Annotated in this window: 47 protein-coding genes, 1 pseudogene and 1 other annotated feature (2 of these 49 only partly in view); of the genes and pseudogenes, 28 read left to right on the forward strand and 20 right to left on the reverse strand. The window is 64.8% G+C overall.

Annotated elements, in window-relative coordinates; all coding sequences use genetic code 11:
- The 3 genes in view from ABXS05_RS11320 to ABXS05_RS11330 are tightly spaced (at most 34 nt apart) and all read right to left on the reverse strand, a layout consistent with a single transcriptional unit that may run on beyond the window.
- Nucleotides 1-1,154 carry the 5' portion of a Rieske 2Fe-2S domain-containing protein gene (locus ABXS05_RS11320; protein ID WP_367623979.1) on the reverse strand. The gene continues 613 nt to the left of window position 1, outside the view, so only the first 1,154 of its 1,767 coding nucleotides appear in the window; its start codon is at nt 1,152-1,154; its stop codon lies off the left edge, out of view.
- 24 nt (nt 1,155-1,178) lie between these two features.
- Nucleotides 1,179-2,084, reverse strand: a complete 906-nt coding sequence (locus ABXS05_RS11325) for an aromatic ring-hydroxylating dioxygenase subunit alpha (RefSeq protein ID WP_367623980.1) — start codon at nt 2,082-2,084, stop codon at nt 1,179-1,181.
- A 34-nt stretch (nt 2,085-2,118) separates the two neighbouring features.
- Nucleotides 2,119-2,985, reverse strand: a complete 867-nt coding sequence (locus ABXS05_RS11330) for an aromatic ring-hydroxylating dioxygenase subunit alpha (RefSeq protein ID WP_367623981.1) — start codon at nt 2,983-2,985, stop codon at nt 2,119-2,121.
- A 195-nt stretch (nt 2,986-3,180) separates the two neighbouring features.
- Here ABXS05_RS11330 and ABXS05_RS11335 point away from each other — a divergent pair, with 195 nt between their 5' ends.
- From ABXS05_RS11335 to ABXS05_RS11405, 15 genes are all read left to right on the forward strand, one after another.
- Complete coding sequence (locus ABXS05_RS11335; protein WP_367623982.1) at nt 3,181-3,951, forward strand: GntR family transcriptional regulator; 771 nt, start codon at nt 3,181-3,183, stop codon at nt 3,949-3,951.
- A gap of 62 nt (nt 3,952-4,013) precedes the next feature.
- The gene (locus ABXS05_RS11340; protein ID WP_367623983.1) at nt 4,014-5,108 is read left to right on the forward strand and encodes a BMP family ABC transporter substrate-binding protein; all 1,095 of its coding nucleotides are present in this window, start codon (nt 4,014-4,016) and stop codon (nt 5,106-5,108) included.
- Between the two features lie 343 nt (nt 5,109-5,451).
- Nucleotides 5,452-6,975 (forward strand): ABC transporter ATP-binding protein, encoded by a 1,524-nt coding sequence (locus ABXS05_RS11345; RefSeq protein ID WP_367623984.1) that lies wholly within the window; start codon nt 5,452-5,454, stop codon nt 6,973-6,975.
- A gap of 99 nt (nt 6,976-7,074) precedes the next feature.
- Nucleotides 7,075-8,142, forward strand: a complete 1,068-nt coding sequence (locus ABXS05_RS11350) for an ABC transporter permease (protein WP_311933279.1) — start codon at nt 7,075-7,077, stop codon at nt 8,140-8,142.
- Complete coding sequence (locus ABXS05_RS11355) at nt 8,142-9,062, forward strand: ABC transporter permease (protein ID WP_367623985.1); 921 nt, start codon at nt 8,142-8,144, stop codon at nt 9,060-9,062. Before ABXS05_RS11350 ends, ABXS05_RS11355 begins: the two co-directional genes overlap by 1 nt.
- Before the next feature lie 269 nt (nt 9,063-9,331).
- Nucleotides 9,332-10,627, forward strand: coding sequence for an amidohydrolase family protein (locus ABXS05_RS11360; protein ID WP_367623986.1), 1,296 nt, complete (start codon nt 9,332-9,334; stop codon nt 10,625-10,627).
- Nucleotides 10,628-10,848: 221 nt separating this feature from the next.
- Nucleotides 10,849-11,883: a BMP family protein gene (locus tag ABXS05_RS11365; RefSeq protein ID WP_367623987.1), complete on the forward strand. Its 1,035-nt coding sequence runs from the start codon at nt 10,849-10,851 to the stop codon at nt 11,881-11,883.
- 187 nt (nt 11,884-12,070) lie between these two features.
- A complete protein-coding gene (locus ABXS05_RS11370) occupies nt 12,071-13,579 on the forward strand; it encodes an ABC transporter ATP-binding protein (RefSeq protein ID WP_367623988.1) in 1,509 nt (502 codons plus the stop codon).
- The gene (locus tag ABXS05_RS11375) at nt 13,579-14,634 is read left to right on the forward strand and encodes an ABC transporter permease (protein WP_367623989.1); all 1,056 of its coding nucleotides are present in this window, start codon (nt 13,579-13,581) and stop codon (nt 14,632-14,634) included. Before ABXS05_RS11370 ends, ABXS05_RS11375 begins: the two co-directional genes overlap by 1 nt.
- Nucleotides 14,631-15,575 carry an ABC transporter permease gene (locus ABXS05_RS11380; RefSeq protein WP_367623990.1) on the forward strand — a complete coding sequence of 315 codons (945 nt, stop codon included), beginning with the start codon at nt 14,631-14,633 and terminating at the stop codon, nt 15,573-15,575. Before ABXS05_RS11375 ends, ABXS05_RS11380 begins: the two co-directional genes overlap by 4 nt.
- A gap of 108 nt (nt 15,576-15,683) precedes the next feature.
- Nucleotides 15,684-15,739, forward strand: a sequence feature (sul1 is cis-regulatory element that is thought to sense ions involved in sulfur or methionine metabolism; They are found in Alphaproteobacteria).
- Nucleotides 15,740-15,808: 69 nt separating this feature from the next.
- Complete coding sequence (locus ABXS05_RS11385) at nt 15,809-17,293, forward strand: SulP family inorganic anion transporter (protein ID WP_367623991.1); 1,485 nt, start codon at nt 15,809-15,811, stop codon at nt 17,291-17,293.
- A 162-nt stretch (nt 17,294-17,455) separates the two neighbouring features.
- Complete coding sequence (locus ABXS05_RS11390) at nt 17,456-18,241, forward strand: ImuA family protein (RefSeq protein WP_367623992.1); 786 nt, start codon at nt 17,456-17,458, stop codon at nt 18,239-18,241.
- Complete coding sequence (locus ABXS05_RS11395) at nt 18,156-19,874, forward strand: Y-family DNA polymerase (RefSeq protein ID WP_367623993.1); 1,719 nt, start codon at nt 18,156-18,158, stop codon at nt 19,872-19,874. Before ABXS05_RS11390 ends, ABXS05_RS11395 begins: the two co-directional genes overlap by 86 nt.
- Nucleotides 19,871-23,200, forward strand: coding sequence for an error-prone DNA polymerase (locus ABXS05_RS11400; RefSeq protein WP_367623994.1), 3,330 nt, complete (start codon nt 19,871-19,873; stop codon nt 23,198-23,200). Before ABXS05_RS11395 ends, ABXS05_RS11400 begins: the two co-directional genes overlap by 4 nt.
- A 10-nt stretch (nt 23,201-23,210) precedes the next feature.
- Nucleotides 23,211-23,945 carry an endonuclease III domain-containing protein gene (locus tag ABXS05_RS11405; RefSeq protein WP_367623995.1) on the forward strand — a complete coding sequence of 245 codons (735 nt, stop codon included), beginning with the start codon at nt 23,211-23,213 and terminating at the stop codon, nt 23,943-23,945.
- 201 nt (nt 23,946-24,146) lie between these two features.
- Here ABXS05_RS11405 and ABXS05_RS11410 read toward each other — a convergent pair whose 3' ends face one another.
- On the reverse strand, nt 24,147-25,232 hold the full coding sequence (locus tag ABXS05_RS11410) for a dipeptidase (protein ID WP_367623996.1): 1,086 nt from the start codon (nt 25,230-25,232) through the stop codon (nt 24,147-24,149).
- A 160-nt stretch (nt 25,233-25,392) separates the two neighbouring features.
- Nucleotides 25,393-27,030: a glucose-6-phosphate isomerase gene (pgi, locus tag ABXS05_RS11415; protein WP_311933293.1), complete on the reverse strand. Its 1,638-nt coding sequence runs from the start codon at nt 27,028-27,030 to the stop codon at nt 25,393-25,395.
- Between the two features lie 98 nt (nt 27,031-27,128).
- On the opposite strand from pgi, the gene ABXS05_RS11420 reads away from it, so the two are divergent.
- The 3 genes from ABXS05_RS11420 to ABXS05_RS11430 all read left to right on the forward strand — a co-directional run bounded on the left by ABXS05_RS11420 (nt 27,129) and on the right by ABXS05_RS11430 (nt 31,406).
- Nucleotides 27,129-28,289 carry a M20 aminoacylase family protein gene (locus ABXS05_RS11420; protein ID WP_367623997.1) on the forward strand — a complete coding sequence of 387 codons (1,161 nt, stop codon included), beginning with the start codon at nt 27,129-27,131 and terminating at the stop codon, nt 28,287-28,289.
- 70 nt (nt 28,290-28,359) lie between these two features.
- On the forward strand, nt 28,360-30,441 hold the full coding sequence (locus ABXS05_RS11425) for a prolyl oligopeptidase family serine peptidase (protein WP_367623998.1): 2,082 nt from the start codon (nt 28,360-28,362) through the stop codon (nt 30,439-30,441).
- A complete protein-coding gene (locus ABXS05_RS11430; protein ID WP_367623999.1) occupies nt 30,438-31,406 on the forward strand; it encodes a threo-3-hydroxy-L-aspartate ammonia-lyase in 969 nt (322 codons plus the stop codon). The genes ABXS05_RS11425 and ABXS05_RS11430 overlap by 4 nt, the downstream gene beginning before the upstream one ends.
- Nucleotides 31,407-31,447: 41 nt before the next feature.
- On the opposite strand, the gene ABXS05_RS11435 is transcribed toward ABXS05_RS11430, so the two are convergent.
- Nucleotides 31,448-32,365 carry a LysR family transcriptional regulator gene (locus ABXS05_RS11435; RefSeq protein ID WP_367624000.1) on the reverse strand — a complete coding sequence of 306 codons (918 nt, stop codon included), beginning with the start codon at nt 32,363-32,365 and terminating at the stop codon, nt 31,448-31,450.
- A gap of 144 nt (nt 32,366-32,509) precedes the next feature.
- Here ABXS05_RS11435 and ABXS05_RS11440 point away from each other — a divergent pair, with 144 nt between their 5' ends.
- From ABXS05_RS11440 to ABXS05_RS11450, 3 genes are all read left to right on the forward strand, one after another.
- Nucleotides 32,510-33,496 (forward strand): aldo/keto reductase, encoded by a 987-nt coding sequence (locus ABXS05_RS11440; RefSeq protein WP_367624001.1) that lies wholly within the window; start codon nt 32,510-32,512, stop codon nt 33,494-33,496.
- 152 nt (nt 33,497-33,648) lie between these two features.
- Entirely contained in the window at nt 33,649-34,839 is a 1,191-nt protein-coding gene (locus ABXS05_RS11445; RefSeq protein ID WP_367624002.1) for a M23 family metallopeptidase, read from the forward strand.
- 25 nt (nt 34,840-34,864) lie between these two features.
- Nucleotides 34,865-35,653 (forward strand): bestrophin-like domain, encoded by a 789-nt coding sequence (locus ABXS05_RS11450; RefSeq protein WP_367624003.1) that lies wholly within the window; start codon nt 34,865-34,867, stop codon nt 35,651-35,653.
- Nucleotides 35,654-35,677: 24 nt separating this feature from the next.
- On the opposite strand, the gene ABXS05_RS11455 is transcribed toward ABXS05_RS11450, so the two are convergent.
- The 11 genes and pseudogenes from ABXS05_RS11455 to ABXS05_RS11505 form a co-directional block, all read right to left on the reverse strand.
- On the reverse strand, nt 35,678-36,121 hold the full coding sequence (locus ABXS05_RS11455) for a YiiD C-terminal domain-containing protein (RefSeq protein WP_311933301.1): 444 nt from the start codon (nt 36,119-36,121) through the stop codon (nt 35,678-35,680).
- Between the two features lie 189 nt (nt 36,122-36,310).
- On the reverse strand, nt 36,311-36,910 hold the full coding sequence (locus ABXS05_RS11460) for an ASCH domain-containing protein (RefSeq protein WP_367624004.1): 600 nt from the start codon (nt 36,908-36,910) through the stop codon (nt 36,311-36,313).
- Between the two features lie 119 nt (nt 36,911-37,029).
- Entirely contained in the window at nt 37,030-38,271 is a 1,242-nt protein-coding gene (locus ABXS05_RS11465; RefSeq protein WP_367624005.1) for a Zn-dependent hydrolase, read from the reverse strand.
- Between the two features lie 40 nt (nt 38,272-38,311).
- Nucleotides 38,312-38,620 (reverse strand): hypothetical protein, encoded by a 309-nt coding sequence (locus ABXS05_RS11470; RefSeq protein WP_367624006.1) that lies wholly within the window; start codon nt 38,618-38,620, stop codon nt 38,312-38,314.
- An 18-nt stretch (nt 38,621-38,638) separates the two neighbouring features.
- The gene (locus ABXS05_RS11475) at nt 38,639-39,235 is read right to left on the reverse strand and encodes a DUF1349 domain-containing protein (RefSeq protein WP_367624007.1); all 597 of its coding nucleotides are present in this window, start codon (nt 39,233-39,235) and stop codon (nt 38,639-38,641) included.
- A 394-nt stretch (nt 39,236-39,629) separates the two neighbouring features.
- Nucleotides 39,630-41,084: a dihydropyrimidinase gene (hydA, locus tag ABXS05_RS11480; RefSeq protein ID WP_367624008.1), complete on the reverse strand. Its 1,455-nt coding sequence runs from the start codon at nt 41,082-41,084 to the stop codon at nt 39,630-39,632.
- Nucleotides 41,085-41,230: 146 nt separating this feature from the next.
- Nucleotides 41,231-41,517, reverse strand: a pseudogene (locus ABXS05_RS11485) (GIY-YIG nuclease family protein).
- 177 nt (nt 41,518-41,694) lie between these two features.
- Entirely contained in the window at nt 41,695-42,693 is a 999-nt protein-coding gene (locus ABXS05_RS11490; RefSeq protein WP_322431144.1) for an ABC transporter substrate-binding protein, read from the reverse strand.
- Nucleotides 42,694-42,725: 32 nt separating this feature from the next.
- Complete coding sequence (locus ABXS05_RS11495) at nt 42,726-43,844, reverse strand: ABC transporter permease (protein WP_367624009.1); 1,119 nt, start codon at nt 43,842-43,844, stop codon at nt 42,726-42,728.
- Entirely contained in the window at nt 43,841-44,770 is a 930-nt protein-coding gene (locus ABXS05_RS11500) for an ABC transporter permease (protein ID WP_367624010.1), read from the reverse strand. The genes ABXS05_RS11495 and ABXS05_RS11500 overlap by 4 nt, the downstream gene beginning before the upstream one ends.
- The gene (locus tag ABXS05_RS11505; protein ID WP_437178652.1) at nt 44,760-45,560 is read right to left on the reverse strand and encodes an ABC transporter ATP-binding protein; all 801 of its coding nucleotides are present in this window, start codon (nt 45,558-45,560) and stop codon (nt 44,760-44,762) included. Before ABXS05_RS11505 ends, ABXS05_RS11500 begins: the two co-directional genes overlap by 11 nt.
- Nucleotides 45,561-46,024: 464 nt before the next feature.
- On the opposite strand from ABXS05_RS11505, the gene ABXS05_RS11510 reads away from it, so the two are divergent.
- The 3 genes from ABXS05_RS11510 (at nt 46,025) to ABXS05_RS11520 (ending at nt 49,479) form a co-directional block, all read left to right on the forward strand.
- Nucleotides 46,025-46,729: a GAD-like domain-containing protein gene (locus ABXS05_RS11510; RefSeq protein ID WP_367624012.1), complete on the forward strand. Its 705-nt coding sequence runs from the start codon at nt 46,025-46,027 to the stop codon at nt 46,727-46,729.
- A gap of 142 nt (nt 46,730-46,871) precedes the next feature.
- On the forward strand, nt 46,872-47,531 hold the full coding sequence (locus ABXS05_RS11515; protein WP_367624013.1) for a dihydrofolate reductase family protein: 660 nt from the start codon (nt 46,872-46,874) through the stop codon (nt 47,529-47,531).
- A gap of 346 nt (nt 47,532-47,877) precedes the next feature.
- Nucleotides 47,878-49,479: a phosphoenolpyruvate carboxykinase gene (locus ABXS05_RS11520; protein WP_367624014.1), complete on the forward strand. Its 1,602-nt coding sequence runs from the start codon at nt 47,878-47,880 to the stop codon at nt 49,477-49,479.
- 109 nt (nt 49,480-49,588) lie between these two features.
- Here the strand turns inward: ABXS05_RS11520 and ABXS05_RS11525 are convergent, their stop codons facing one another.
- Nucleotides 49,589-51,004, reverse strand: a complete 1,416-nt coding sequence (locus ABXS05_RS11525) for an amidase (RefSeq protein WP_367624015.1) — start codon at nt 51,002-51,004, stop codon at nt 49,589-49,591.
- A 95-nt stretch (nt 51,005-51,099) separates the two neighbouring features.
- Here ABXS05_RS11525 and ABXS05_RS11530 point away from each other — a divergent pair, with 95 nt between their 5' ends.
- Nucleotides 51,100-51,870, forward strand: coding sequence for a helix-turn-helix transcriptional regulator (locus ABXS05_RS11530; RefSeq protein ID WP_367624016.1), 771 nt, complete (start codon nt 51,100-51,102; stop codon nt 51,868-51,870).
- 11 nt (nt 51,871-51,881) lie between these two features.
- Here ABXS05_RS11530 and ABXS05_RS11535 read toward each other — a convergent pair whose 3' ends face one another.
- Together ABXS05_RS11535 and ABXS05_RS11540 are read right to left on the reverse strand one after the other, a co-directional pair.
- Nucleotides 51,882-53,219, reverse strand: coding sequence for an APC family permease (locus tag ABXS05_RS11535; protein ID WP_367624017.1), 1,338 nt, complete (start codon nt 53,217-53,219; stop codon nt 51,882-51,884).
- Nucleotides 53,220-53,352: 133 nt separating this feature from the next.
- Nucleotides 53,353-54,342, reverse strand: coding sequence for an AraC family transcriptional regulator (locus ABXS05_RS11540; protein WP_367624018.1), 990 nt, complete (start codon nt 54,340-54,342; stop codon nt 53,353-53,355).
- Nucleotides 54,343-54,625: 283 nt separating this feature from the next.
- Between ABXS05_RS11540 and ABXS05_RS11545 the strand changes: the two genes are divergently transcribed.
- From ABXS05_RS11545 to ABXS05_RS11555, 3 genes are all read left to right on the forward strand, one after another.
- Complete coding sequence (locus tag ABXS05_RS11545; RefSeq protein ID WP_367624019.1) at nt 54,626-55,393, forward strand: 3-hydroxyacyl-CoA dehydrogenase; 768 nt, start codon at nt 54,626-54,628, stop codon at nt 55,391-55,393.
- A gap of 60 nt (nt 55,394-55,453) precedes the next feature.
- Nucleotides 55,454-56,638, forward strand: coding sequence for an acetyl-CoA C-acyltransferase (locus tag ABXS05_RS11550; protein WP_367624020.1), 1,185 nt, complete (start codon nt 55,454-55,456; stop codon nt 56,636-56,638).
- A gap of 142 nt (nt 56,639-56,780) precedes the next feature.
- Nucleotides 56,781-57,671, forward strand: partial view of an AMP-binding protein gene (locus ABXS05_RS11555; protein ID WP_367624021.1) — the 5' portion only. The gene runs 831 nt beyond the window's last position; the window shows 891 of its 1,722 coding nt (coding positions 1-891); its start codon is at nt 56,781-56,783; its stop codon lies beyond the right edge, outside the window.

The following is a 57,671-nucleotide window of genomic DNA, read 5'->3' on the forward strand; positions in this document are numbered from 1 at the left end:
GCGATGAAGAGGGTCTTCAAGGCATCCCGGCGCAGGGGGAAATTGTTGCGCGGATCGGAAATCGCCAGCACGTCCCCTTCCCGCACGCTGTCATGCAGGCAGGCCGAGCCGCCCTTGGACTCGCGCTCCAGCTTGACGCCGATGACATAGCGGTCGGCCTCGCCGGGGCCGTTGGTGATGGAATATTGGCGGATCAGGCCGTTGGGCAGGTGCACGTCGATATGGGCGCCAGGCTGGAAGGTCGGTAGCAGGCCCTTCACCGGACGCAACTCGAAACCGGCAATGCCATCGGCCGCCTGCCATTTCCGTGCCACCTCGACGCGAATGGTGGCCTTGCGCCCATGGGCGGCGAGTTCGGGCATCTCGGCAAGCTCGGGGGAGACACGCGCGATTACCGCTTCCAAAGGCGCCGGCGCCGGCCGGGCGGCCGCCTCGCGCTCCAGCCTGTCGCGCAGTTTGGAGAGAAGCTCGTTGTGATGGCGCAGCACCGCCAGCCGGGCGGGCCCTTCCGATACGGCATCGAGCACGCCCCGGATGACGGAGCGGTTGGAATCGACCGGCTGCACGAAGAAGACCGCCAGGGTCAAATGCTCGCCCTCCTTGGCGCGCAAGGCCACGCTCAACCCATCGGCGGCCTCAGCTACCGTCTCGGCCGATGTGCCGGCCAAGGCATCGCTCGGCTGGAAGCGATAGGCCTTCAGCCCTTCCGCCACGAATTCTGGCGGGGCATTCACCGGGATGCCGCGCAGGGCGAGGAGGTTGCCTTCCGAAAGACCTGCAATCTCCGGCACCTCACCGAGCGGTTCCTCGGCCGACCAGATCAGGCCGTAGCGTTCCACTGAGGAAAAGGTGCGGTTGGTGATGGTGCGTGCCGGGGCGTCGGCCGGATGGGCCGGGATATAGGTGCAGCCTGCGGTGCGGTTGGAATAGCGCCAGCCGTGATACTGGCATTTGAGCTCGCGCCCGTCATTGATGCCGATCGACAGGCGCACGCCGCGATGCAGGCAGCGGTTCTCCCAAATGTTGACGTAGCCGTCATCGGCGCGCCAGACGGCGAATTCGCGGCCGAGCAACTGGCCATGGAAGACGTGGCGGAACGGCAGGTCGTGAGACGCGGCAATGGGATGCCAGCGGGTCTTGGCGGTCTCGAGCATGGTTGTCTCCGGAATTCAGTATCGTCAGGTCGCAGCCGGGATGACGCCATAGGTCACGCCCTTCTGGCTGAGCCAGCGGCGATAGGCGATCGCCGACTTGTCGGCGCGGATCGGCGTTTCGGCCCTGGGATCGAGCGGCAGGCGCTTGGGGAACTGGTTTTCGAGGATCGGCTTGTCCTGCCCGAAGATGGTCTGCTGGAAGCGCTTGATCACCTTGTCCTCGTTCTCCTCGTCGAGGACGCACAGCATCATATGGGCGCGGACATGCTCCTGGTCGACCGGCTGCAGGAAGACGGCGATGACGTCACGCCGGTTCTCGTCGGCCGGGCTCGATTTGTAGAGCACCGAGCAGAAGGGATGGGGCACGCGGTAGACATAGTCGACATCGGCCCCGCCGGTCGAGACGGTCGAGGCCATAGGCTGGAAGAAGCGGCAGCGCGTCGCCAGGATCTCATCGCGCTCGACCGAGATCTCGACGTCATATTCCTTCACTTCGGTATGCGGCTCGGCGCCGAGAATGTCGGTGTGGACATAGGGGAAGTGGCCCATATCGAGGAAGTTTTCGATGGCGCGCGGTGCCGAGACATTGACGCCGATGCTGGCGGCATTGAGGCGGCGGCGATCGGGCTCGGCGAATTCCGGGATGGGAAAAAGCTCCGCGGGCGGCGTGCCGAGCGAGGTCCAGACATAGCCATAGGCTGTTTTGACCGGAAGGGTGTCCTCCAGGCTCGCGATGTCGACACTGTCACCGTGACGAAGTCCGGGCCGGGCCCGCCAGGCCGCGGCGTTACCCTGTTCGTCGACGGCATAGCAGAGCCTCTCTTCCAGCAGCACGGTCTCCGCCACCCTGCCGGCGGGTATTTCGACAATTGCCGCAAGCGGGTGCCAAAGATTGAGGGTCACCGGATCCTTGCATCGTGTCTGCGTCATTGATCTTCCTCTTGAATCAGGTGGGCGCAAGGCTTCAAAGCCGCGCCGGAATGGCACCGTAGGAGACCGCATGGTCCCTGAGCCAGCGCCGGTAATGGACGGAGACGGCGTCGGCCCGGATCGGCGTCTCGGCGCGCGGATCGAGCGGCAGGCGCTTGGGCAGCTGGTTCTCCAGGATCGGCTTGTCCTGGGCGAAGATCAACTGCATGAAGCCGCGGATGGCGGCCTCGCCGGTGCCGTCCTTCACATAGCAGAGCAGGGGATGGGCGACGCAATTCTCCTCGTCCACCGGCTGGACGAACAGCACGATCACGTCCGAGCGATGCTTGTGCACGGAATTGCTCTTGTAGAGCGCCACCGTATAGGGCCGCAGCACCTTGTAGACATAGTCGACCATAAAGCCGCCCTGCGCGGACGGCGAGGCGAAGGGCTGGAAGAACCTGCATTCGGTCGCCAGGATTTCGTCAGCCTCGGTAACGCGCACATTGTAGGGCGCCACTTCGGTATGCGGCTCTTCACCCAGGGTACCCGCATGCACGAAGGGCAGATGGCCCAGATCGAGGAAGTTCTCGACAGCCCGCAGTCCGGAGGCACGGACGGCGATGGAGCCGCCGGTCACCAGATAGCGATCTCCCTCCCCGGCTTCCGGCACGAACGGGATGTCGCGTTCCGGCACGCCGAGACAGGCCCACAGAAAACCGTAGCGGCAGGCCACCGTAACCGGGGCGCTATCGTCCTCTCGGACAACCCGCCAAACGGCACCGTCGTCGGAGCGGATATCCAGCGCCACGCCCAGCAGGCGGGTCTGGAAGGATCTGTCGGGTGCCAGGTTGGCGAGGTCGGCAATCACATGCCAGTCGTTCACAAGGACTCGGTCGCTACAAAGGGTTGCCTGACTCATCGCACCCTCCCCTCGGCTAGCTCTTCCCCATGAACCTAGCTCCGTTACGGGCATTGGAACCACAGGATTGGATATCAATCAATTAAAAATTGCACGACAAAGAAGGATTCTTGATTGACAGGGCGAGAGGATTGAATACCGATATGGTGCAGGCAGTTTGGACACGCCGTGCTGCCGGTGCGGGAGATAATGGGCATGAGCAGCCGCTCGCAGGCGATCGCCGACATCCTGACCCGAGCCATCATCGAGCACCGGCTGGTGCCCGGCTGCAAGCTCGGCGAACGGGAGCTCGCCGAGATCTTCGACGTCAGCCGCATCGTGGTGCGCCAGGCCCTGATCCGGCTCGCCGATGACGGCCTCGCCCAGATTGAGCGCAATCGCGGCGCCTTCGTCGCCCGTCCCGGCATGCAGGAAGCGCTCGAAATCTATGACGCGCTGACCCTGGTCGAACAGGGCGTGGCAGCCCAGCTCAGCGACCGGTTAGGCCCGGCTGGCTGGGCCGAATTGCGCCAGCACGTCGAACGCCAGCGCCAGGCCATCGCGGCCGGCAACGATGCCCTGGCGGACGTTCTCGGCCAGGAGTTCCACACGATCTTCGTCCGCCTCAGCCGCAACAAGGTGATGCAGGACATCCATGCCCAGCTCGTTCGCCGGACCACGCTGCTGCGCTCGCTGGTCACCGCCGATTTCGACTATTGCAACCTGATCGACGACCATTCGCGGGTGATCGACCTGCTCGAAAAGGGCCGCCTCAAACAGGCGATGGAGCTGATCGATACCCATCACCGCAGCGTGGTGCGCGGCTACATCATGGATCGCCAGGTCTTCCCGGAGCTATCACCCCGCGAAGCCCTGGAGCCCTATCTGGAACCGAAAGCCGGCGAAGCTTTGCGAACCCGGCGCGAAACTGCCCAGAAAAGCAATGGTGAGGCGGCAAAACATCGCCACAGCCACACTTCGAAATAGACACTTCCATACAGACTCGGCGACAAGCCGGGCAATCACCGAGCCAACAGAGGACTGCCATCATGATCGACCTGACGAGGCGCAAATTCCTGCAATATTCCGGCATGGCCGGCGCTGCCCTGGGAACCGGGAGCTTTGCGAGCCGCGCTCATGCGGATGAGCCGCTCAAGATCGGTGTCGTCTACGTCTCGCCCATCGCCGATATCGGCTGGACCAAGCAGCACAGCCTCGGCGTGGAAGCGATCAAGAAGGAATTCGGCGACAAGGTCGTGATCACCGTCATCGACAACATCTTCATGCCGCAGGACGCCGAACGCGTCTTCCGTGAACTCGCCTCCTCGGGCAACAAGCTGATCTTCGGCACCAGCTTTTCGCATGGCACGCCGCTGCAGAAGGTGGCGCCGCGCTTCCCCAAGATCGCCTTCGAGCATTGCTCGGGCATCGTGCACCTGGCCAATCTCGGCACCTTCGAAGCCAAATATTACGAGGGCACCTTCGTCGCCGGCGCCGCCGGCGCCCATATGAGCAAATCCGGCAAGATCGGCTTCATCGGCGGCTTCCCGATCCCCGACATCGTCGGCCCCGCCAATGCCTTGCTGCTCGGCGCCCAGAGCGTGAAGCCTGAAATCACCTGCAATGCGATCTTCCTCAATTCCTGGTTCGATCCCGGCAAGGAGAAGGAAGCGGCCAAGACCCTGCTGTCGCAGGGCTGCGACGTGATCTGCTCGATGACCGATACGGCGACCGGCGTGCAGGTCGCCGGCGAAGGCGGCGCCTGGTCGATCGGCTATGCCAGCGACATGGCCAAGTTCGGCTCCGGCAAGCAGCTCACCGCTTTCACGATGGACTGGTCGAGCGACTACGTGCGCGCGGCCAAGGGCGTGGCGGAAGGCAATTGGAAGCCCGAGGCCCGCTGGGACGGCCTGGCCGGCGGCGTGGTCAAGATGGCGCCCTACAACGAGGCTATTCCCTCCGACGTGGTTACCAAGCTCAAGCAGCTGGAGGCCGATATCGGCTCGGGCAAGCTCCACCCCTATGCCGGCGAGCTCAAGGACCAGGCAGGCAATGTCAAGGTCGCGGCCGGTGCGGTGGCCACGGATGCCGAGATTCGCGGCATGAACTGGTTCGTCAAGGGCATGATCGGCAAGCTCGGGTGAGGAGAGAATCCGATCCCTCCGAGACAGAATGCACCCCGCTCGGCCGGGCCGATAAGGGCGCGATTTGCCCTCTCCAGCGCAGCTGGGGAGGGTGGCCCGACAAAGTCGGGTCGGGAGGGGTGTGGCGGGCAGTGTGACAACCGTTCCTGGGCTGCTCGACCGTGATGCCATCTCGTTATGTGCGGTGCACTGCCCGCTACACCCCATCCGCCCAAACTTCGTTTGGGCACCTTCCCCACTTCGTGGAGAAGGCTAGTCGCGCCTCTTTGGGGGAGCGCGGGTAGATCCAGCTTCTGTTCCTTCCCGTATCCCCACAGTTTCCATTCCCAATGCAGGACCGGCCATGACCCCGCGTCTCGAACTGCGCGATATCACCAAGAGCTATCCCGGTGTCGTCGCCAATGACGGCATCTGCCTCTCGATCCTGCCCGGCGAAATCCATGCGGTGCTGGGCGAGAACGGTGCCGGCAAATCGACGCTGATGAAGATCATCTACGGTGCGGCCCAGGCCGATTCCGGCGAGATCCTTTGCGACGGCAGGCTGATCGAGGTGCATGACCCGGCAAGCTCGCGCGCCCTCGGCATCGAGATGGTCTACCAGCATTTCGCCCTGTTCGAGTCCGTCACCGTCGTCGAGAACATAGCCCTCAGCGCTCCCGGCCCTTTCCGGCTGGACGAGCTTGCCGGGCAGATCACGGCGCTGTCGGAACGCTACGGCATGCCGATCGATCCCTGGCGCCGGGTGCACGACCTCTCGGTCGGCGAACGCCAGCGTGTCGAAATCGTGCGCTGCCTCCTGCGCACGCCCAAGCTCCTGATCCTGGACGAGCCGACCTCGGTGCTCACGCCGCAGGCGGTGGTGAAACTGTTCGAGACACTGCGCCAGCTCGCCGCGGAGGGCTGCAGCATCCTCTATATCAGTCACAAGCTCGACGAGGTGCAGGCGCTTTGCGACTCCGCCACCGTACTGCGCAACGGCCGGGTGACCGGTACCGCCAAGCCCAAGCAGAGCACCTCGGTGGAGCTGGCTCGGCTGATGGTCGGCTCGGCCCTGCCCGAGATGAAAGTCACGCCCTCGACGCGCAGCGGCGAACCGATCCTCAGGGTGCGCGACCTGTCGGTGCCATCCGGCAAGGGTAGCGTCGCCCTGCATGACGTCGGCTTCGAGGTGCATGGCGGCGAGATCGTCGGCCTGGCCGGCGTCTCGGGCAATGGCCAGGCCGAGCTGATCGCCGCCCTCAGCGGCGAGCGGCCTGTCGCCGATCACGAGGCCATCCATTTCGGCGGGCAGCCGGTCGGCCGGCTCGACGCCGCCGCCAGGCGCCGGCGCGGTTTCGCCTTCGTGCCGGAGGAAAGGCTTGGCCGTGGTGCCGTGCCGCCGCACGCCCTATGGGAGAACGCCGTGCTGACGGCCCATGGCAAGGAGCTGGTGCGCCATGGCCTTGTCGACCGCAAGCGGGCGATGGGCTTTGCCGGCAGCGTCATCGAGACATTCAAGGTCAAGGCGAACGGCCCGCGCGCCAGCGCACGCAGCCTGTCGGGCGGCAATTTGCAGAAATTCATCGTCGGGCGGGAAATCGCACTCGCCCCGAAGCTGTTCCTGGTTTCCCAGCCGACCTGGGGGGTCGATGTCGGCGCAGCCGCCTTCATCCACCAGACGCTGATCGATCTCAGCCGCGCCGGTGCCGCCGTGCTGGTGATTTCCGAGGAACTCGACGAACTTTTCGAGATCTGCGACCGGCTGCTGGTGATCTGCCAGGGACGGGTCTCGCCGCCCCTCGTCCGGGCGGAAACCAACCGCGAGGAGGTCGGCCTGCTCATGACCCGCATCGGCGGCCAGAGCCAGACTAAAGCGTTTTGCGAGTAGACGGTGTCACCAAGAATCGCAAAGACGCGTCGAAACAAAGAGTTAAAGCAAACGAGCGTTCAGCCATGAACGCGCTTTGCTTGAGCGGGAGCAGTTCCGTTGCGCTTCAAGATTGAACAAAGACCCGAACCATCCGCCGCCATGCGCCTCGCCGCGCCCTTGGTCGCGGCCTTGCTCACTTTGCTGGTCGGCTCCGTCCTGTTCGCAGCTTTGGGCCAGGATCCGCTCCAGACCCTGCACGCCTTCTTCATCGCGCCGTTGAACTCGATGAACGGCGTCTCGGAATGGCTCTTGAAGGCCTCGCCCCTGATCCTGATCGCCTGCGGCCTCGCCGTCGGCTTCCGCGCCAATGTCTGGAACATCGGCGCAGAAGGCCAACTCATCATCGGGGCGATCGCCGCCTGCGGCGTCGGCCTGTTCTATCCCGATCCGGAAAGCCGGCTGCTGCTGCCGCTGATGATCCTGGCGGGCGCATTGGCCGGCATGGCCTGGGCCGCGATTCCCGCCTTTCTCAGGGCGCGGATGAACACCAACGAGATCCTGGTCACCTTGATGCTCACCTATATCGCCGGCCTGCTGCTGTCCTGGCTGGTGCATGGTCCCTGGCGCGATCCCGCCGGCTTCAATTATCCGCAAACGGCCCTGTTGCCGCCTGCCGCGATGTTTCCGGTCTTCGACGATGCCTATCGCCTCAACACCTCTGTGATCCTCACCGTGATCGGCGTGATCGCGATGTGGCTGTTCACCGATCGCAGCTTCCTCGGCTACAAGATGTCGGTGAGCGGCGCGGCTCCGCTTGCCGCCCGCTATGCCGGCTTCCGCGAATCCGCAGCGGTATGGACCGGCCTGCTCGCTGGCGGCGCGGCGGCGGGCATTTCCGGCATGGCCGAGCTGTCCGGGCCGCTCGGGCAATTGTCCCCGCAGATCTCGCCCGGCTATGGCTTTGCGGCGATCATCGTCGCCTTCATCGGCCGGCTCAACGCCTTCGGCATCGTGCTCGGCGGGTTGTTGATGTCGCTTCTCTTCCTCGGCGGCGAAAGCGTGCAGCTCACCATCGGCCTGTCCTCCTCGCTCACCCGCATCTTCCAGGGCATCCTGCTGTTCTTCCTGCTGGCTGCGGATTTCTTCATCTTCTACCGGTTCAGCCCCGTGCGGGAGCATGCCTGATGGATCTGTTCATCGCGATCTTCACCGGCACCATCATCGCCGCCACGCCGCTGATCTATGCCGCACTCGGCGAATTGGTGGTGGAGAAATCCGGCGTCCTCAATCTGGGCATCGAGGGCATGATGCTGATGGGCGCCGCCTTCGCCTTCTGGGCGGTGATGGCTGGTTTGCCCATGCCCGTCGCCATCCTGATCGGCGCGCTGGCGGGCGCGGCGGCCTCGCTGCTATTCGGCGTGCTCGCCCTCACCTTCCTCACCAACCAATATGCCGCCGGCCTGGCACTCGCCATTTTCGGCTCCGGCGTCTCCGCCTTTGTCGGGCGCAATTTCGGCAGCGCCCCGATCGAGGCCCTGAAGCCGCTCGACATCCCCGTGCTCTCGCAGCTTCCGATGGCCGGGCCGATGTTTTTCCGCTTCGACGCAATGGTCTATTTCGCCTTCGTGCTGTTCGCGGCGATCAGCTGGTTCCTCTATCGCACCAAGGCCGGCCTGGTCCTGCGCACCATGGGCGAGTCGCCGGAGACCTCGCATGCCATCGGCTATCCGGTCGTGCGCATCCGCTACATGGCCGTGCTGTTCGGCGGCTTGATGGCAGGCCTTGCCGGTGCCTATCTCTCCGTGGCCTACACGCCGCTCTGGGTCGAGAACATGACATCCGGCAAGGGCTGGATCTCGCTGGCTTTGGTGGTCTTCGCCACCTGGCGGCCGCTGCGCGTGCTGCTCGGCGCCTGGCTGTTCGGCGGCATGACCATCCTGCAATTGCAGGGCCAGGCGCTCGGCCTTGCCCTGCCGTCCGAGCTGTTGTCGGCCCTGCCCTATCTCGCCACCATCGTGGTGCTGGTCTTGATCTCGCGCAATCGCCAGATGCTGGCCCTGCATTTCCCAGCCTCGCTGGCCAAGCCGTTCAGGCCGGCGGGATGAGGGCAAGGCGCAATATGGTTCATTCTACCATCTTCGAGTTTGCGCGCCCCTTGTCATTGCCGGGCTCGACCCGGCAATCCAGCCCTTGCCCCATTGCGCAGGTGGCTCCTGGATAGCCGGGTCAAGCCCGGCTATGACAAATCGGAGAGCTTCCTCTTTGAGTGAACCGCATTGAGGCAAGACGACTTGCGCCATTGGCCGAATCCGTCAAACCGCCCATGATGACAATTGCCCTTCCTTCCTGAATGACTTTTAACGGAACCGCCCCGATGTCGCTTGACCTCATCGTCACCAACGCCACCCTGCCCGACGGACGCACCGGCCAGGACATCGCTGTAACGGGCGGACGCATCACCGCCATCGAGCCGGGCATCGCGGCCGAGGCGGCCCAGCGCATCGACGCCGGCGGCCATCTGGTGGCGCCACCTTTCGTCGACTGCCACTTCCACATGGACGCCACCTTGTCGCTCGGCCTTCCCCGACTCAACCAGTCGGGCACGCTGCTGGAGGGCATTGCGCTCTGGGGCGAGCTCAAGCCCATGCTGACCCATGAGGCGGTGATCGAACGGGCGCTACGCTATTGCGATCTTGCCGTCAGTCAGGGCTTGCTCGCCGTGCGCAGCCATGTCGACATCTGCGACGACCGCCTGCTCGCGGTGGAAGCCCTGCTCGAGGTCAAGGCCAGGGTGAAGCCCTATCTCGACCTGCAGCTCGTCGCCTTCCCGCAGGACGGCTATTACCGTTCGCCCACCGCCGCCAGGAATCTCGAGCGGGCGCTCGACATGGGCGTCGACGTGGTCGGCGGCATTCCTCATTTCGAGCGCACGATGGAGGACGGCACCGCCTCGGTGAAGGCCCTGTGCGCCATCGCCGCCAAGCGCGGCCTGATGATCGACCTGCATTGCGACGAGAGCGACGATCCGCATTCGCGTCATATCGAGACGCTGGCGGCGGAGGCTCATCGCCTCGGCCTGGGCCGGCGAGCTGCCGGCTCGCATCTCACCTCCATGCACTCGATGGATTCCTACTACGTCTCAAAGCTGCTGCCGCTGATCCTGGAGGCGGGCATCTTCGCGATCGCCAACCCGCTGATCAACATCACCCTGCAGGGCCGCCACGACACCTATCCCAAGCGTCGCGGCCTGATGCGCATTCCCGAGATGCGCGCGCTCGGCATCCCCGTGGCGCTCGGCCAGGATTGCGTGATGGATCCCTGGTACGGGCTTGGTGGCGCTGACATGCTGGATGTCGCCCATATGGCCGTGCATGCCGCGCCGATGACCAGCCGCGAGGCGATACGCTGGGCCTTCGAGGCGGTGACGTCGGTGCCCGCCGCGGTGATGGGGCTGGAAGATTATGGCCTCGCCAAGGGCTGCCATGCCGATTTCGTCATCCTGCAGGCGGCCGATACGATCGAAGCAGTGCGCATGCGCCCGACCCGCCTCGCCGTCGTGCGCCGCGGAAAGGTGATTGCGCAGACCCCGGCCCGGCGCAGCACGCTCGACCTACCGGGCCGCCCTGCCAGCCTCGATCCGGCGAGCTATGCACCCAAGGACGCGGGGTGAATGGGGGCTGGTCTTCAGACCGGCCCGAAAGCACGACACTGGCCGAAAGGGTCAAGGCTGGTCTGAAGACCAGCCCCCCAATTCAGATTTGACCATCTGGACAGGCGTCACGCCAAAGGGCACATTGCTCTGGCAAGAGCCGCCAAGTGCTTGGCAATCCAAACGTTCCATCCCGTATTTCGAACCGTTACAAACTTGATCCGACAAGAGAGGGGAATGACATGTCGCGTAGAGATCGCAGCCCGCTTCAGGGGGAATCAGGCCTGTCGCGCCGCCATTTCATCGGGCTCGGCGCCGCCGGCCTGGTCGCGGCCGGCCTGCCACTGCCGGCTCTCGCCGCCTCCGACAAGAAGCTCAAGGTCGCCGCGATCTTCGCTACGCCGATCGAGGAACCCTGGGACAAGCAGATTCACCTCGCCCTCACCAAGGCGGCCAAGGAACTCGACATCGACTACAAGTTTTCCGAGAAGGTCCAGGCAGCCGATTTCGGCCGCGTCATGCGCGAATATGCCCAGGGCGGCTATGAGCTGGTGATGGGCGATGCCTTCGCTGCCGAGCGCGAGTCCCGCCGCACCGCCAAGCAATTCCCCAAGACCGCCTTCCTGTTCGGTTCCGGCGCCGGCCCGGCCGAGCCCAATTTCGGCGTGTTCGACAACTGGATCCACGAACCGGCCTATCTGTCGGGCCTGATCGCCGGCAAGATGACCAAGTCCAACACCGTCGGCGCCGTAGCCGCCATGGGCATTCCCGAGGTCAACCGCCTGGTGAACGCCTTCTTCGCCGGCGCCAAGGAAGCCAATCCGCAGGTGAAGAAGAAGATCACCTTCATCGGCTCCTTCTTCGATCCGCCCAAGGCCAAGGAAGCTGCGATCGCCCAGATCGACGGCGGCGTCGACGTCATCTATGCCGAACGCTTCGGCGTGATCGACGCGGCCAAGGAAAAGAAGATCTACGCGATCTCCAACATGTCCGACCAGTCAGACCAGGGACCGGACACCGTAATCACCGGCCCGGTCTGGGACATGTACCCGACCGTGCAGCAGGCCATCAAGATGGTGCGCGCCGGGGTATTCACCGCCCAGGATTACGGCGACTTCTCGCGCATGGCCAAGGGCGGCTCCTCGCTCGCGCCCTATCACAAGTTCGACAAGCTGCTGCCGGCCGAGGTGAAGGAACTGGTGGAGAAAAAGAAGGCGGAAATCCTCGCCGGCACCTTCCGCGTCGACGTCGACGAGAACACCCCCGTCTCGGACTGAGTATAATTTACCCTCCCCTGGAGGGGGAGGGTCGACGCGCAGCGTCGGGGTGGGGTGGCCAGCGCCCCTCAACGACGGTGTCGACATTGATGGTTTGGAAGAAAATTATTGCCGGCCATCACCCCACCCCGGACTTCGTCCGACCCTCCCCCTCCAGGGGAGGGTAGATCCAGGCCGATCTTTGCCCATGCCCCCTTCCCCTCCCCTCGTCGAGATGCGCGGCATCTCCAAGCGCTTCGGCGCCGTCCAGGCCAATGCCGACGTCGATCTCCTGGTGCGCCCCGGCGAGATCGTCGGCCTGCTCGGCGAGAACGGGGCCGGCAAGACCACGCTGATGAACATCCTATTCGGCGCCTATGCGGCGGATGAGGGCGAGATCCTGATCGACGGGCAGGCACGGCGCATCCAGAATTCCGCCGACGCGCTCAGCGCCGGCATCGGCATGGTGCATCAGCACTTCCATCTCGCGCCCCGCCTGAGCGTACTCGAAAACCTGCTGGTCGGCCTGCCGGGACGCGGCGGGCGGCTCGACCGGGTGGGCGCCCTCGCCCGCCTCGGCGAGATTGCCGCCAAGTTCAATCTCCGCCTCGATCCCGACAGGCCGGTCTCCTCGCTCGCCGTCGGCGAGCAGCAGCGCCTGGAAGTGATCAAGGCCCTGTTTCGCGGCGCCAGACTCCTCATCCTCGACGAACCCACCGCCGTCCTCGCTCCCGAGGAAGCGGAAGGGCTGTTCAAGGCGCTGCGGGCGATGACGGCCGAGGGCCTCGGCATCATCTTCATCTCGCACAAGCTCACCGAGGTGCGCGCCATCACCGATCGCTGCGTGGTGCTGCGCCATGGCCGCGTCGTCGGCTCGATCGCCGAACCCGCCAGGACTTCCTCGTCCGAGATGGCGCGGCTGATGTGCGGCCAGGAAATCGTGCCGCCGCAACGTCCCGCCTCCGAGCCCGGCGCCGTCGTCCTGTCGCTCGATGATGTCTCGACCGACCGGCATGGCGGCATGCGGCTTGCCGGCGTCTCGCTTTCCGTGCGCGAGGGCGAGATCCTCGGCATCGCCGGCGTGACCGGCAATGGCCAGCGCGCCCTGGCGGATGTGATCGCCGGCATGCTCGCTCCCTCGGCCGGCACACTGAAGATCGCCGGCGCCAAGGTCGTACCCTATGGCCCGCGCCGCGTGCAGGAGATGGGGCTCGGCCGCATCCCCGAGGACCGCATGACCCAGGGCATGGTCACCGCCCTGCCGCTTGCCGACTCGATGGTGCTGCCGCGCGTCGGCACCGCCGCCTTCTCGGCGCGCGGCCTGCTCAAGCCTGGCGCCATCCAGGCCTTCGCCGAGGAACAGATCCGGGCCTTCGACATACGCTGCCCCGGGCCAATGGCGCGGGCCGGCTCGCTGTCCGGCGGCAACATGCAGAAGGCCCTGCTGGCGCGAGAACTCGCCTTCGATCCGAAGGTGCTGATCGTGGCCCAGCCCACGCGCGGCCTCGACGTCGGCGCCGCCCGCTTCGTGCATGAACGCTTTCTCGATCTGCGTGCCCGCCGCCGCGGCCTGATCGTGATCAGCGAAGACCTGGAAGAATTGCTCACCCTCTCCGACCGCATCGCCGTGCTCTATGAGGGGCGGGTCGCCGGCATCCTGCCCGCCGGCGAAGCCACGATCGAAAAACTCGGCCTGTTGATGACGGGAGCCCACTGATGCTCAGGCTGGAACCCCGCCAATCCACGCCCGTCTGGCTGAATCTCGCTCTGCCCGTGCTGGCGATCGCGATTGCGCTCGTCCTGTGCAGCGGCCTGATCGTGCTCGCGGGCGCCAATGTCTTCGAGGCCTATGGCCTGATGCTGAAAGGCGCCTTCGGCGATTTCTACGCCTTCACCGAAACGCTGGTGAAGGCCGCACCGATGATCTTCACCGGCCTCGCCGTCGCCGTCGCTTTCCGCGCCAAGTTCTGGAACATCGGTGCCGAGGGCCAGTTGATGGCCGGCGCGGTGGCGAGCTGCTTCGTCGGCAGCTTTCCGATGCCCAGCCCCCTCGCCTATGTCGCCATGGCGCTCGCCGGCGCGCTGGCCGGCGGCATCGCCGCGCTGGTCCCGGCCCTCCTCAGGGTGAAGCTCAAGGTCGACGACGTCGTCTCCTCGCTTCTCCTCAATTCGGTGATCCTGCTCGGTGTGCTTGCTTTGATCGAAGGGCCCTGGAAGGATTCGCTCTCTGGCTACCCGATCTCGCCCCCGATCGAGGACAGCGCCAATTTCCCGGTGTTCTTCGAGGGCACGCGGCTGCATCTGGGCGTGCTGGCGGCCCTAATCGCGGCGCCGGCCGTCTGGTTCCTGATCACGCGCACCACGCTGGGCTTTGCCATCCGCGTCACCGGCGAGAATGCCGAGGCGGCCGCCTATGGCGGCATCAAGGTCAATGCCATCCTGGTCGCCACCGCCTTGCTTTCGGGCGGGCTGGCGGGCCTTGCCGGCGTCGGCGAGGTCGGCGGCGTGCATTTCCAGGTGATGGGGGACCTGTCGCCGGGCTATGGCTATAGCGGCATCGTGATCGCCATGCTGGCACGCCTCAATCCGCTCGGCGTGGTGCCGGCGGCCTTGTTCTTCGCGGCGGCGATGACCGGCGCTGAAGCGATGTCGCGCGCCACCGGCGTGCCGGTCTTCCTGGCCGACGTCATCCAGGGTACCTCGCTGCTGACCATGCTGGTCGCGCTCCTGTTCACCTCCTATCGCCTGCGTTATCAGGGGGCCGCAGCATGAATCTGGTCCTCGAACAGATCTTCCAGGTCGGCTTCTTCGCGGCAACCTTGCGCATCGCCACGCCGCTGATCTTCGCCACGCTCGGCGAGTTGATCTCCGAACGCGCCGGCGTGCTCAATCTCGGCATCGAGGGCATCATGTTGCTCTCGGCCATGACCGGCTTCACCGCCGCCTACTTCACCGGTAGCCCCTGGCTCGGCGTCCTCGCCGCCATCGCGACCGGCGCCCTGCTCGGGGCGCTGCATGCCGTGCTGACGGTGGCGCTCGGCCTCAGCCAACATGTCTCGGGTATCGGCATCACCCTGTTCGCCTCGGGGCTCGCCTATTTCTTCTATCGCCTGGTGTTCGGCCAGCAGGCCTCGCCGCCGACCATCGCCGCCTTCCAGCCTGTGCCGATCCCCGGCCTTGCCGAGATACCGATCCTGGGGCCGATCCTGTTCCAGCAATACGCCCTGGTCTATCTCGCGCTGATCGGCGTCATCCTGACCGCCTTCCTGATCTATCGCACACCCTGGGGCCTCGGCCTGCGCATGGTCGGCGAAAATCCGCGTGCCGCCGATTCCGCCGGCATCAGCGTCACCGCACGCCGCTTCGAGGCCGTCATCCTCGGCGGTGCTCTGATGGGCCTTGGCGGCGCCTTCCTCACCATGGCCCAGTTCAACGCCTTCACCTTCGGCGTGATCTCGGGGCGCGGCTGGATCTGCATTGCCCTGGTAGTGTTCGGGCGCTGGGATCCCCTGCGCGCCACCGGTGCCGCCCTGCTCTTTGCCTGCGTCGACGCGCTGCAACTGCGCCTGCAGGCGGTGGGCCTGGGGCATATCCCCTACCAGATCTTCCTGATGCTGCCCTTCCTGCTCACCATCGTCGCCATGGCGATGATGTCGCGCAACGCGGTGGCGCCGGCTGCCCTGCTCAAGCCCTTCCGCAAGGAGGAGCGCTGAGCGCAAAAACGGCCGCCCTCGATTTGCTGCCGGCCACAACAAAATGCGGCCGGCACTGCCTTTCGCCTTGCCTCGGCCTGCGCCTTGCCGCTAGAAGGAGGCCATTCAGAAGGACCCGGTGAAATTCCGGGTGGCTCTTCCGGCCGCCGATCCGCCGGATAACGCAAATGGCGCGACAGCATCATCCAACCCGTTTCAGCGGGTATGGCCGCATGTCCCTTGCGAATTTTCTCATGAACAAATTGTCTGCCTATTCCCGGGAATGGTTTTCCAATCCGCGTGGCGACGTGCTTTCGGGCATCGTCGTCGCCCTTGCCCTGATCCCCGAAGCCATCGGCTTTTCGGTGATCGCGGGCGTCGACCCCAAGGTCGGCCTCTACGCCTCCGTGGTGATCGCCTGCGTGATCGCCTTCACCGGCGGGCGCCCCGCCATGATCTCGGCGGCCACCGCCTCCACCGCCGTGCTGATGACGGGCCTCGTACGCGACCACGGCTTGCAATATCTGTTCGCGGCCACCATCCTGATGGGCGCGTTCCAGATCATCGCCGGCTTCCTCAAGCTCGGCCGGCTGATGCGCTTCGTCTCCCAATCGGTGATGACGGGCTTCGTCAACGCCCTGGCGATCCTGATCTTCCTGGCCCAGCTGCCCGAGCTCGTGCATGTACCGGTGGCAACCTATGGCCTGATCGCCCTCGGCCTCGCCATCATCTATCTGTTTCCCTATGTCACCAGAGCCATTCCGGCACCTCTGGTCGCGATCGCCGTGCTCACTGCCATCGCCTGGGGTTTCGGGCTGGACGTGCGCACGGTGGCCCATCTGGGCGAGCTTCCCTCCACTTTGCCGAGCTTCGGTCTGCCTGAGGTGCCGCTGACGCTGGAAACGCTACGGATCCTGACACCGGTGGCGCTCACTCTGGCGGCCGTGGGCCTGCTCGAATCCCTGCTCACTGCGCAGATCGTCGACGACATGACGGATACGCCGAGCAACAAGAACCGCGAATGCGCCGGCCAGGGTATCGCGAACATGGCCTCGGCCCTGTTCGGCGGCATGGGCGGCTGCGCCATGATCGGCCAGTCGGTGATCAACGTGTCCTCCGGTGCGCGCGGCCGCCTGTCCTCGCTGGTGGCCGGTGGCTTTCTCCTGATCCTGCTGGTGGCGCTGCAGGATCTGCTCGCCATCGTGCCGGTCGCCGCCCTGACGGCGGTGATGATCATGGTCTCGATCAACACCTTCTCCTGGCGCTCGCTCCTGCAATTGCGCAGCAACCCCGTGCCTTCCTCGGTGGTGATGCTGGCAACCGTCGGCACCGTGGTTGTAACGGCCGACCTCGCCAAGGGCGTGCTGGTTGGCGTGCTCCTGTCGGGCGTGTTCTTCGCCGGCAAGGTCTCGCGCCTCAGCCGCGTGCGCTCGACCCTCTCGGCCGACGGCAAGGAGCGCGTCTACCGGGTCGAAGGCCAGATCTTCTTCGCCTCGGCAGGCACCTTCAGCGACGCCGTCGATGTGCAGGAACCCGTCGAGCGGATCGTCATCGACGTCGGGGCGGCGCATTTCTGGGACATCTCGGCGGTCGGCGCACTCGACCGCATCGTCCTCAAGGCGCGCCGCCACGGGCGCGAGGTCGAGGTCGTCGGCCTCAACGAGGCCAGCGCCACCCTGGTGGAACGCTTCGCCGTGCACGACAAGGAAGGCCAGCCCCGCTCCCTGCCCTCGCATTGAAGCGCGCTTCGTAAGGCCTTTGAAATCAGGGGACTCTGCCATCTCGTGATGGAAGAGTCCCTTTACCATGCCGGGCTCTTTCCCGCCCCGATGGAGCGCGATCAAAGACTCTGCTTGAAATGTTCTTGTTTTGTTCTAGTCTGAGCGAAACGGATCATAGCCATGACGATACGCGTTCCCCCTCCTTCTGTCCTCGCCGGCCAACGAGCCGAGAAGCTGGCGGAATTGCGTGCCCTGCTGCCCCGGCTCGACCATGTGCATGCCGATGCCGGCGTGCTGCCTTTTGGCATCGGGGCGATCGACGCGCGCCTGCCGGGTGGCGGCCTCGCCTTGGACGGCCTGCATGAAATTGCGCCGCAAACCATTTTCGACAATGGCTGCGCACTGGGTTTCCTCGCCTCCCGCCTGTCCCTGCGCCAGGCCAAGGGCATGGTCTGGCTGGTGACCTCGCCGCGCGGCCTGGCCGGCCTCGGGCGGCTCTACGGCCACGGCCTCAACGCCCTCGGCCTCGACCCCGCCGGGCTCATCATGGCCGCGGCCGGCGACGAGACCGAGGCCGCCTGGGCCATGGAGGAAATCCTGCGCTCCGGCGCCGCCGCGGCGGTGGCAGCCGTGACGGGCGGCGGCATGGACGCCGCCACCAGCCGACGCCTCCAGCTCGCGGCAGCCTCCGCCCCCTGTCCTCTCTTCCTTCTGCGCCCGCCTTTGGCCGCGCCTTCCCTGGCCGCGATCACCCGCTGGCGCATCGGCGCGGCCGCCGGGCCGCGCGATCGTTTCGGCCTTCTCACCGCCTGGCGCTGGCACGTTCGGCTCGAGCGCAGCCGCAACGGGCAAAGCGGATCCTGGCTCATGGAGTATGACCATGCCTCGCATCGTCTCGATCTATCTGCCACGCTGGCCGATCCAGCGCTTTCTCGTCGCCCAGAGCAACGCGCCAAGGTCGCTTGATACGATCGATGCTCATTACCCCTTCGTCCTGACGGTCGATGCCGCCGGAGGCCCGCGCATTGCCGCCGCCAGCAAGCCGGCCGAGATCGAGGGCCTTGCCGCGGGCGGGCTGGTCGCCGATGCGAGAGCCAAGGTGCCGGGGCTGCAGACCCGCCCGGCCATGCCGGAGGCCGATGCCAGGGCCCTGCACCGGCTCGGCCTATGGGCGATGCGCTATACACCCTCCGTGGCTCTTTATCGCGAAGCTGACGGGGCCGACGGCCTGTTCCTCGACGTCACCGGCGCTAGCCATCTGGCGGGCGGCGAACAGGCCCTGCTCGCCGACATCGTCAAGCGCCTGCGCCATCTTCGCCTCGGCGCGCGCGTGGCGCTGGCCGACACACCCGGCGCGGCCTGGGCACTCTCCCGCTTCCATGCCCAGAACGGCACTGTCATCGCCGAGGACGGCGATCCCGGCCCGGTTCTTGCCGATCTGCCCTTGGCGGCCCTGCGCCTTGGCGAGGCAACGGTCCAGACCCTGCGCCGCCTCGGCTTCACCCGCATCGGCGATCTCATTGGCAAGCCGCGCGCCCCCTTCGCCGCGCGTTTCGATGCGATCCTGCTCAAGCGCCTCGACCAGGCCATGGGGCGGCGTGAGGAAGCCCTCGCCTTGATCGAGCCGCCGCCGCTCTATCATCGCAGCCGCCAGCTCCTCGAGCCGGTGGTGAGCCAGGCGGCCGTGGTGCATGTCGCCGCCCGCCTGATGCAGGACCTGGTTCCGGCCCTCGTCGCGGGCGGGGTGGCAGCACGCGCCTTGCAGTTGCGCCTGTTCCGGGTCGATGGCGAGGTGCGCACCATCCATATCGGCCTTGCCGCCGCCACGCGCGATCCGGCCCATATCGCCAGGCTGGTGGAGCTCGACCTGGAACGGCTGGGCGAGACCATCGATGCCGGCTTCGGCTTCGAGACCATCAGCCTGACCGCCACCGTCACCGAGAAATTCGGCCAGCGTCAGAGCCGCCTGTCCCTCAAGGAAGGACGCCGGGATGCGCCGCCGGCCGATGCCGCCGAACGCCGGGCCGAGTTGATCGACGCCCTCCGCCAGCGCCTCGGCCCCGGCAGCGTACAGCGGCTCCATCCCGTCGCCCGGCACGATCCGGCCTTTGCCGAGGAGGCACGCGATGCCGCCGATCCCGAGCCAACTTGGCCGGCGGCCGATGGCTCGCATCAGCGGCCGCCTCTGTTCCTCGACCAGCCCGAGCCCCTGCAGATTCTTGCGACCAGCCCGGAAGGCCTGCCCGACCATGTCCGTTGGCGTGGCTCGTCCCATCGCATCACCGCACTGCAGGGGCCGGAGCGCATCGCCGGTCCCTGGTGGGAAGCGGCTCCCCCGGCCCTGCCCGACAAGCCGGGCAAGGAGGAATATGGCTGGGGCAAGATGGGGGAGGAATCGCCTGCCCTCCCCGACAGCGAAAGCCCTAAGAGCCAGAAGCGCAACCGCTTCGAGGATGGGGAAGCCACGCGTGAGCGCGCTGTCCTGCTGCCCGCGCCGACCCGTCAGGACTATTACGTCGCCGAGACACAGAACGGCCAGCGCTTCTGGCTCTGCCATGACGGCCGGCAGAACTGGTCCCTGCGAGGGCTGCTGGCATGAGGTATGAAAGAGAGGCCTATAGCGGCCATGCCGTCATTCCCGGCAGGGCGAAAGACCAGGCGCTTCCTGCGGATTTGCCGGCCCCTGCCCCACCTGCCTATGCCGAATTGGCCGTCACCACCAATTTCTCCTTCCTGCGCGGCGCCTCCTTCCCGCAGGACATGGTGCGGCAGGCCCACAGGCTCGGCCTGGCCGGCATCGGCGTCGCCGACCGCAACTCCTTCGCCGGCGTGGTCAGGGCCCTGCGCGAAGCCAGGAAATATCCGTCCCTGCGCTATCTGCCCGGCGTGCGCCTCGTCACCGTGGATGGTTTCGAGGCCATCGCCTATCCCACCGACCGCGAGGCCTATGGCCGGCTCTGCCGCCTGCTCAGCGACAACAACAAGCGCATGGTGCGCGCGAAAGGCGAGTGCCAGTTCGGCTTCGAAGCCATTCTCGCCGCCTGCGAGGGGCAGAAGCTGATCGTGTTGCCGCCCGACACGCTCGATCCCCTCTTCGTCGCACGGGCAACCAGACTGGCCGAGGCCGCGCCAGGCTCCATCTATCTCGCCGGCAGCCACCGCCTCAAAGGCGACGAGCCCCGCCGCCTCGGCCTGATCGCCGAGCTGGGCGAGAGGATCGGCGCCCCGATGGTCGCCGTCAACGACGTGCTCTACCACGTGCCGGCCCAGCGGCCGCTTGCCGACATCCTCACCTGCATCCGCGAGAAATGCACCTTGGCCGAAGCCGGCTTGCGGCTCGAGGTCAACGAAGAGCGCCATATCAAGCCGTCCTCCGAGATGGCCGTTCTCTTCGCGGATCATCCCGATGCCCTGGCACGCACGCTCGAAATCGTCGAGGCTTGTAAGTTCGACTTGCGAAAGCTGCGTTACGAATACCCGAACGAACCTATTCCCCTTGGCAAGACTGCGCAGCAGCACCTGGAAGACCTGGCCTGGGCTGGCGCCAGAAAACGCTTCTCGAATAGAATACCGGAGAAAGTCGTCAACGCCGTTCGCGCGGAGCTTGCCCTGATCGCCAAGCTCGAATTCGCGCCCTATTTTCTGACCGTGCATGACATCGTCGATCATGCCCGCAATACCCTCAAAGTCCTCTGCCAAGGACGCGGTTCGGCCGCGAACAGCGCCGTTTGCTATTGCCTGGGCATCACCGAGGTTAATCCTGAAGAAACGGAACTGTTGTTTTCGCGTTTCATCTCTGAAAACCGCGGCGAGCCACCGGATATCGACGTCGATTTCGAGCATGAACGGCGCGAGGAAGTCATCCAGTACATTTATGATCGCTACAAACGTCATCGTGCGGCAATCTGCTCGACCGTCATTCATTACCGTTCCAGGCGGGCGGTGGGCGAAGTCGGCAAGGTATTAGGCCTGACGCCGGACGTGACGGCGGCGCTGTCGAAGACGGTCTGGGGCATGGGCATGCAGACCTGGACACCCAGTCGGGTGCGCCAGGCGGGCCTCGATCCCGACAATCCGGTGATCCGCCAGGCGCTGCATTTCACCGCCGCCCTCACCGGCTTTCCCCGCCATCTGTCGCAGCATGTCGGCGGCTTCGTGCTCACGCGCGAGAGGCTTGATGACACCGTGCCCGTCTGCCACGCCACAATGGCGGACCGTACCTTCGTCGAATGGGACAAGGACGACATCGACGAATTGGGAATGATGAAGGTCGATGTTCTGGCGCTCGGCATGCTGAGCTGCATCCGGCGCGGGCTTGACCTGCTCGAACGTCATTACGACCGGCGCCTCGGCGCGATCGCGGCCCTGCCCCGCGACGATGAGGCCACCTACGACATGCTGTGCAAAGCCGATTCCGTCGGCGTGTTTCAGGTCGAGAGCCGGGCGCAGATGTCGATGCTGCCGCGCCTGAAACCCCGGAAATTTTATCACCTCGTCATTGAGGTCGCGATCGTCCGCCCCGGCCCGATCCAGGGGGGTATGGTACACCCCTATCTCAGGCGGCGAGATGGTCTCGAACCCGTCATCTTTCCCTCACCTTCTCCCGAGTTCGGGAAAAAGGACGAGCTTGAGGACGTGCTGGGCCGCACGCTCGGCGTTCCCCTCTTCCAGGAACAGGCCATGGAGATCGCCATCAAGGCCGCCGGCTTCACGCCGGACGAGGCCGATGGCCTGAGACGCGCCATGGCGACCTTCCGGCACACCGGCACGATCGGCAACTACAAGGAGATGTTCATCGGCGGCATGGTGCGCCGCGGCTATGAACAGGCCTTCGCCGAGCGCTGCTTCAGCCAGATCGAGGGCTTCGGCGAATATGGTTTTCCCGAAAGCCATGCCGCCAGCTTTGCCGTGCTGGTCTATGTCTCCGCCTATATCAAATGCCACTATCCCGACGTCTTCTGCGCGGCCATCCTCAACAGCCAGCCCATGGGCTTCTACCAGCCGGCGCAGCTGGTGCGGGATGCCGAAAATCACGGCGTCGAGATCCGGCCCGTCGACGTCAATTACAGCGAATGGGACTGCACGCTGGAACCGGCCGGCGACCCCACCAAACACCGCTTTGCCGTGCGTCTGGGCATGCGGCTGGTCTCCGGGCTGAAGAAAGACGAGATCACGGCAATGGCCGGCCGGCGCGGCAACGGCTTTTCCAGCCTGGAGCGCTTCGGCACGGCAAGCGGCCTGCCATTGGCGGCGATGCAGAAACTGGCGGAGGCCGATGCCTTCCGTTCTCTCGGCCTGGACAGGCGCGAGGCGCTCTGGGCGGTGCGTCGCTTCGAGACCATCGGCATCGGCGCTACCAGGACGAGCCGGGACATGCCGCTGCTGGCCGCCGATTTCGACGATGCCCTGTTCCCCGAGCCCGCCGTCGCCCTGCCCGTGATGTCGCAGAGCGAGCATGTGCTGGAGGACTATCAGTCGACGGGCCTGTCGCTCAAGGCCCACCCCTGTTCCTTCCTGCGCCCGCAATTGCAGCATCTCGGCGCCATCACCAACGAGGCGCATCGCGAGGGTAAGTTCAAGCAGGACAGCCTCGTCACCGTCGCCGGCCTGGTGGTGACGCGCCAGCGCCCCGGGACGGCCAGCGGCGTCGTCTTCATGACCATCGAGGACGAGACCGGCATCGCCAACATCATCGTGTGGTCGCGAACCTTCGAAAGGAATCGCCGCGCGGTGATGAATGCCCGTTTCGTCGCCATACGCGGCCGGCTGCAGCGTGCCAGCGACGTGGTGCATGTCATCGCCGAGGAGGTGCTCGACCTCTCCGCCGAACTCGCGCGCCTGCGCGACATGTCGGATGGCGCTTCACCACCGCCGCCGCCAGCTCAGCTTGAACTCAGCCTGTTCAAGAGCCGGGATTTCCATTGAGGAATTGGGCATGCCTGCCATCCGGGAGCAGATCCAGCTCGGGCTCGATTTCGGCCGAGAGGAGCCCATTGCCGTGCTGCGCGAGCGCCTGCTCGCGGCCTACGGCCCGCAGCGCCACGCCCGGCGACACACGCCGCCCGAGCAATTCGTCAAGGCACTGATCAGCTCGGAGACCTATGATCGCGACTCCGAAAAGGACTTCCAGGCCCTGTGCGAGCATTTCCGTCCCCTCGACAGGCTGGGGCAGGCCGCCCCCCGCGAGGTGCTCACGCAGCTTGCCAACGTTACCCATCCCGAGAAGAAAGCCAGCCAGCTGGTGGCTTCGGTCGGTCGCATCGTCGAGCAGCGGGGACGCTTCGATCTCTCCCATCTCGCCGCGCTTTCAGTCGAAACCGGGATGGAGCTGCTCCAGCTTCATGACGGCATCGGCCCCAAATGCGCGGCGGCGGTGCTCAATTTCTCGACGCTCAGGCGGCGTGTCTTCGTGGTTGACCGGCACATCAGGCGTTTCGGCGAACGCTTCGGCCTGCTGCCCGACAATGCCAGCTTCACCAGGGCCCATCAGATCATGCTGCGCCTGATGCCGGCGAGCTGGGATGCCGACGACCTCTACGAACTGCACTGGCTGATCAAACGCTTCGGCCAGGAGGTCTGCACCAGCCAGCGTCCGCTCTGCTCGCGATGCGGGATGGCGGACCTGTGCCGGCATGGATCCGCCTTGGCATCAAAGATCCCGAGGCGATAGGTTCGATGCTGCCCTATGCCCTCGAAACCATGACGAATGAGACACAACTTCCTTCTCCCCTTGCGGGAGAAGGTGGCGCGTAGCGCCGGATGAGGGGTGTCAGTACATATCCCAAAAGGTCGCGGATCTCCCCTCATCCGCCCCTACGGGGCTCCTTCTCCCACAAGGGGAGAAGGATTCTCGCGCCTAATCCTGTAAATCTCAGGCCTGTCCCTGCGTCCGCTCCAGCAGCGACAACCAATTCTCATGGCCGATCTTGTGCAGCAGGGCCTGCGAATATCCCGCAGCGCGCATCCTCTCGATCAGGCGCGGCAGGCCGGCGACGCTGCCGATGGCGGCGGGGATCACCGCGCCGTCGAAGTCCGAACCGAAGGCGACGCCATCCTCGCCCAGACGCTCGACCAGGTAATCGAGATGGCGCACCATGACGTCGAGATCGGTATCCGCACGCATGGCGCCGTCCGGCCGCAGGAAGCAGGTTGCGAAATTGAGGCCGACGACACCGCGGCTCTCCCTGATGGCATCGAGCTGCCTGTCGGTGAGATTGCGCGTGGACTGGCACAAAGCGTGGACGTTGGAATGGGTGGCGACGAGCGGCGCCGTGCTCAACCCGGCAACGTCCCAGAAGCCCTTTTCGTTGAGATGCGAAAGGTCAATCATGATGCCGCGCTTGTTGCACTGCCTCACCAATTCGCGGCCGATCTCGGTCAGGCCGGGACCGGTATCCGGCGAGGCCGGGAAGCGGAAAGGCACGCCATGGGCGAAGATGTTGGGGCGGCTCCAGACCGGCCCGATCGAGCGCAGGCCGGCGGCGAAGAGCACGTCGAGGCTGGCGAAATCGGCATCGATCGCTTCCGCCCCCTCGATATGCAGGACGGCCGCGATCTTGCCGGCCGCCATGGCGGCACGGATCTCGGCGGCGCTTCGGCAGATGGCGACATCGTCGGGAAAGGCCCGTTCCAGTCGCAACATGATCGACAGCATGCCGACGGTCGAGGCCTGTGCCTTCTCCCAAGGCAGCAAGGGCGGCAGCGGCAGATCATAGCTCGCGCCCTTCATCTCCTCGTCCATATTGGTCGTCGAGGCCTGGGGAGGCGGGAACATTGCGAAGAAACCGCCGGCAAAACCGCCGGCGCGCGCCCGGGGCAGATCGATATGCCCGGCACCGTCGCCCTTACCGAACATCACCTCGGCCGATTTTGCCTTGCTGGAGGCTAGATGCAGCAACGTGTCGTTATGGCCATCGAAGACAGGGACGATGGCTGACGGTTCGACGGTCGGGTTCATGGGGCTGTCTTTCCAGGCCGGCAGCGCGATCATTCGGCCCGGGAGGGGCCGGCCTTCTCACCCAGGCGCTGCCACAAAGGATGCCTGAGAGAGAGCAAGCCCGGCCTTCGCGGCCGGGCCTGTTTAGTGGAGCGAATGTCGAGCGGGAGATCCTCTTCGATCAGCCCCGCAGCGACTTCAGATGGGCCACCAGCCCCTTGGTCGAGGCATCGAGCCCGTCGACGGTCGCGCCTTTCACCACCGGCAGCAGGCGCGAAGCGAGCTCCTTGCCGAGTTCCACGCCCCACTGGTCGAAGGAGTTGATGCCCCAGATCACGCCCTGCGTGAACACCTTGTGCTCGTAGAGCGCCACGAGGCGGCCGAGCATGCGCGGAGTGAGCTTGCGATAGGCGATGGTGGTGGTGGGGCGGCTGCCGGGGAATTCCTTGTGGGGAGCCAGAAGCGCGATCTTCTTGTCGTCGAGGCCCTGGGCCTTCAGCACCGCCGTCGCCTCCTCCTGCGAACGGCCATGCATCAGCGCTTCGGTCTGCGCCAGGCAGTTCGCCATCAGGATGGCGTGGTGATCACCCATGCCGGCTTCATGCGGCTCGGCCGCGATGAGGAAGTCGGCCGGGATCACATTGGTGCCCTGGTGGATGAGCTGGTAGAAGGCGTGCTGGCCGTTGGTGCCGGGTTCGCCCCAGACCAGGGGACCGGTTTCCGAGGTCACCGGCGAGCCGTCGAGATGCACGCGCTTGCCGTTGGATTCCATGTCGAGCTGCTGCAGATAGGCCGGGAAGCGCCCGAGCCGCTGGTCGTAGGGCAGCACGGCATGGGCGGCATAGCCCATGAAATTGCGATGCCAGATGCCGATCAGGCCCATCAGCACCGGGATGTTCTTCTCCAGCGGCGTGGTGGCGAAATGGTGGTCGACCTCATGGCCGCCGGCCAGGAATTCCGAGAAGTTCTCCGGCCCGACGGCGATCATCAGGCCGAGGCCGATGGCCGACCACATCGAATAGCGCCCACCGACCCAGTCCCAGAAACGGAACATCCGGTCCTTGTTGATGCCGAAGGCCTCGACCGCGACGATATTGGTGGAGATCGCCGCGAAATGGTCGCCCACCGCCGTCTCGCCCAGCGACTTGGCGATCCATTGCCGCGCCGACTGGGCGTTTGTCATGGTCTCGATGGTGGTGAAGGTCTTCGAGGAAACCAGGAACAGCGTACGCGAAGGGTCGAGCCGCGACAGGGTGTCCGCCATGTCGGCGCCGTCGACATTGGAGACGAAATGGGCACGCGGGCCGTCGGCATAGGGCGAGAGAGCGCGGGCGCCCATGGCCGGGCCGAGATCGGAGCCACCGATGCCGATATTGACCACGTCGGTGAATTTGTCGCCGGTGGCGCCACGCAGCTCGCCCGAGCGAATCTTCTCGGCGAAGGCGTAGCAGCGCGCCAGTTCCTCATGCACGTCGGGCACGACATTCTTGCCGTCAACCCGGATGTCGGCATCGGCGGGCGCGCGCAGGGCCGTGTGCAGCACCGCCCGCCCCTCGGTGGTGTTGATCTTGTCGCCCTTCAGCATCTCGTCCCGGCGGGTCTCGATGCAATGCGCCCGCGCCAGCTGCAGCAGCAGGGACAGCGTCTCGTCGGCGATGCGGTTCTTGGAAAAATCCACCAGCACGTCGTCGAGTGTGAAAGAGAACTTGGCGAATCGGTCGGGATCCGCGGCGAAAAGGTCGCGCGTCGTCGTCGAGGCCAATTTCTGTTTGTGGGCTTCGAGATCCTGCCAAACCTTTGCGGCCTGTGAATGCTCCATATCCGTTTCCCTTCCTCATTGTCCGAAGGCATGCCAAACTGCGGGGTGTGTTTGTCGCCCGGAGCGGGGGCATAAATCAATATTGGAACTGAAGGCATATGACGATTTCGGAAAGCATCAAGGCTCTGGCAACCGAGGCGACCGAATGGCGCCGTGACATTCATCGCCACCCGGAGTTGCTCTATGACGTCGAGCGCACGGCCGGGTTGGTGGCCGGGCTCCTGCGCGATTTCGGCTGTGACGAGGTCGTCGAGGGTATCGGCCGCACCGGCGTGGTCGGCGTGATCAGGGGGCGCCCCGGTTCGCGCAGCGTCGGCATGAGGGCCGATATGGATGCGCTGCCGATCCTGGAGGAGAGCGGCGTGCAATATGCCTCCACCGTGCCGGGCAAGATGCATGCCTGCGGCCATGACGGCCACACCGCCATGCTGCTGGGCGCAGCCAAGAACCTGGCCAGCACGCGCGATTTCAGCGGCAACGCCGTGGTGATCTTCCAACCAGCCGAAGAAGGCGGCGGCGGCGGCAAGGCCATGGTGGAGGACGGCCTGATGGAGCGCTTCGCCATCGAGGAAGTCTACGGCATGCACAATCTGCCGGGCCTGGCGCCCGGGCATTTTGCCATGTGCCACGGCCCGATCATGGCTTCCAGCGACACGTTCGACATCGACATCACCGGCCGGGGCGCCCATGCCGCCCGCCCGCATGAGAGCATCGATCCGGTGCTGGTCGCCGCCCAGATCGTCACGGCCCTGCAGGGCATCGTCTCGCGCAATGCCGATCCGCTCGACAGCGCGGTGATCTCGGTGACGACGATCCAGACCGGCGGGCCCTACAACGTCATTCCCTCCACCGCCCATCTGCACGGCACCTGTCGCGCCCTCACCGCCGGCATGCGCGCCTTGCTGGAGAAACGCTTGACCGAGGTCGCCGAACTGACAGCACAGGCCTTCGGCGCCAAGGCCAGGGTCACCTATCGGCACCAATATCCGGTGACGCGCAACCACGACGCCCAGACTGATTATTGCGGCGAGATTGCCCGCATGGTGGCAGGCTCTGCCGCTGTCGACACGGTCGCTCCGCCGATGATGGGGGCCGAGGACTTTTCCTACATGCTGGAGGCACGGCCCGGTGCCTTCATCTTCATCGGCAATGGCGACAGCGCCGGCCTGCACAACGCCGCCTATGATTTCAACGATGCCATCATCCCCGCCGGGATCAGCTATTGGACGCAACTGGCGCAAACACGGCTCGCCGGCTGAGAGCGCTGCCGTCTAACCGAAACCATCACTGACGACACGCCCAGGCTCCCTGTTTCAAGGAACGTTCCGCATGTCCGATCGCGTCTCCCGGCCGTCCCTGGCCGCGCCCGACGACGACCCTCATCTCTGGCTGGAGGATATCGAAGGCAAAGATGCTCTTGCCTGGGTCAACGAACGCTCGCAGGCAACCCTGGGCCGCTTCGGCACCGCCGGTTTCGAGCGCGATCGCGATGCCCTGGCCGCAATCCTCGATCGTCCCGACCGAATTCCGGGAATCGGCCGGCGCGGCGAGTTCGTCTATAATTTCTGGACGGATGCCACCAATCCGCGCGGCCTGTGGCGGCGGACCACCCTCGCTTCCTACCGGCAGGCGGAACCGGCCTGGGATGTCCTGCTCGATCTCGACGCCCTTGCCGCGGCTGAGGGCGAAGACTGGGTCTGGGCCGGAGCATCGCTCGAACCCCATGAGCGGCTGCGCGCCATCCTCAGCCTGTCGCGCGGCGGTGCCGATGCGGCCGTGCACCGCGAATTCGACCTTGCGACGCGGAGCTTCGTCCCTGACGGCTTCACGCTGCCGGAAGCCAAGGGCGGTATCGCCTGGCTCGACGCCGACACGTTGTTGCTTTCCAGTGCACTTGGCGAGGGCATGGCGACAACGTCGGGCTATGCGCGCACGGTGCGCCTGTGGCGGCGCGGCGAAGATCCCCTGAAGACAGCGATCGTCTTCGAGGTCGATCCCACCTCGATGTCCGTCTGGGCCGGCATCGACCGCACCGACGGCAGCGAACGCATCTGGTTCCTCGAAAAGCCCGTCTTCTTCGAGACGCGCGGCTGGCTCGGCGACAGGAACGGCCCGGGCGAGGCCATCGACCTGCCGGCCGATTCGCAATGGGACGTGTTCGGCGACTGGCTGGGGGTGAAGCTGCGCACGGCCTGGGCTCCCACCGATACCCGTTTTGCCGGCGACACCCTTCTCGGTATCTCCCTCTCCGCCTTCCGAGCGGGCAGCCGCGATTTTCAGATGCTGTTCGAACCGGCCGAGCGCCGCACCCTGGACGGCTTCTTCTGGAACCAGGGACAGCTCGTGCTGTCGATCCTCGACAATCTCCAGCCCCGCTTCGAGCTCGTTAGTCCCTCGCCCGAGACCTGGCGCAGGCACGCCATCGACGTGCTGCCCTCCACGGGCGTCGTGCATGTCTGGTCGCTCGACGCGGAGGAGGCCGACACCAATGGCGAGGTGATGGTGTCGCTGCAGGACCCGATTACTCCGCCGCAAATGCTACTGCTCGATGTGAGCAGGCCGGAGGCGGTGCAGAGCCCCCTCCTCCTCAAGCGCAGCCCCGACGCCTTCGACAGCAAGGGGCTCAAGGTCATCAAGCACGAGGCAGTCTCGGTCGACGGCGAGAAGATCCCCTATACGCTGGTCGGGCCTGCCGGCGAGACCGGCGAGGCACCGGTTCATCTCACGGCCTATGGCGGCTTCGGTGTTTCCGTCCTGCCCAGCTACAGCGCCTCGATCGGCAAGCTCTGGCTCGAACGGGGCGGCACCTCGGTCACTGCCAATATTCGCGGCGGTGGCGAGTTCGGCGCCCGCTGGCACGAGGCCGGCCGACGCGAAGGCAAGCATCTCGCCCATGAGGATTTTGCGGCGGTGGCTGCCGATCTGGTCCGTCGCGGCATCACCCAGCCGGCCAGGATCGCGGCGGAGGGCGGCTCCAATGGCGGCCTTCTCATCGCCAACATGCTCACTCGCCATCCCGAAAAGTTCGGCGCCCTGTTCTGCACCATCCCGCTGATCGACATGCGTCGCTACACCAAGCTCCTGGCGGGCGCGAGCTGGATCGACGAATATGGCGATCCGGACAAGCCGGAGGACTGGGCCTTCCTGCAGAAGATCTCGGCCTATCATGTCGCCGATGCCGGTTCCTATCCGCCCATCCTGCTGGCGACCACGCGCCGCGACGACAGGGTTCATCCCGCCCATGCCCGCAAGATGGCGGCGAAGCTGGAAGCGCTCGGCCATCGCGTACACTTCTACGAGCCCGAGGCCGGCGGCCACGGCTATGGCAAGGACAGCCGCGAGCGTGCGTCCTTCATCGCCCTGGGCTATGCCTTCCTGCGGCAGGCCATCAGCTGGGAGAGCCAAGCATGAGCGAACTGGTCCTGCCCGACTATGCCGATGTCGTCGCCGCTGCCGAGCGCATCCACGGCCATGCCCATCGCACGCCGGTGATGACCTCGCGGAGCTTCAACGAGGAGCTCGGCGCGCAGGTCTTCTTCAAATGCGAGAACCTGCAGCGCATGGGCGCCTTCAAGTTTCGCGGCGCCTTCAATGCCCTGTCGCGCTTCGACGACGAGCAGAAACGCAGGGGCGTGGTGACCTTTTCCTCCGGCAACCATGCCCAGGCGATCGCCCTTGCTGCCCGCATCCTCGGCATTCCTGCCACGATCATCATGCCGCACGATGCGCCGAAGGCGAAGGCCGAGGCCACCAAGGGCTATGGCGGCAAGATCATCTTCTATGATCGCTATACCGAAGACCGCGAGGTGATCGGGCGGAAACTGTCGCATGAACATGGCCTCATGCTGATTCCGCCCTACGACCACCCGGATGTGCTCTGCGGCCAAGGCACCGCAGCCAAGGAACTCTTCGAGGAGGTCGGCGAACTCGACGCCTTCTTCGTCTGCCTCGGTGGCGGCGGGTTGCTCGCCGGATCGGCGCTGGCGACGCGGGCCCTATCGCCCCATTGCCGGCTCTACGGCGTCGAACCCGAGGCTGGCAATGACGGCCAGCAATCCTTCCGCGCTGGCCGGATCGTCAGGATCGACACGCCCCGCACCATCGCCGACGGCGCCCAGACCCAATATCTGGGTGCCCACACCTTCCCGATCATCAAGCGCGATGTCGACGACATCCTCACCGTCTCGGATGCCGAACTCGTCGACTGCATGCGTTTCGCCGCCAGCCGCATGAAGCTCGTGATCGAGCCGACGGGCTGTCTCGGCTTTGCTGCCGCCCGCGCCATGAAGGCCGAACTCGCCGGCAAGCGTGTCGGCGTGCTGATCAGCGGCGGCAATGTCGATTTGGAGCGTTTTTGCGAATTGCTGGCGGAATAGGCCGGCTCTTGGTTCTTGGTTCTTGGTTCTTGGTTCTTGGCTCACGCCAGCCGGGTCATGCCGTTCTGCAGCCGGATGATGTTGATGAGGGTGCGCAAGGCCGGGTGATTGTGGCGTCGGCTCGAGTAATACATGTGGAAAGGATCGCCATCCGAAGCCTGGTCGTCGAGGACGATCTCCAGGCTGCCTTCCGCCACCTCTTCGGCGATCCGCGCTTCCAGGACATAGGCGAGGCCAAGCCCGGCCTTGGCGGCAATGATCGTGGTCGCCGTGTCGTTGAGGGTGATGAGGCCGGGGACGCGCAGCCGGCGCGCCGTCTCGCCGCTGCCGAGATCCCAGCGATAGGCGGTGTTGTCGCCCAGGAGCAGTTGCAGGCAGACATGGCCGGCGAGATCGTCCGGTGTCTGCGGTCGGCCATATTCCCTGAAATAGGCCGGGGAGCCGGCAACCACCCAGCGCTGGGGCCCTGTGAGCGGCACGGCAATCATGTCTTCCGGCACGTGATGGCCATAGCGCATGCCGGCATCATAGCCTTCGGCAACGATGTCGATGGGTCGGTCGTCCACCGCGACGGTCAGGCGGACATCCGGGCATTGGCGGGCGAATTCCGGCAAGGCCGGCGAGATCAACAGATGAGCGGCATCCCGGAACACGTTCAGGCGCAATTCGCCGAAACGTACGTTTCCGGGTGCCTCCAGCACCTCCAGGGCCGAGCCGATCACATCGAAGCCTTCTTCGAGGCGCTGCGCGAATTTCAGGCCGAGATCGGTCGGCGAAACAGCCCGGCTGGTGCGGTTGAGCAACTTGGCCCCGAGCCTGGCTTCGAGGCGCCGCATGGCGTGGCTGGCCGCCGACGGCGTCAGGCCGAGCTCGATGGCGGCCGTGGTGAAGCTGCGCCGGCGGACGATGGTCAGGAAGACGTTGAAATCGCCGAGATCGGTCCGCTCGAGAGCTGCCATCGATGAAAAAACTTCATTGCTTCTATGATTGTCATTCACACTAAACAAGGAGCGTTCGATCCACTCAAGTCCTATCCTGCCAACGAGATGCTGAAACACCGTCTGTCGCTCCCGCGGCGGCGCATGAAACGCAGGAATGGAACGATGAAGGAACGCCTGTTCGGCAAGACCGCGCGCAGTGTGTCGGAGATTGGTTTTGGTGCCTGGGCCATCGGTGGCTCCTGGGGCGATGTGCCGGATGGTGATGCGCGCGCCGCCCTGCATGCCGCGCTCGACGCCGGCACCACCTTCATCGATACCGCCGATGTCTATGGCGATGGCCGCTCGGAGCGCTTCATTGCCGAAGTGCTGAAGGAGCGTTCGGGTCCCCGCCCCTTCGTGGCGACCAAGGCCGGGCGCCGGCTCTCTCCCCACACCGCCGACGGCTACAACCGGGAAAACCTCACCGCTTTCGTCGAGCGCTCGCTGACGAACCTCGCCACCGATTGCCTCGACCTCGTGCAGCTTCACTGCCCTCCGACCGAGATCTATTACCGGCCCGAAGTGTTCGGCGTCCTGGATGACCTGGTGGCCGCCGGCAAGATCCGCAATTACGGCGTCTCCGTCGAGAAGGTGGAAGAGGCGCTGAAGGCGATCGAATATCCCGGCGTGGTCTCGGTCCAGATCATCTACAATATCTTCCGCCAGCGCCCGGCCGAGCTCTTCTTCCGGGAAGCCAAGCGGCGCAACATCGCGGTAATCGCGCGCGTGCCGCTCGCTTCCGGCATGCTGACCGGCAAGATGAGCGCCGCCAGCCAGTTCGCGGCCGACGATCACCGCGCCTATAACCGCAATGGCGAGGCCTTCGACAAGGGCGAGACCTTCTCGGGCGTACCCTATGATGTTGCTTTGGCAGCCGTGGAGGAGATCCGGCCGCTGGTACCCGATGGCATGACCCTATCGCAATTCGCGCTGGCCTGGATCCTGGCCAATGACGCCATCACCACCGTCATTCCCGGCGCCAAGAATGCGGCCCAGGCCACTGCAAATGCCGCGGCCAGCGACGTCCCGGCTCTCCCACCGGCGACGCTCGAAACACTGAAGAACCTTTACCAGCGTGAGATCGCCGGGTTCGTCCACCATTTGTGGTGAAGAAGACTGGCCGGGCGCCGTTCGACGGTGCCCGGCCGCTGCCTTCGCGGCGCGCCAAGCCCCCGAGATCGCTTGACAAGGGCTGAGGCAAATGCGGGACTGTGCCCACAGGTTCTGCCTTCCGGTGCGGGGCAGCCGGCGGGGCATTTCCTATGCGTTTCCAGTCGCTTCTCGTGGCGGTTGCAGGGCTTCTGGCTGTCACTGCCGCCATCGCCCAATCCCTCAAACCCGATGAGATCCTGAGCTCGGTCACCGTACAGCCGATCAGCGAGCCCAACTCGGTGCTCGGCGCCGATGGGCGCGTGCATCTCGCCTATGAATTGGTGATCAACAATCCCGGCAATGTGTTCGTACGGCTCGACAAGGTCGAGGCCGTCGACGACGCCGGCAAAAGCCTGTCCTCCCTTCAGGGCGAAGGACTGGCCAAGATGATGCATCTTTATGGCGGTAGGGATCGCCAGTTGCCGCCCGGCGGCACCGCCATCGTCTTCATGGATGTCGGCTTTGCCACGAACGACAAGCTGCCCCAGCATGTCTCCGCCCGTATCAACGCCTTCCGCGAAAATGAAGGCGCGGATGGCAAGCCCGTGCCGCTACCGGCGGATGCCCCCATCTCCGCACAGTACAGCTTCATCGGTGGAACGACGGCGATCGGTAAGCCGGCCGTGGTGGTCGAACCACCGTTGAGGGGCACCGGCTGGGTTGCCGCCGATGGCTGCTGCGACACCGTCACCGCCCATCGCGGCGCCGTCATGGCCGTGAACGGGCGCCTGCGCGTGCCCGAGCGCTTCGCCATCGACTGGATCAAGCTCGACGCCGGCAGCCGCCTGTTCACCGGCAACGCGCAGGATCCGGCCAGCTATTCCTTCTACGGTGCCGAAGTCCATGCGGCAGCCGATGGCGTGGTGGTCAATCTCTACGACCAGGCCGACGAGCAGGTCCCGAGCCAGCCGGCCCGCGGCATCGTCCCCGCCAATATCGGCGGCAACATGCTGGTGACCGACATCGGCAATGGGGCCTTTGCCTTCTATGCCCACCTGCAGCGCAGAAGCCTCAGGGTCAAGCTGGGCGAACGCGTGAAAGCCGGCCAGGTCATCGGCCTGGTCGGCAATACCGGCAATTCCACCGCTCCCCATCTGCACTTCCAGTTGATGGATGGCCCCTCGCCGCTCAATGCCAACAGCCTGCCCTTCGTGCTCACGCGCTTCTCCGGGCAGGGCGTGCTCGCGCCGGGGAACGAGGAGGAACTCGAGCAAGGCGCAGTGGCCCGGATCGAGCCACGCTGGCGCGGAGACCATGTCAATCAGCTCCCGCTGAACGACCAGGTCGTCGATTTTCACTAGGCTTCGTTCTCCCGGGGGGCGCCGCATGTTCATTCTGCTGCATCAGTTGTCACTGCCCGTCATGTTCGCAACGGTGCTGGTGATCTGCCTGGTGATCACCTGGATCGTCATCGGCCTCGTCCGCTTCGCCATTGCGAAAGGCGGCTACGCCGCCGACGAGGCGTTGCCCATCCGCGAATCGATCGTCGGTGTCTGCGCCACCATCTTCGGCCTGATGGTGGCCTTTTCGGCGGCGGGCCTGTGGGCCGATTCCCTCGCCGCCCGCAGCGCCGTCCAGCAGGAAGCCGATGCGATCGAGAACGTCCTGGTGCTTTCCGCCGGCCTTCCGGCCGATCTCCAGACCAGTGTCCGCGACGGCCTCAAGGCCTATGTGGCGCAGGTCGTCTCCGGCGATTGGCCCGCCATGGCCAATGGCGAGCGTATCGAAAGCCCGGTTTTCGATCGCTCGGGCGACATCCTCATCAATGCGATCGGGCTCGTTTCGCGCCAGAACGGAACCAATGCCCAGCCTGCCGCCTATCAGCCTTTGGTCAATCAATTACTGGCCGTGCGCCATGCGCGCCTGCTCCGGCTCTCGGCCTCGAATACCGGCATGAGTTGGGCGCAATGGATCGCGATCTGGATCATTTCGACGGTGACCGTCACGGCCATCGCCATCTGCAACAACCATGTCCCCCGCATGCAGATCCTCGCCACCCATATCTTCGTGGTGGTGGTGACAGCAGCCTATTTCGTCATCCTCGCGCATGACCGCCCGTTCATGGGGCAGATCTCGGTAAAGCCGACCGCGTTCCTGGCGGTCAACACCAATTGACGGCCGGCTGCGCTCCGGCCTGCCTCAACGGGCCAGAGCTGCGAAATCGCCCTTGAAACGGGCCGCGCAGCGACCGCCATAGTCGATCTCGGCCAGGACCGGGATGCGGGCCTTGCCCCTGCGCGCGAAGGTCTCGAGCATCGGCTCCCATTTGTCGGGTTCCGCCAGGACGGAGCGGGCCGAAAAATCGCCTTCCACCGGCGCCAGGTAATCCATGTGGACGGAACCGACGACGAGGCTGCAATCGAGCCCCTCGCTTCTCAGCTTGAGATGGGCAAGCGACCAGGCGGCGAGCGTGGCCAAAGTGGCGAGGCTGCCGCCGAAAGCCGTGCGGTGATGGTTGATATTGGCGGAAAGCGGGGCACCGAGCCGCACGGAATCCGGCCCGATTTCGAGAACCCGAACCTGCATGGCCTGTGTGAGCGGAATATTGCCATGGAGGTCGGCTTCAAGCTCGGCAGGCAGCAAGGCGGCCTCCTCTCAGAGAATTATTCCAACTCGCGTCGTGGCTGCTTCTTCCTGGGACCGCAGGCGTCCTCGCCTGCTCTTCCCATCCTGAAAGCGCGGCGCTTCCAAGAGCAGGCGAGGACGCCTGCGGTCCCAGGAGAGCCATTACCTCGACAGGTCCAAATTTGGAGACTTGATCACCCGCCCGCTCTATCGCTCGCCGACGATTTTCTCAAGCGCTTCCGGCCAATCGAGCAAAGCCCTCCCCCGCGGCGACAGGCGATAGCCGACCTGCAGGCTTTCGGTGAGGCCGAGGGCCTTGAGCTTGCGGATGTCAGCCTTGAGCGCGAGTTTCTCACAGCCGAGCCGGGCGGCAATCTCGGCGGCGGTGATGCCGTCCTGCCCGGCGATCAGGCCGAGCACGACGGTCGTCCACGGGCCGGCGCGATGGCTGCGGTCGAGCCTGGCGAGGGCGGCGCGCAGCATGCCGACATCAGCTTCATCGAGAACGGCTGCGTCGCGCAAGGCAATGCGCGGATCGTCCCCCATCCGATGGAAGGCAATGCGGTAGAGCTGCCGCTCCTGCCTCAGGTCGCGCCGGAGAGCCTCGATCGAAGCAAAGCCAGCCCTGATCGCCTCTTGGTCGCTGATGTCAGCGAGTTCGATCGCCTCCACCGCCTCGATGGCCAGGATACCGGCGGCGGTTGTCAACGTTCCCCCGGCGCGCACAGTCGGCCGGGTCCAGCACCGGAAGGCCAGCGTCACCTTGCCGGCGGCAATACCATCGAGCATGGCCTGCTTGAACAGCATCTCTATCGTGCTCCAACACGCCATCGAGGATCGGCGCAACCCGGAGCGCGGACTTCCAGTCCGCTCTTAGAAGCACAGAGCTTCGAGAAGAAAGAGGCGGACAAGATGTCCGCGCTCCGTCAGCCCGCCAGCCGCCGGTCGTGCTCGATCACGGCGTTGAGCAGCACCTGCGCGCCCGCTGCGCATTCGTCGAAGGAGGTCGACTCGGCCTCATTGTGGCTTAGGCCGCCCTCGCAGGGTACGAAGATCATGGTGGTCGGGGCGACACGGGCAATGTAGGCCGCGTCATGGCCGGCGCCCGACACCATGCGGCGCATGGCAAAGCCCGCTTTGTCGGCGCCGTGCTCGACGCATTCGATCAGCTCGGGCGCGAATTTCACCGCGGGCGAAATCCAGATGCGCTTTTCCTCATAGGCAAGCTTCATCGGCGGCAGTGCAGCCTCGAGGGCAGCCCGGAATTCCCGCTCCATCACTTCCAGCACCTCCTCGTCGGGATGGCGCAGATCGACGGTAAAGAAGACCTCGCCCGGCACCACGTTGCGGCTGTTGGGCTTGTTCTCGATCAAGCCGACGGTGGCCACGCCCGGCTGGTGCTTCTGGCCGATGGCGTCGATCGCCTCGATGATACGGGCGGCACCCAGCAGCGCATTCTTGCGCAGATACATCGGCGTGGCGCCGGTATGGGCATCCTGCCCTGTCACCGTGACCTCGTACCAGCGCATGCCCTGCACGCCGGTGACCACGCCGATCATCGTCTTCTCGTCCTCGAGGATCGGGCCCTGTTCGATATGAAGCTCGAACATCGCCTGGAACTTGTGGGCGCCGGCCTTCTCTGTGCCGCGATAGCCGATGCGCTCCAATTCGTCCTTGAAGCTGATGCCGTCGCGGTCGAGGCGCTCATAGGCGTAGTCGGGCGTGAACACGCCGGCAAACACGCCCGAGGCCAGCATAGCCGGGGCAAAGCGGGAGCCTTCCTCATTGGTCCAGTTGATGATCTCGACGGGGGCATTGGTCTCATAACCCTGCTCGTGCAGGGTGCGCATCGCTTCCAGCGCGCCGAGCACGCCGAGCACGCCATCGAACTTGCCGCCGGTGGGCTGGGTATCGAGATGCGAGCCCATGGCGATCGGCGGCAATTCGTTGTTCCTGCCGGGGCGCACCGCGAACATGTTGCCGACTTCGTCGACGCTCACCGTGCAGCCGAGCGCCTCGCATTGCGCCTTGAACCAGTCGCGAACTTGCCTGTCCTCGTCCGACAGGGTCAGACGCTTGATGCCGCCCTTGGCCGTGCCGCCGAACTTGGCGGTTTCCATCAGGCTGTCCCACAAGCGCTGCGGATTGATGTTGAGATTGGTGAGCATGGTGAGGCCTTTCTGAAGAAAACGGGCAGTTGTTCAATGCTTAGTCCGAGACGGCGGCCAAACGGCCGAAGATCCCACCAGCGGAGATCCAACCATTGATACCCCCTCGGTTGTTGCCGATCTGGAATTGACCGTCTCTAACGGCCTTTATGAGGTGCAGGTATTGCGCGCCGCGCACACGACACAGGACAATATCCCCTTCGACGAGCAGGGCATGGTCGGCAATCGGAACGACGGTGCAGAGTTGACCGCTAGCGATTTTGCCTTTCATCGAAGCGCCGCGCGGACGAAATTGAACCGTCTCACCAGCCTGTAGTCGCTCGATATATCGGGTGGCCCAAGACACCATTCTCTCCTTTCCGGGTGATCATGAGAGATCGTGAAGCGCCTTGCCGTTGGGCTGAGACAGGCGGAAATCCGAGAAGGAAACGGCGAGACCCGATCGTTCCGGCGTGCAGCACATCGGGCCGACCTGATAGGATGCCGCCTTCGGAAACGGCGCCAGCCGCACCAGCGGCCAGACTAGCCCGTCCGTCGAATATTGCAGCCTGATTACCCCGTCTGCGACGGTGAGGCGCAGGCGAAAATCGCCGGGATTGCCCGGAAAGGGGCCGGTCGCCCAATCCGACTGCCCCACGGTCAGCACGCTGCCGAGCATGGGCGCGTCGTCATTATATTCGATGCCGGCCTTCAGCCAGGTCTCGTCATCGAACCGGACCATCAGGCCGGCCTGGTCATAGAGTGTCTCGAAGCGGGCCTGAACGCGCAATTCCGCGGTGAAATCGCCGCCGCTGTCGAGATGGAAGAAATGGCCGCTATGACGGGTGAAGCCGTAATGGGTCTTGCGCCAGAAATCGGTGGCCTCGCCGGTCACGACCTCCAGGCGATCGCCGGCCAGCGACCAGGACGGCGGCTCGTTGAGCCAGCGGCCTTGCTGGAGGGAAGGAACGACATCGGTCGACATGGCATAATTCTCAATTGCATAAAAGCAGGTGATCTCACCTTAACTCCCAGCCTTCTTTTCCTTTGAGCTTGTTAATTTTCCCTTCTTCTTGCAGTTGCTGCCCAGCCCAACGCATCGCGTACTGCCAAGTATAAAACAAATCCCCAGAAGACCGGAGATCGCTCTCATGATTATCCCACATGTGCTTGCATATACGAGCTATTCGAGCTTTAGATCCTAGATCCCTCAGCGCATCGATTATCCATAATTTCAGATCGTCCTGCGTAGCCATCTCTCACCTTAAATGAGCGCCAATACATTTCCCTCGAACACCAAATACCCAACATTCAAAGGATCTTTTTCAACCTATCTAGAAACGTTAGACTTGGAAAAGATGGTTCTGAAGGCTCTCTTCCTACGGCGTCACCTCGATGCGCGAGACCGGCCGAGGCTTGCTGAACTCCTTCCAGGTGGCATTGGCCACTGCGCTTGCCGGGAATGGGTCGCGCTGGATGAAGGCCCCGTCGCCCTTCTGGAGCTGGATCTGCTTGTCTCGCCATGCGACGCGACCGCGCGACAGAGTGACAACAGGCAGGCCGGTGCATTCATAGCCCTCGAACACATTGTATTCGACGCGGCTGAGCTGGGTCTTGGCCCGGATGGTCTTGGTAGCCGCCGGATCCCAGATGGTGAGATCGGCATCCGAACCGACCGCAATCGCTCCCTTGCGGGGATAGATGTTGAGGATGCGGGCGATGTTGGTGGAGGTCACCGCCACGAATTCCTCCTTGGTGAGGCGGCCAGTCTTGACGCCCGCCGTCCACAGCACCGGCATGCGGTCTTCGAGCCCACCGGTGCCATTGGGGATCTTGCGGAAATCCCCGAGGCCCATGCGCTTCTGCTCGGCGGTGAAGGCGCAGTGGTCGGTCGCCACCACCTGGAGGGAACCAGAGGCGAGGCCCGCCCACAGTGAATCCTGGTGCGACTTGTTGCGGAAGGGCGGCGACATCACCCGGCGGGCGGCGTAGTCCCAGTCCTTGTTCTGGTATTCGCTGTCGTCGAGCACGAGATGCTGGATCAGAGGCTCGCCATAGACGCGCTTGCCGGCCGCGCGGGCCCGCGCGATCGCCTCGTGGCTGTCACGGCAGGAGGTGTGCACGACATAGAGCTGGCTGCCTGCCATGTCGGCGATCATGATGGCGCGATTGGTCGCCTCGCCTTCCACCTCCGGCGGGCGCGAATAGGCGTGCCCCTCCGGCCCGGTGACACCCTGGTCGATATAATGCTGCTGCAGGCGGAAGACGATGTCGCCATTCTCCGCATGCACCAGCGGCAAGGCACCGAGGCCGGCGCAGCGGCTGAAGGAATGGAACAGCTCGTCATCATTCACCATCAGCGCGCCCTTATAGGCGAGGAAGTGCTTGAAGGTGTTGATGCCGTAGGTCTTCACCACGGTATCCATCTCGTCGAAAACCTGCTTGTCCCACCAGGTGATTGCCATGTGGAAGGAGTGGTCGGCGACCGCCTTCTCGGCTTTGTGGCGCCATTCCTGATAGGCCGCCAGCAGCGACTGGCCGGGCGCGGGCAGGCAGAAATCCACCACCATGGTGGTGCCGCCGGACAAGGCGGCGCTGGTACCGGATTCGAAATCGTCGGCCGACACGGTACCCATGAACGGCATTTCGAGATGCGTGTGCGGGTCGATGCCGCCCGGCAAAACGAAGCAGCCATCGGCATCGATGATTTCGGTCCCCGCCGGCGCCGACAGCTTCGGACCGATCGCCAAAATGGTTTCGCCGTCGATCAGCACATCGGCCTGTTTGGAATGATCGTGGTTCACCACGACACCGCCACGGATCAGGATCGGCATAATAGTCCTCCCTATACAATATTCACGCGCCGCGCTTTGTCATCACCGGGCTTGACCCGGTGATCCAGGTTCCGCCCGGAGAACTGGATGCCCGAGTCAAGCCCGGGCATGACAAAGGTCGAGTTTTTCGACTCGAACGCGAACCTCTAGATCAAATGCAGATCGAGATCGTCCCACTCGGGATTCAGATCCTCGATCAGTTTCAGCTTCCAGGCTCTCGGCCAATGCTTGATGTTTTTTCGCGCTGTATGGCATTGCCGACATAGCGATGCTCCTCATACCAAACGAGGAGGTTCACATCATATTGCGCCGTGAACCCGGAAAATGACTTCTCCTTGTGCTCATGGACCCTACGCGGCAAATCCGTCATGCCCACATAGAGCGTACCGTTACGCTTGCTCGCCATCAGATAGACCCAGTAGCGATGCCGCATGCTGGTATTTTCCTGGCCCAGCAAAACTCCACCCTTGTCATGCTCGGGCTTGACCCGGGCATCCAGTTCTTCACGCCGACACGATGCCCTTGGCACCCGCTGGATCGCCACCGGATCAAGTCCGGTGGGGTCAAGTCCGGTGATGACAAAGCGCAGTGCCTTACGAATACGCTTTCCTCACAGCTTCTTCATCGCGTCGGTGACCGCCGAGCTCCAGCCGCCCACGGGCGCCTTGGTGATGGCCGGGCTGTCGCCGCCGGCCCCGAGCAGCGTCTTGACGGTACCTTCCGCCGCAGCCGGATCGAGCGTGCCGTCGGAGCCTTCCGTCAGCTTGTTGACCTCGGCGATCATGTGGGTCTGGTGCACCTCGGTCTGGGCGCCGGAGGCATCGTTGTCGAGCACGATCTTCACGGCCTCGTCCGGATGGGCCCTGGCATACTCCCAGCCCTTCATCGAGGCCTTGACGAACTTGGCCATGGTCTCGACGAATTTCGGATCCTTGAGGCGATCCTCCATCACATAGAGCCCATCCTCGAGCACCGCCACGCCCTGGTCGGTGTAGTTGAAGACGGTCAGATCCTCGGCCTTCACGCCGGCCTCGATGACCTGCCAATATTCGTTATAGGTCATGGTGGAGATGCAGTCGGCCTGCTTCTGCAGGAGCGGATCGACGTTGAAGCCCTGCTTGATCACCTTGACGCCGTCGGCCGAGCCGTCGAGCTTGAGGCCGAGCTTGCCCATGAAGGCGTTGAACGGATATTCGTTGCCGTAGAACCAGACGCCCAGCGTCTTGCCCTTGAAATCGGCCGGCGTCTTGACGCCGGATTCCTTGCGGCAGGTCAGCTGCAGGCCGGAGCGCTTGAAGGGCTGGGCGATGTTGACGAGACCGACGCCCTTCTCGCGGGCGGCCAGCGCTGCCGGCATCCAGTCGACGATCACATCGGCCTGCTTGTTGGCGATCACCGTTTCCGGCGCGATATCGGGACCACCTGGCGCCACGGTGACGTCGAGGTCGGCCTCCTTGTAGAACCCCTTGTCCTTGGCCACGAGATAGCCGGCGAACTGCCCCTGGACCACCCATTTGAGCTGCAGCGTGACCTTGTCGGCCGCCTGCGCCGCGCTGATCGCGCCAAGCCCGAGCGCGAAAGCGACGCCGGCCAGTAGTGCCTTCTTCATTCCGTCCACTCCTCTGTTAACCTCGTCCTGCGTCACGCGCGCCGGTAAGAGGGATGCCAAAACGTCACGGCCCGCTCGATGACAGCGATGAGGCCATAGAATAGGGAGCCGGCCACCATGGCCACGGCGATCTCGGCCCAGACGATGTCGGTCTGCGACAGCGCCGCCTGGGTGTTGATGCGAAAGCCCATGCCGATGGTGGGGCCGTCGAAATATTCGGCGACGATCGCGCCGATCATCGCCAGGGTCGAATTGATCTTCAAGCCGTTGAAGATGAAGGGCATCGCAGCGGGAAGACGCAGGCTCACCAGCGTCGACCAATAGCTGGCGCCGTAGGAGCGCATCAGGTCGCGCTCCAGGGAACCGCTGGCTGCCAGGCCCGCCACCGTGTTGACCAGCATCGGAAAGAAGGTCATCGCCACCACGACGGCCGTCTTGGAGGGCCAGTCATAGGTGAACCACCAGATCATGATCGGCGCGATGCCGACGATGGGCAGGGCCGAGACGACATTGCCGAGCGGCAGCAGCCCACGCCGCAGGAAGGGGACGCGGTCGGCCACCAGCGCCACCAGGAAGCCCGAGCCGGAGCCGATCAGCCAGCCGAGCAGGACCTCGTGCAGGAAGGTCCAGACGAAATCGGTGGCAAGCGTATTGGCCTGCGCCACCACCGCCTGGCCGATGGCCGAAGGCGGCAGCAGGATGATGGGGGAGATGCCGAAACCGACGACCAGCCACTCCCAAAGGATCAGCAAGGTCGCGCCGAACAGGATCATCGGCGCGAGATTCCGCCAACGTGAGGTGCGGCGTGCATCACCGGTATTGGCGATCATGTCCACCAGCATCCAGGCGGCAAGCCACAGCCCAATCGCCTTCAACCAGAAGCCCCAGTTGGCCACCCCTGCGACGCCTGGTGAGTGGACAATTATCGTCAGGGTGACGACGGCGGCAAAAGAAAGCGGAAGTAGACTAAAAAGCCATCCACCATAGCGCTTCCCATGAAGGCTGGCCCCCAAATAGAGAACCCCAACGATATAGACTGAGCTGACCATCTGAATCGAAATGGCATCGGTGTCATCGCCCAAAGGGAAAAGGGCACTTACAGCAATAAGCGCTGCTGCAATAAGCCATCCGCGCGATTGGAAGGCCGTCATGCCTGCTCTCCTTTCACGCCCATTCTCGCCAGAGTACGACGCTCGATCAGGCCGATCAGCCCGATCAGGGCCGCCGAGAGCAGCGCCGCGGTGAACAGGGAAGCCCAGAGCACCAGGCGCAGATTGTTGTACTGGTAGCCGGCGAGCAGGCGCGAGCCGAGCCCGCCCTGGGCGCCGGTCGGCATCTCGGCGACGATGGCGCCGACGATGCAGCCGGCGATGGCGATCTTCAGGCTGGCGAACATATAGGGTGTCGCCGCCGGCCAGCGCAGCTTCCAGAAGGTCTGCCATTTCGAGGCGTCATAGGTGCGCATCAGATCGAGCTGCATCAGGTCCGGCGACATCAGCCCCTTCACCATGCCTACCGTCACGGGAAAGAAGCAGAGATAGGTGGCGATCAGGGCTTTCGGCACCAGGATGGGCGCGCCGAGCCGGCCGGTGATCGCGGTCAGCAGCGGCACCAGCGCCAGGATCGGGATGGTCTGAGAGACGATCACCCAAGGCATCAGGCTCTGGCGCATCGAACGGTAATGCACGATCAGCACCGCCAGCACGATGCCGAGCACGGCACCGAGCACGAAGCCCGACATCGCCGAGGAAAGCGTGATCAGGCCATGATAGACGAGGCTGCGGCGGCCCAGAGGCGGCTCGAAGAACAGGCCCTGCACCATGGTCATGATGATCTGGTGCGGCGCGGCGAGGTTGCCGTCCGGCAGATTGATGGCGGCGATGAACTGCTCGATCAGCGGACGGCTGGCGGCATCGGGCATGGCACGCTGCAGCGCTGAGCCGTTCATCGGCAGGCAGGCGAGATACCACACCGCGAAAATCGCGAGCACGACCACGGTCACTGGACCCGCCTTGCCGGCCATCAGGCGGCTCCCCAGCGAGGGCGCGGTACGGGCGGCAAGCACCTCAGTCGTCATAGGAGTGCCCTGCCCTGAGGCCGTCGCGCACACGATGGGCGACTTCGAGGAATTCAGGCGTCTCGCGGATGTCGAGCGTGCGGTCGCGCGGGAAGTTGCAGTCGATGATGTCGATGATACGGCCGGGCCTGGGCGACATCACCACGATCTTGGTGGACAGGTACACCGCCTCGGGGATGGAATGGGTGACGAACACCACCGTCTTCCTGGTGGTGCGCCACAGATGCAGGAGCTGGTCGTTGAGCTTGTCGCGGACGATCTCGTCGAGCGCTCCGAACGGCTCGTCCATCAGCATCAGCTTGGGATCGAAGCACAGCGCCCTGGCGATCGAGGCACGCTGCTGCATGCCGCCGGACAATTGCCAGGGAAATTTCTTCTCGAAGCCCTTGAGATTGACCAGTTCGAGATTGCGGGCCGCCCTCTCCTTGCGCTCGGCGGCGGGAAAACCCATCACCTCCAGCGGCAGCATGACGTTGCGCTCGATGGTGCGCCAGGGATAGAGCGCCGGCGCCTGGAAGACATAGCCGTAATGCCGCCCCAGCCGCGCCTGCTCCGGGGTCAGGCCATTGACCTTGATCGAGCCGGAGGTCTGGCGCTCGAGATCGGCGATGACGCGCAGCAAGGTGGTCTTGCCGCAGCCCGAAGGCCCGATGAAGGAGACGAAATCGCCTTCATTGACGGTGAGATCGACCTTGGAGAGCGCATAGACCGGCCCGTCCCCGGTGTCGAAGGTCAAGGAAAGATCCTCGACCGCAATCACGGGTTCGCCGGCGGCCGTTCGTTCCCTCACGGCACCAAGCTTCCGATCCACGCCCTCAACCTGCATGCCGGCTCTACCTCTGGTTCGTCCCCGGCGAATACGGTGAACCGTTCCGCCCTGCTCGCCCCCGTTCACAGCAATGATCGTGCCACTGCGACGAGAGTCTCTATTTTATCACGTTACCGGCTCGCCGCCCCGGTTGGAATATTTCAAACCGAGCCGATTGCCACTTGCGAGCAAAAAAGCGGGATCATCTCCTGCTCTTCACCACTCCGGAGGGCAACCCCGGATTGCCCGTGCGGCTGGCAGCAATATTGACCTTATGGACAAAAAATAGGCAACCCCATTTGGAAGAGATTTAAGGAAGCGATTGTCCGCACCGCTCCATGAGCCTCCCCCAATCGAAGCTGGCCGCCAAACTCCTAATTGCCAGGAATCTTCCGTATCGTCACATTGCAGGCCTCGCACGCAACACCGGGCAGGAAGGCTTCCCTATGCGCATCCTCATGATTCTGCTCGGCTTGCTGGGCCTGCTTGCTGCGCCCCGGCCGAGCCTTGCCCAGGATGGATCGAAGGACTTCCAGGCCTTTCTGAGCGACTTCCCGCCCGGCAATGACGTACGCCCCTTCCACGGTGAACTGTCGCCGGCGCTGAAGGAACACGTCCATCCCAGATTGATCGAGTTCTGGCAAAGGGTCGGCTTCGGGTCCTTCGGCAATGGCTTCATCACTTTCCTCGATCCACGCGAGGCCGAAACGATGCTGGCCCGCTGGCTGCTGCTCCAACAGCCCGACCCCACGCGAGTCCCCATTGCGCGCACCGCCTTCGGCGACCTGATCTATTTTCGGGACCTGCGGCAGAGGGCCGCCGAAAACGGGCTCGAAGCCAATTGGAAGAACGGCAGCGACGTGGTCTTTCTCAGCATCCACTATCGCGGCAGTTCGGCCATCACCTGGTCCGTGGACGACTTCTTCACCAAGGATCTCAAAGCCTTCCTGCAGGAGAATCCGCGCGCCTTCTACGAACTCTATTCGACGGTCAACCAGCGGCCGCTCTCCCCTGGCGAGTGCTTCTATTTCGCGCCGGCCCTTGCCCTCGGCGGCCAGGCAACCAAGGCATCCGTCGGGCGTGGCGACTGCCTCGTTCATCAGGAGATCCTGCTGCAATTGGCTCTTTCCTCCGGTGCCTCGCGCAAGTGACCACGCAGGACGGCAGGGAACGGACGAAATAATTCACTCCTTGTCGGGAGAAGGCCCTCCCGTCCGTCCTTGGGGCAGAGTGCGATGCCGCCCCGCATCGCGTCTTCCCATCCAAACCATGGCAACCAGAGGACATCTTCCCATGCGCAAGATCATCGGCGGCATATTCCAGTCTCTCGACGGTGTGATGCAGGCCCCCGGCGGCCCGCCGGAGGACCCGACCGGTGGCTTCGAACTCGGCGGCTGGTCGGCGACCTTCTGGGACGGCACGATGGGCACGGCGATGGGTGGCCTGTTCAGCAATCCCTTCGACCTGCTGCTCGGGCGCAAGACCTATGAGATCTTCGCGGCCCACTGGCCCTTTGTCGGTCCGGAGGATCCCATCGGCCCCGCCTTCACCAAGGCGGCCAAATATGTGGTCACGCACGGCAGCGAGCCCTTCGAATGGCAGAACAGCCATCGACTCGCCGACATCGCCGCCGTCGCCGAGGTGAAACAGAGCGAAGGGCCGGACATCCTCGTCCAGGGCAGCACGACGCTCTACCCCCAATTGCTGGCCGCGGGCCTCATCGACCGGCTTTTCATCATGACCTTCCCGCTGGTACTCGGCAAGGGCAAGCGCCTGTTCGGCACAGGCACGCCGTCCGGCGCCCTGAAACTGACCAGCCACGAGGTTTCGAGCACCGGCGTTATCATCGCCACCTATGAACCAGCCGGATCCGTGCCAATAGGCACCTTCGAACTTGCCGAGCCAAGCCCGGCGGAAATCAAACGTCGCGAGCGCATGAAGCGCGAAGACTGAAGCCGAACAGGCTTTTCGGCGCCTTCGGGCGGACGACGCCGTAAATTTCAATGATCTCTCAAAGTATTAGACGGCTTCGAGGCGCTCGCGGACCTTTCCGCGTGCGCTGTTCGGCGTCATTTGTCATATCAATACCGATGCCGGCCACGATCCTGCGACCGATGCATTTCGCCGCAACATTCGCATGACACGTCCACGGGTCTGCCGTGCTAAGGTCGCATTTGAATGGGAAGCAGCCGCCCTCCCGCCGCTCTCGACGCGGCGATGAACGATTGTTGCGGTACTGCCCGTGAGAACAGGGCCGGGCCATGAAGCCTGGAGACCGGCAAATATGAGGAAGCGTGATATGAAACTTCATGTTGTGGAAGGCGGAGCCAAGGACGAGATCGAGCCGATCCAGTTCAACAATCTCGGCGCGCTCCACGCCAATCTCGACGAACCTTCGCTTGTCGAAGTCGCGATTCGCCGCGGCGAGGGCCTGCTCAGCCCCGGTGGCGCCCTGGTCGTCGATACCGGCAGCCATACCGGCCGCTCCCCGAAGGACAAGTACATCGTCCGCGAGCGCGAGACCGAGGACTCGATCTGGTGGGCCAACAACAACGCGATCTCCCGCGCCGCCTTCGATACACTGCTGGCCGACATGCTCTGGCATGCGACGGAAAAGCAGCTCTTCGTGCAGGACCTGCATGCCGGTGCCGACGAGGACAACGGCATCAAGGTCAAGGTCTATACCGAGCTTGCCTGGCACAGCCTGTTCATCCGCAATCTCCTGATCCGCCCCTCCGCCGACGACCTCGCCGGGTTCTATCCCGACCTCACCATCATCGACATGCCGAGCTTCAAGGCCGACCCCGCCAAATACGGCCTGCGCTCGGAGACGGTGATCGCCTGCGATTTCACCCGCGGCGTCGTCCTGATCGGCGGCACGGCCTATGCCGGCGAGATGAAGAAATCGGTGTTCTCCTACCTCAACTACATCCTGCCCGCGCGCGGCGTCATGCCGATGCATTGCTCGGCCAATGTCGGCCCCAGCAGCGTCTCGGCCCTGTTCTTCGGGCTCTCGGGCACAGGCAAGACCACCTTGTCCGCCTCCCCCGACCGCTCGCTCATCGGCGATGACGAGCATGGCTGGGGCCCGAACGGCATCTTCAACTTCGAGGGCGGCTGCTACGCCAAGACCATCAATCTCGACAAGCAGGCCGAGCCGCAGATCTTCGCCGCTTCGCAGCGCTTCGGGGCGGTGCTCGAGAACGTCGCGATGAACCCGATCACGCGCAAGCTCGACTTCACCGATGGCCGCAAGACCGAGAACACCCGCGCCGCCTATCCGCTGCATTTCATCGAGAATGCCTCGGCGTCCAGCGCTGCCGGTCATCCCGGTACGGTGGTGATGCTGACGGCGGACGCCTTCGGCGTGATGCCGCCGATCGCCCGCCTCACGCCGGAGCAGGCGATCTACCACTTCCTCTCGGGCTTCACCGCCAAGCTCGCCGGGACCGAGCGCGGCGTGACCGAGCCGCAGCCGACCTTCTCAACCTGCTTCGGCGCTCCCTTCATGCCGCGCCATCCGGTCGAATATGCCCGCCTGCTGAAGGAGTTGATCGACAAGCACCAGGTCTCCTGCTGGCTCGTCAACACCGGCTGGACCGGAGGTGCCTATGGCACCGGCCGCCGCATGCCGATCAAATGGACCCGCACCCTGCTCAACGCTGCCCTCGATGGCAGCCTCGACAGGGCCAAGTTCCGCACCGACCGTCATTTCGGCTTCCAGGTTCCGACCGCGGTGGACGGCGTGCCAAGCCACGTGCTCGATCCCTTCAAGTCCTGGGCGGACAAGGCGGCCTATGAGAACCAGGCCCGCCGCCTGGTCGGCATGTTCACCGAGAACTTCAAGCAGTTCGAGGTGGCGGCCGACGAGACGACCATGAGTGCAGCTCTCGGCGCCTGACCTGCCGGGCCGAAAAACGGCTCCCGGCTTTTGGCTGGAAACGATACAGCGGTGATTTCAGAAGCGGCGGCTCCATCGAGCCGCCGCTTTGTCTTTCTGCACGATGGTTCTATCGCGACGACGCCAGGACCTTTTCCATGCCCAGCGCAATGGCGAGGACGTCCTCGTCCGCGTACCGGCGCCCGACGATCTGCAGGCCGACCGGCATGACGCCGGCGCGATCGACCGGCAGGGAGAGAGCCGGGCATTGCGGCAGGAGATTGAAGGGGCACGTCATGTCCAGTCCCTTCAGGCGCCCGTCCGGCAGGCTCTCGGCAAAGTCGTCATCGGTCAGTTCCACCGGGGGTGCCACGATGGCGCAGGTCGGGCACAGCAGGGCATCATAGCTTTCGAACAATCGGGCCATGTCCCGCCACATCGCCGTGCGCAGCAATTCAGTACGCTTGTACTGCGTGGCGTCCATGGCCAGGCCCTTTTCGATCATCGCCACCACGGCCGGATCCATGCGTCCGCGCCCTGCGGCAAGACGCCCCCCGAAATAGGCCGACATGAAGACGCACCAGATGTCGAACCACTGGTCGACCACGGCCCGGCTCCAGCCGATCGGGATCTCGTCGACGACGGCCCCTGCCCCGCGAAGGTCCTCAACCGCGCTGCGAATGGCCATCTCCACCGCCGGCTCGACGGCATAGAAGCCAAGGTCGAGCGAGAAGGCGAAACGCCGGCCGGCGAGGCCCGCCTTACGTGCCCGCATGCCGTCGAAGGGAAGCGGCAGGGACTGGATGTCCTCGTCGCTCGACCCGGCCGTCGCGGCCATGAAAGCGATGGCATCTTCGACGCTGCGCGCGAGAGGCCCGAAATGCGAGATATTGTCGAAAACACTTGGCAGGATCGTCATCGGGATGCGCCCGAGGCTCGGCTTGAAGCCGACCACACCGCAGAAAGCGGCGGGGATGCGCACAGAACCGCCCATATCGGTTCCCTCCGCCATCGGCACGACGCCCATGGCCACGGCGACGGCCGATCCCCCAGAGGACCCGCCGCTCGTGCGCTCGGGGTCCCGGGGATTGCGTGTTACGCCCCAACGCGGGCTCTGCGTGAAGCTGGAGAATGCGAATTCCGGCGTGGTGGTCTTGCCGATCAGAATGCCCCCTGCAGCCTCCAGGCGGCGGACGCACAGGGCGCTCTCGGTAGGAACAGGATCTCCGCTCGTCCAGGAACCCAAGGTGGTGAGATCGCCTGCCGTCGGCGTCATGTCCTTGGCGGCGAAGGGCACGCCATGCAGGGCTCCCAGGGACTGTCCAGCCCTGGCGGCCTCATCCGCCTGATGAGCACTGGCAAGGGCATGCTCGTGCCGCAGCAATGTGAAGGCATTCAATTCAGGTTGGCACGCCTCGGCCCGGTGCAGGGCTTCCGCCACCACCTCCACGGCATGGAAGCGCTGCCGCCGAATGCCGTCGGCGATCGCGTAGGCCGGCAGGTCGAGTGGATGGGTTCGGGATGTTGTCGTGCCGGCCAGATTCATCGTCTTCTCCATTCCGGCTTGTTGCAGGCCTGAGGCGGGCGCATAGGGTTGGCAACCAGTCCATGCGTCTTTGCAGGGAAGTTCGAGGGAGCACCATGCCGCCGCCATTCCAGGACTGGAACCGCCGTCTCGCCGATGCCGTCGAGTCCATCGGCTCGCCGGGCTTTCCGGCGGCGCTGCAGGCAGTCCTGCGCCTGATCGCCCCTTTCGAGATGATGAACGGCTTTCGCTATGCGCCGGACGGGCGCGCGCATGATCTCCACAACCCGCCCGACCTCATCGATCGCGGCATCATCGTCGATCAATACCTGTCCGGCGCCTATGTGCTCGATCCCTTCTACGACGCCGTCCGGGGGAGCGATGCCGATTGCCTGATCGTCATGCAGGACCTGGCACCCGATCATTTCAGGCAATCCGAATATTACCGGGTCCACTATGCCGCGACGACCATCAGGGACGAGATCGGCTTCGTGCTTGATCTCGGCAGCGGACATGTCGGCGTACTCTCGATCAGTCGCCTCGGCACGAACCCGCTGTTCCGCCGCCGCCAGATCGAGCAATTCGGCGACGTCGCAGAACTGATCTGCCGCCTGGCTGAACGGCACTGGCGGACCGTACGCCCGCCCTCCCCCTCCGGTGAGGCACTCCCCTCGGCGGCCATCGCCCATCCCCAGTTGACGCCGCGCGAGCGGGAAATCGTGGCGCTGATCCTGAAGGGGCATTCGAGCCTCTCCATCGGCGCCGTCCTCTCTCTGTCCCCCGAAACGATCAAGGTGCATCGCCGCCACATCTACGCAAAGCTGAAGATATCGAGCCAGGGGCAGTTGTTCCGCCTGTTCCTGGCCGGGCAATCTTCCGCAGCCTGAGCAGTGCCTGCTCAGGCTGCGTCCTCCACGAAGTCCATTTCGGGCGGGGCCTGGCTGAACATGCGCGTCAGATAGGCGAGATAGGCCGCCCCCAGCGCCAGCCAGATCAGGCCGAGCCATTTGGCGTGGGCATCGAGATTGAGGAGCAGATAGAGGTCGCAGGCCGCCGCGATGGCTGGAAGGATCACGCCCATCAGCACGCCCAGCGGCCTGACGCCTTCATGCCCGCGCAGATAGAGAGCGATCACGGAGAGATTGACCGCCGTGAAGGCCAGGAAGGCGCCGAAATTGATGAAGGAGGTCGAGGTCGTGACATCCATCCAGATCGCAGCCAGTCCGACCAGGCCGACGAAAGCCAAGTTGGCGAGGGGCGTCTGCCATTTCGGATGCAGGCGGGCGAACAGGCCGCTAGGCAGCACGTTGTCGCGGCCCATGGCGTAGAGAAGGCGGCCGACGCTGGCCTGGGCAGCCAGGCCCGAGCTGAATTGCGCCAGGACGAGCGTCGCCAGGAAGATCACGACGAAGAAGTCGCCGCCGATCTTCTGGGCGATCTCGTTGCCGGCGGCATCGACGGAGGCGAACTCGAAGCCGGGATGGGCCAGTTGGATCACATAGCCCGCCGCCACGAAGATGGCGCCGCCGGCCAGGGCCACGATCAGGATGGCTCGCGGGATGGTACGGCCGGCATCCTTGGTCTCCTCCGTCAGCGTGGAGACGGCATCGAAGCCGAGGAAGGAATAGGCGGCGATGGCAGCCCCCGCCACCGAAGCGGAAAAGGGCACGTTCGCCTGGAAGAACGGCGCCGCAGCCGCCAGGCCGCCGGTCCCGCTCGCCGCGGCGACATAGCGGGCCGCCAGCAGCATGAAGGCGACGACGACGGCGAGCTGCACCAGCATCAGCACGAAATTCACCCGGCTCGCGAAGGCGATGCCGAGGATGTTGATCACGGTGGTGGTGAGGATGAAGGCCACGATCCAGACCCAGCTCGGCACGGCCGGAAAGGCGGAGGACAGATAGGCCGCGCCGATCAGCCAGATCACCATAGGCAGGAAGAAATAGTCGAGCAGGACGGCCCAGCCGACCAGGAAGCCGACACCGGAGCTGAGGGATCGGCGGGCATAGGTGTAGGCAGAGCCGGCCACGGGATAGACCCGGGACATCACGCCATAGCTCAGGGCAGTCAGCAGGATGGCGCCGGAGGCGAGCAGATAGGACATCGCCGTGGTGCCCTGGCTTGCTGTCGCCAGCGGCCCGAACGTGCCGAACACGATCATCGGCGTCATATAGGCCAAGCCGAATAGTACCACCGACCACAGGCCCAACGCCCTGTCCAATTTCACGTCCTGCATCGCCGCTCTCCCCTGGTGACAAGTTCGCCGGTCTGCCGGCGTCCGCCCTATCGTTGTGTCCGGGAAGCTTGTGCCGATGCCGGCGATCGAACAATAACCCCAAGGAGTTATGACGAAACCGGAAACCCAGCCGTCATTTGGTGCGGGAGCGGCGGAACTCGCCCGGGCTCATGCCGGCCCATTTATGGAAGGCGCGGTGGAAGGCGCTCGGCTCGGTATAACCGAGATCGGCGGCAACCTGGCCGACCGGCTTGGTGGTGCGGGCCAACCAGTCCAAGGCCAGCTTGCGGCGGATCTCCTCCTTGATTTCGGAGAAACTCTCGCCGTCTCCAGCCAGATGGCGCCGCAAGGTTGGTTCGGACAGGTTCAGCTTCACGGCCATCTGCGCAAAGGAAGGCCATTCGGCCGGGGGAAGCTCGCGCAGCAAGCGCCGCGTGGCGGCAGCGGCACCGCGGTCATAGCGATAGCGCCCCAGAATGTTGGCCGGTGCCCCGGTGATAAAGCCCTGCAGCGTCTTTTCGGTCTGGCGGACCTTGAGCGCCAGCATGTCGCGGTCGAAGACCAGCATGGTTTCGGGCCGCTCGAAGCTGACGGGGGTGCCGAAGAAATCGCGATGGTCCTCGCGTCCGGCCGGCAGGGACCCGCGATAATGCAGCTCGCGGATCTCGAGCTGGCGCTTGACCAGCCAGCAGACGACGCCGTGCAGCAGCAGGAAATAGGTACGATAGGCGAAGGGCAGGCGCGGCGGGGATATCTCGCGCAGAATTACCCGGGCGAGCGCTCCCTCGATGACCAGCTCTCCCTTGGGCTCGGCGAGCATCAGGTTGAGGAAACGCAGGCTGCGCCTGACGGCGTGCTCCAGCGTCTGGCTGGAGATTACCGCGTGGCAGAGCATGGCGAAACTGCCTGGCGCCATCGGGCGAGCGCCGAAGCCGAAATATTCGCATTGCATGATCTGCGCGATGCTGAGCCACAGGCGGCCATATTGCTCGGCCGACAGGCGAAAGCCCGGCAGGTCAAGTTCGCTCTCGCGGAAGCCGCCCGCCTCCAGCGCCGGCGCAAGATCGAAGCCGCCGCGCCGCAGGGGCTCGAGCGTATCCTGGATGAAGCCGAGGCCGATCACGGATCGCGTCCCACGAATGAAGGCGAACGATCGGTGTGTCGATCTCCAGATCGACATTCTGTCACTCGGCAAAGACGTCGTTGCCAAGACGGTCGATCTGGAGATCGACCCTCCAATTCCGCGCCAAATCTTGCAAAGTTGGCGTGCATACCCATCCCGACAATATGGCAAAACCGATCACGCTTTTAAGCATGAAGGGTCATCGAATGCCACCGCCCACGCGCGTAATATCATTGCCAACGACAACGGCTCTCAAAGAGCCGAACGGGGAGAGTTCCGCGCCATGCAGATCCAAGATCGCGTCTTCCTGGTGACCGGTGGAGCGTCCGGGCTCGGCCATGCGGTGGCCGCCGATTTGGTGAACCGCGGCGGGCGCGTCCTCCTCTGCGATCTCAATGCCGAAGCCGGCGAGAAAGCCGCTGCCGCGCTGGGGCCTGCGGCCCGCTTCCAGCGCACCGATGTCGCCAGTGCCGAGGATGGGCAAGCTGCCGTCGACGCCGCACTTAGCGCCTTCGGCCGGCTCGACGGCCTCGTCAACTGCGCCGGCGTCGCGCCCAGCGAGCGCATCGTCGGACGCAACGGTCCGCATGATCTCGAGCGCTTCGCCCGCACCATCCAGATCAATCTGATCGGCACCTTCAACATGACGCGGCTTGCCGCCCGGGCGATCTCCGCCAACGCGCCCGGCGAGGACGGCGAACGCGGCGTCATCGTCAACACCGCTTCGATCGCCGCCTATGACGGCCAGATCGGCCAGGCCGCCTATGCCGCCTCCAAGGGCGGCGTCGCCAGCCTCACTTTGCCGGCGGCCCGCGAACTCGCTCGCTTCGGCATCCGGGTCGTCGCCGTGGCGCCCGGCGTGTTCGAGACCCCGATGATGCAGGCCATGCCGCAGGAGGTCAGGGACTCGCTGGGTGCGACCGTGCCCTTCCCGCCCCGCCTCGGCCATCCGCAGGAATTCGCTGCCCTGGTCTGCCACATCGTCGAAAACCGCATGCTCAACGGCGAAATCATCCGGCTCGACGGCGCCCTGCGCATGGCGCCGCGCTGATCGACCACACACATCGCCGAAATCGGCGTAAAATCCTCCTTCGCAGAAAGGGACCATGAGATGAATGACCCTGTCGTGATCGTCGGTTTCGCGCGGACCCCGCTCGGTGGTTTCCAGGGGGCCTTTTCCAGCCTGCCGGCGGCACGCCTCGGCGCAGCCGCTATCTCGGCGGCGGTGTCCCGGGCCGGGCTGCCCGCCGAAGCTGTCGAGGAGACCGTGTTCGGCTGCGTGCTCAGCGCCGGCCAGGGCCAGGCTCCGGCCCGCCAGGCCGCGCTGGGTGCGGGCCTGCCGATCTCGACACCCGCCACCACCGTCAACAAGATGTGCGGCTCGGGCATGCAGGCCGCCATGCTCGGCCACGATTTGATCGCCGCCGGCACGGCTGGCGTGGTGGTGGCCGGCGGCATGGAGAGCATGACCAACGCCCCCTATCTGCTCGACCGGGCGCGAGGCGGCTATCGCATGGGCCATGGCAGCGTGAAGGATCACATGTTCCTGGACGGGCTCGAGGATGCCTATGAGAAGGGACGGCTGATGGGCACCTTCGCCGAGGATTGTGCCGAGGCCTATCAGTTCACCCGTGAGGCACAGGATGAATTCGCGCTGCGATCGCTGAGCCGAGCCCAGGCCGCCATCCGCGACGGGCGCTTCGACAGCGAGATCGTGGCCGTGACCGTCGGCTCGGGCAAGACGGAGCAGGTGGTCGGCGTCGACGAGCAGCCCGGCAAGGCCCGCCCCGACAAGATCCCGACGCTGAAGCCGGCCTTCCGCGAGGGCGGCACGGTGACGGCGGCCAATTCGAGCTCGATCTCCGACGGCGCCGCCGCCTTGGTGCTGATGCGCCGCTCGCAGGCGGAAAAGCGCGGCCTCAAGCCCCTCGCCGCGATCGTCGGCCATGCCAGCCATGCCCAGGAACCGAATCGCTTCGCCACCGCCCCGATCGGCGCCATGCGCAAATTGTTCGATCGCACCGGCTGGACGGCCGGCGAGGTCGATCTGTTCGAGATCAACGAGGCCTTCGCCGTGGTGACGATGGCGGCGATGCGCGACCTCGATCTGCCTGGCGACAAGGTCAATGTGCATGGCGGCGCCTGCGCCCTCGGCCATCCGATCGGTGCCTCCGGCGCGCGCGTGCTGGTGACGCTGCTGGCCGCCCTCGAAAGCCACGGTTTGAAGCGCGGCGTGGCCAGCCTGTGCATCGGCGGCGGCGAAGCGACCGCGATGGCGGTGGAACGGCTGGTCTAGTCACAACTGAAATACTTGCACTGGAGCGCGGACATCCTGTCCGCTCTTGGAAGCGCGGTTTTTGGGGCAAGCAAGAGCGGACATCGCGACATGACAGCATGTCGCTGAGATGTCCGCGCTCCAGGGAAACGAGGAAACCTTCATGCCCGATTTTCGGCAGGCTCGTGACTTTCTGCTCAAGCATCGCACGGATTATGAGACGGCTCGCGCCGGCTTCGGCTGGCCGGATGAGCCCCACTTCAACTGGGCGCTCGATTGGTTCGATGCCGAGCTCGCCACCGCTGCCGAAAGCCGGGACCGCACGGCCCTGTGGATCGTCGACACCGCAGCCGGCATCGACACCAAATTCAGCTTCGGCGAGCTCAGCCGGCGCTCCAACCAGGTGGCGAATTTCCTGCGCGCCCAGGGTCTGAAACGCGGTGACCACGTCCTGGTGCTGCTCGGCAATGTGCCGGCGATCTGGGAGACAACGCTGGCGGCGATCAAGCTCGGCCTGATCCTGATTCCCGCCACCACCTTGCTCACGCCGGACGAGCTCGCCGATCGCTTCGACCGCGGCAAGGCCCGCGCCATCATCGCCGAGCGCGACCAGCTCGCCAAATGCGAAGGCGTCGCGCCGCCGGAGGTGAAGCGCATCGTCGTCGGCCCCGGCAGCGAGGCCGGCTGGGTCGCCTATGCCGGAGCCTTCGACCAGTCCACCACCTTCACGCCGGATAGCCCGACCAACCCGCACGATCCGCTGCTGCTCTATTTCACCTCCGGCACCACCGCCAAGCCCAAACTGGTGCGCCATTCCCAGCGCAGCTATCCCATCGGCGCGCTCTCGACCATGTACTGGCTCGGCCTGCAGCCGGGAGACGTTCATCTCAACGTGTCCTCGCCCGGCTGGGCCAAGCATGCCTGGAGCTCGTTCTTCGCGCCCTGGAATGCCGGCGCCACGGTGCTGGTGATCAATCAGCCGCAATTCAGCGCCAAGGTGCTGCTGCGCGAACTCGAACGCTGCCAGGTCACCACGCTTTGCGCCCCGCCGACC

The sequence above is a fragment of the Labrys neptuniae genome (genome assembly GCF_040797145.1).
GTDB lineage: Bacteria > Pseudomonadota > Alphaproteobacteria > Rhizobiales > Labraceae > Labrys > Labrys neptuniae.

Coding starts and splice junctions, on each gene's coding strand:
- ABXS05_RS11400 (WP_367623994.1), top strand. CDS start 19,871: ATGAGGTATGAAAGAGAGGCCTATAGCGGCCATGCCGTCATTCCCGGC.
- ABXS05_RS11385 (WP_367623991.1), top strand. CDS start 15,809: ATGAACAAATTGTCTGCCTATTCCCGGGAATGGTTTTCCAATCCGCGT.
- ABXS05_RS11380 (WP_367623990.1), top strand. CDS start 14,631: ATGAATCTGGTCCTCGAACAGATCTTCCAGGTCGGCTTCTTCGCGGCA.
- ABXS05_RS11445 (WP_367624002.1), top strand. CDS start 33,649: ATGCGTTTCCAGTCGCTTCTCGTGGCGGTTGCAGGGCTTCTGGCTGTC.
- ABXS05_RS11520 (WP_367624014.1), top strand. CDS start 47,878: ATGAAACTTCATGTTGTGGAAGGCGGAGCCAAGGACGAGATCGAGCCG.
- ABXS05_RS11450 (WP_367624003.1), top strand. CDS start 34,865: ATGTTCATTCTGCTGCATCAGTTGTCACTGCCCGTCATGTTCGCAACG.
- ABXS05_RS11405 (WP_367623995.1), top strand. CDS start 23,211: ATGCCTGCCATCCGGGAGCAGATCCAGCTCGGGCTCGATTTCGGCCGA.
- ABXS05_RS11325 (WP_367623980.1), bottom strand. CDS start 2,084: ATGACGCAGACACGATGCAAGGATCCGGTGACCCTCAATCTTTGGCAC.
- ABXS05_RS11365 (WP_367623987.1), top strand. CDS start 10,849: ATGTCGCGTAGAGATCGCAGCCCGCTTCAGGGGGAATCAGGCCTGTCG.
- ABXS05_RS11535 (WP_367624017.1), bottom strand. CDS start 53,219: ATGCAGGACGTGAAATTGGACAGGGCGTTGGGCCTGTGGTCGGTGGTA.
- ABXS05_RS11440 (WP_367624001.1), top strand. CDS start 32,510: ATGAAGGAACGCCTGTTCGGCAAGACCGCGCGCAGTGTGTCGGAGATT.
- ABXS05_RS11465 (WP_367624005.1), bottom strand. CDS start 38,271: ATGCTCACCAATCTCAACATCAATCCGCAGCGCTTGTGGGACAGCCTG.
- ABXS05_RS11525 (WP_367624015.1), bottom strand. CDS start 51,004: ATGAATCTGGCCGGCACGACAACATCCCGAACCCATCCACTCGACCTG.
- ABXS05_RS11425 (WP_367623998.1), top strand. CDS start 28,360: ATGTCCGATCGCGTCTCCCGGCCGTCCCTGGCCGCGCCCGACGACGAC.
- ABXS05_RS11390 (WP_367623992.1), top strand. CDS start 17,456: ATGACGATACGCGTTCCCCCTCCTTCTGTCCTCGCCGGCCAACGAGCC.
- ABXS05_RS11470 (WP_367624006.1), bottom strand. CDS start 38,620: ATGGTGTCTTGGGCCACCCGATATATCGAGCGACTACAGGCTGGTGAG.
- ABXS05_RS11340 (WP_367623983.1), top strand. CDS start 4,014: ATGATCGACCTGACGAGGCGCAAATTCCTGCAATATTCCGGCATGGCC.
- ABXS05_RS11395 (WP_367623993.1), top strand. CDS start 18,156: ATGCCTCGCATCGTCTCGATCTATCTGCCACGCTGGCCGATCCAGCGC.
- ABXS05_RS11500 (WP_367624010.1), bottom strand. CDS start 44,770: ATGACGACTGAGGTGCTTGCCGCCCGTACCGCGCCCTCGCTGGGGAGC.
- ABXS05_RS11420 (WP_367623997.1), top strand. CDS start 27,129: ATGACGATTTCGGAAAGCATCAAGGCTCTGGCAACCGAGGCGACCGAA.
- ABXS05_RS11515 (WP_367624013.1), top strand. CDS start 46,872: ATGCGCAAGATCATCGGCGGCATATTCCAGTCTCTCGACGGTGTGATG.
- ABXS05_RS11550 (WP_367624020.1), top strand. CDS start 55,454: ATGAATGACCCTGTCGTGATCGTCGGTTTCGCGCGGACCCCGCTCGGT.
- ABXS05_RS11370 (WP_367623988.1), top strand. CDS start 12,071: ATGCCCCCTTCCCCTCCCCTCGTCGAGATGCGCGGCATCTCCAAGCGC.
- ABXS05_RS11360 (WP_367623986.1), top strand. CDS start 9,332: ATGTCGCTTGACCTCATCGTCACCAACGCCACCCTGCCCGACGGACGC.
- ABXS05_RS11475 (WP_367624007.1), bottom strand. CDS start 39,235: ATGTCGACCGATGTCGTTCCTTCCCTCCAGCAAGGCCGCTGGCTCAAC.
- pgi (WP_311933293.1), bottom strand. CDS start 27,030: ATGGAGCATTCACAGGCCGCAAAGGTTTGGCAGGATCTCGAAGCCCAC.
- ABXS05_RS11430 (WP_367623999.1), top strand. CDS start 30,438: ATGAGCGAACTGGTCCTGCCCGACTATGCCGATGTCGTCGCCGCTGCC.
- ABXS05_RS11410 (WP_367623996.1), bottom strand. CDS start 25,232: ATGAACCCGACCGTCGAACCGTCAGCCATCGTCCCTGTCTTCGATGGC.
- hydA (WP_367624008.1), bottom strand. CDS start 41,084: ATGCCGATCCTGATCCGTGGCGGTGTCGTGGTGAACCACGATCATTCC.
- ABXS05_RS11330 (WP_367623981.1), bottom strand. CDS start 2,985: ATGAGTCAGGCAACCCTTTGTAGCGACCGAGTCCTTGTGAACGACTGG.
- ABXS05_RS11355 (WP_367623985.1), top strand. CDS start 8,142: ATGGATCTGTTCATCGCGATCTTCACCGGCACCATCATCGCCGCCACG.
- ABXS05_RS11530 (WP_367624016.1), top strand. CDS start 51,100: ATGCCGCCGCCATTCCAGGACTGGAACCGCCGTCTCGCCGATGCCGTC.
- ABXS05_RS11460 (WP_367624004.1), bottom strand. CDS start 36,910: ATGCTGTTCAAGCAGGCCATGCTCGATGGTATTGCCGCCGGCAAGGTG.
- ABXS05_RS11490 (WP_322431144.1), bottom strand. CDS start 42,693: ATGAAGAAGGCACTACTGGCCGGCGTCGCTTTCGCGCTCGGGCTTGGC.
- ABXS05_RS11345 (WP_367623984.1), top strand. CDS start 5,452: ATGACCCCGCGTCTCGAACTGCGCGATATCACCAAGAGCTATCCCGGT.
- ABXS05_RS11335 (WP_367623982.1), top strand. CDS start 3,181: ATGAGCAGCCGCTCGCAGGCGATCGCCGACATCCTGACCCGAGCCATC.
- ABXS05_RS11545 (WP_367624019.1), top strand. CDS start 54,626: ATGCAGATCCAAGATCGCGTCTTCCTGGTGACCGGTGGAGCGTCCGGG.
- ABXS05_RS11375 (WP_367623989.1), top strand. CDS start 13,579: ATGCTCAGGCTGGAACCCCGCCAATCCACGCCCGTCTGGCTGAATCTC.
- ABXS05_RS11510 (WP_367624012.1), top strand. CDS start 46,025: ATGCGCATCCTCATGATTCTGCTCGGCTTGCTGGGCCTGCTTGCTGCG.
- ABXS05_RS11435 (WP_367624000.1), bottom strand. CDS start 32,365: ATGGCAGCTCTCGAGCGGACCGATCTCGGCGATTTCAACGTCTTCCTG.
- ABXS05_RS11495 (WP_367624009.1), bottom strand. CDS start 43,844: ATGACGGCCTTCCAATCGCGCGGATGGCTTATTGCAGCAGCGCTTATT.